This window comes from Mesorhizobium sp. LNJC391B00, from assembly GCF_000502535.1.
Lineage (GTDB): Bacteria > Pseudomonadota > Alphaproteobacteria > Rhizobiales > Rhizobiaceae > Mesorhizobium.
This window is the reverse complement of the sequence record NZ_AYWI01000004.1, coordinates 393,441-451,111: the sequence shown is the minus strand read 5'-3', so window position 1 is coordinate 451,111 and position 57,671 is coordinate 393,441. Positions and strand designations below refer to the sequence as shown.

The window sequence follows — 57,671 nt, the reverse complement described above, 5'->3', positions numbered from 1 at the left end:
CGGCGTCGCCTTCGCCGCCATTGCCGAAATGTTCGGGCCGCACGCCGACAATGACCTTGGCTCCTGTTTGCGGCACGGCCCCGGTCAACGGTTGCATGATGCGGGTCTTTTCCTCGCCCACCAGCTCGACGGTGACGCTGCTCGTGTTGCGCCCGACGACGCGGCCCTTGATGAAATTCATCTTCGGCGAGCCGACAAAGCCGGCGACGAACTGGTTGTCGGGATTGTCGTAGAGATCGAGCGGCCGGCCGATCTGCTCGACATGGCCGCCGCGCAGCACCACGATCCGGTCGGCGAGCGTCATCGCTTCGGTCTGGTCGTGGGTGACATAGATCATCGTCGTGCCGAGCTCCTTGTGCAGGCGCGAGATCTCGACCCGCATCTGGACGCGCAGCTCGGCGTCGAGATTGCTCAACGGCTCGTCGAACAGGAAGACTTGCGGTTCGCGCACGATGGCGCGGCCAATGGCGACGCGCTGGCGCTGGCCGCCGGACAATTGCCTCGGCCGCCGCGCCATCAACTCTGTGATGCGCAGGATTTCGGAGGCCCGCTTCACCCGCCGCTCGGTGTCCTCCTTGGGGTTGCCGGTCATCCTGAGGCCAAAGCTCAGATTCTGCTCCACGCTCATGTGCGGGTAGAGCGCGTAGGACTGGAACACCATGGCGATGCCGCGCTCGGCCGGCTCGACATCATTCATCACCTTGCCGCCAATGGCGATCTCGCCGCCGCTGATATCCTCCAGCCCGGCGATCATCCTGAGCAGCGTCGATTTTCCACAACCCGACGGGCCGACAAAGACGACGAACTCGCCATCGGCGATATCGATGTTGGCGCCATGGATGATCTCATAGACGCCGAAGCGTTTTACGACATTGGTGAGGGTGACTGCCGCCATATCGCTCTAGTCCTACTTGACGGCGCCGGCGGCGATGCCGGCGATGAAATGGCGCTGCAGCAGCACGAAGACGACCAGCATCGGTACGGTCAGCATGACGGCGCCGGCCATGATGCCGCCCCATGAGACCTTGGTCAGGCCGATCAGCGTGCCGAGCGCCACAGGGGCCGTCATCGCGCCGGGCTGGCTGTTGATCAAAAGCGGCCAGAGATAATTGTTCCACGAGGCGAGGAACAGGATGATGGCGAGTGCGGCCAGCATCGGCCGCGCCAGCGGCAAAGCGACGAACAGGAAGATACGCCATTCCTTGACGCCCTCGACACGTGCCGCGTCGAAAAGGTCGGCCGGCATCATCGAGAAAGCCTGGCGCATGAACAGCACGCCCAGCGAATTGAACAAGGGTGGCACGATCAGCGCAATCCAGGTGTTGGCGAGCTGGAAGTCGCGCGCCACCATGATGAATTGCGGGATCAGCACCACCGCATAGGGCAGCGTGATGGTGCCGAGGATGATCGCCACCACCGCGCCCTTGCCGAAGAACTGATAGCGGGCGAGCGCCCAGCCGGCCATCGAGGTCAGCAGCACCGAGAAGAAGGTGTAGGTCACCGCCACCGCCACCGAAATGCCGATAGCGCCGACGAAATTGGTGTCACGCTGCAGATTGTTGAAATTGTCGACGAAATTGCCGTGCGGCAGAAGCTCGATGCCGGGGCTGAAAATGCCGTTGTCGGGCATGGTCGAAAACACCACCATCATCCACAGCGGAAACAGCCAGATCACCGCCAGCGGCGTCAGGACCAGATGTAGCAGGACGCTGCGGCCGAGCCGGCGTTGCGAGAGCGAACTCATTTCGGCGCCCCTCTCATTTCGGCTCTCTTGTCAGCCACAGCTGCACCAGCGTGATGGCGATGGCCAGCCCCGCCATGGTGTAGGCGACGGCCGAGGCATAGCCGAAATTGAGCGAACGAAAACCCTGGCGGTAGAGCAGCAGGCCAAGCGTCTCGGTGCCGCCGCCGGGACCGCCGCGCTCCGTGATCAGGAACGGTTCGGTGAAAAGCTGCATGGTGCCGATGATCGACAGCACGGCGCAAAACACGATGACCGGCTTGAGCAGCGGCAGCGTTATGTAGAAGAACTGCTTGAGCTTGCTGACGCGGTCGAGCGTCGCTGCTTCATAGACGTCCTCGGGGATCGACTGCAGGCCGGCGAGCAGGATGATGGCGTTGTAGCCGGCCCAGCGCCAGGTTACCGCGATCATGATCAGCGCCATGGCCGGTGTGACGTTGGAGAACCAGTCGATCTTGGCCAGGCCGACGCCGGCGAGGAGCTTGTTGATGATGCCGAAATCCAGGTTGAACATCAGCCGGAACACGGCGGAATAGGCGACCTCGCCGACCACCACCGGAGCGAAGAAGGCAAAGCGGTAGAGGCCACGTGCTTTCAGCAGCGGCGAGTTCAGCAGTACCGCCATGATGATCGCCAGCGAGATCATCACCGGCACCTGGATCACGAGGATGAGCAGCGTGTTCTTCAGCGCGTTGAAGAAAGCGGGGTCGCCGATCAGGCGGCCCCAGTTGAACGTCGGCGCAAAGCGCCAGGGCACCGTGCGCGTCGCCTGGAAGGAAATCATGAACGAGGAGATGATCGGCCACACCCAGAAGATGGCGAAGATCAGGAGGTAGGGCGTGAGGAAGCGATAGGCCGTGGCGTTCTGGTAGCGCATGGTTCCTCCTCCTTCCTTTTGTTTCTTCCTTCTCCCCTTGTGGGAGAAGGTGTCGCCGAAGGCGACGGATGAGGGGTGTTCCAGGAAACGCCAACGTTTCACTCCGCTGGAACACCCCTCATCCGTCTCGGCGCTAACGCGCCGATCCACCTTCTCCCACAAGGGGAGAAGGGGAAGTGGCGCCTACTTGACCGGCAGTCCAGTCGCCGCCGCGATCTGGCTGGCGGCGTCGTCGAGGGCGGCCTTGGCATCGGGATAGCCGCCGCCGAGATATTTGGTCTGCACGGCGCGCATGATGATTTCGGCGTCGCTCTGGAACGGCGTGCCGCGGCTCGGCACCACCTTGGGCAGCGTGGCGAGAATGTCCTTCCACACTGCCTGGCCGCCCCAATAGGGCAGGCCCTGCGAGACGTAGGGGTCGTCGAGGGCCGAGATCAGTGACGGCACCAGGCCGAAATCCCTGAGCATGGTAATCTGGCCTTCATTGGTCTCGAGCGTGTATTTCAGATAGGCGTAGGCGGCCTCCTTGTTCTTCGAGGATGAGGTGATGGCGAGCGACGAGCCGCCGAGATTGGCCGCGCGGGGGCCGTCGGCGGTCAGGCTCGGCATTAGGTAGACACCCCATTTGCCGTTTTCGCCGGCGGATTCGGTGCGGATGGTGCCCTCATACCAGCCGCCATAGACCTGGGTGGCGACGGTGCCGGCGGTGTTGTTGGTGATCTTGGTGCCCCAGTCGGCCGACGAGATGATGCCGGCGTCCTTCATGTCCTTGATCTTGGCCAGCGTGTCGACGCATTTCGGCTGGTTGACGGTGATCGACTGCCCATCGGCGGCGAAATAGCCGCAGCCCTGTTCGTTGGAAATCATGCGGAAGAATTCGGTGTCGCCGTTGAAATCGGCATTGGTCATGGTGACGCCGGGATTGGCGGCCTGGACCTTCTTGCCGGCGGCGATGAAATCGTCCCAGGTCTTGATCGAGGCCGGATCGACGCCAGCCTTCTCGTAGAAGTCGCGGCGGTAGAAGGCGGCGACTGGGCCGGAATCCCACGGCATGGCATAGGCCTTGTCGCCGACCTCCAGTTCGGTGCGCTTGAAATCCGGGAATTTCTTCTGGTCGTCGGCGGTGTAGCCCAGCGTGTGCAAATCGACGAAGCAATCGGGGAACTGGCTCCAGTAGTTCTCGGCCTCGCCGTTTTCGATCGAGACGATATCGGGCAGGCCGACGCCGCCGGCCGCACAGCCGGCGATCGACTTGTCATAGGTCGGCTGGTTGCCGAGATCCTGAACGGTGACCTTGACGTCGGGATACTGCTTGTTGAAGCCGGCCACCGTCGCCTTCAGCGACGAAGCGGCGATATTCCAGCTCCAGATCGTGATTTCGCCGGACTGCGCCAAAGCTGGGGCTGAGCCCAGGCCAAGCGCCAGCGCGGCACAGATCAGTGTCGTGCGCATTGAAATCCTCCCATTTCATTTGCTCTCTCTTCGAGAGCATGGCTAGACTAGGCGGCGCGGAAGGCTTGTCCCTGACAACGGGAATAAAAGATGGGCGGAAAGTAAGATGCCGGAACGGCCGTTTTACCAGCCTGGCGCCAGCAGCGTCGAAGGCCTGCCGATGGCTTTGCAGATGTTTCACAACCATCCGCTGGTGATGCTGAAGCCGCACTGGCATGCCCAGGTCGAGGTCAATTTCATCGTCCGCGGCAGCGTGCATTACCGCATGAACGAGCACGAGATCTCGCTGTCGGCCGGCGACATGTGCCTGTTCTGGGGCGGGCTGCCGCACCAGATGGACGATCTCTCCGACGACGCCATCTATGCCGGCGCGCATCTGCCGCTGGTGCATTTCTTCCGCCTGCATCTGCCGACGGATGTCCGCCACCGGCTGATGACCGGCGCCACGCTGGTGACATCGGCGACCGACCAGGCCGACCATCACAATTTCGAACGCTGGAACCGCTATTTCCGCTCGGGCGATCCGGCGATAACCGAGCACGCCGTGAACGAGCTGCTGCTGCGGTTGGAGCGGGTGCGCTTCGAGCCCTACCGGCTGGTGCCGGAAACCGCCATCGGCCAGGAACCCGGCGGCCCGTTCGACCAGCAATCGCTGCGCAATGTCGGGCGCATGTGCGACTTCATCGCCGAGAATTTCCTCTACGACATAGACTGCGTCGACATTGCCGCTGCCGCCGACATCCACCCCAAATACGCCATGAGCATTTTCAAGAAATCGACCGGCATGACGCTCAACGAATATATGAATCTGCTGCGGCTGAGCTACGCGCAGGCGCTGCTGATGCATGAAGACGCCAATGTGCTGCGCGTCGCCATGGATTCAGGCTTTGGCTCGCTCAGCGCCTTCAACAAATCCTTCCGCAAGCTGGCAGGGATGTCGCCCTCGGATTTTCGCCGGGGTGCGGTGGGCCGATAGGTTCAACGGTCATCTTGATCAACCCGCAGCCGTTCCGGGTGGAAACACGTGCAAGGCTAATCGCGACCGCCTTTGTCGGATGCGATCATCAACTTGGAGAAAGTTGTCAGCGACTTCGCGTTTGATGAGCGCCTGGGGTCGACCTGGCTCTGGCGTTGTCATTTCAAGCCGGGACCGGTGCCCTCCGCCCGAGGAAACCCGACAATTACCGCCAGCCCAGGCCGGCGATCCTCCAGCGCAATCGTTGCACCATGCAGGTCGGCGATGGCCCGCACCAGGCTGAGGCCAAGGCCGCTGCCGGGCGTGGTGCGGCTGGAGTCCAGCCGGTACAGCCGCTGGAACACTTTTTCGCGCTCCTGCGCCGGGATGCCGAGGCCGTTGTCGGCGACCTCAGCCACGATGCGGTCGTCCTGCCGCGTCACCGATATCTGGATCGCCGTGCCATCAGGGCAATGCCGCAGCGCGTTTTCCACGAGATTGGCAAACAATTGCGTCAGCAGGTCGCGGTCGCCGTGGACCAGGCATGGGGTGCCGTGGACGATCGTGGCCGACAGCGACTTGCCGTCATCCTCGGCGACACCGGCATAGATTTCGGCGATGGCATCGATGACGCCGTTGAGGTCGAGATCGACAAAGCGCGCCTTGCGGGCGCCGGCCTCGATCTGGGCAATACGCAACAGCGCATCGAAAGTCTCGTTGATCTGCAGGCTTTCCCCACGTGCCTCCGCCAGCTCATCGGCAACGGCCTCACCCCGCGCGGTCCTGTCGGCCGCAGCTTCCAAAATCATCTGCAGCCGGTTGAGCGGCGTCTTCAGATCATGCGCGATGTCGGCGCTGACCTGGCGCATGCCGTCCACCAGCGCCGCCAGCCGCTCCAGCGCGGCGTTGACCTGGCGCGAGACGCCGTCAATGTCGTCGCCATTGCCGAGCAGTGGAATGCGGGCGTCGAGCCGGCCGTTGGAGACATCGTCCATGGTGGCGGCTATGCCGTCGAGGCGGCGCTGCACGCGCGACGCCAGCAGGGCGCCGCCGGCCACCCCAAGGCCGGAAATGATCAGGGTGGCCCAACCGAAGCTCATCAGCACGATGTTTTCCAACTCCCTTATCTCAGACAGCGAGAAGGCGACGGTCAGGCTGTTCGGCCCGACCGAACCGGACCAGGCGCGGTACATGGTGCCGGGCGTCACATCGGGCAGGGACGCTGCAAAATCCGAAAAGCCATCGGGAAGGTCGGCGGCGGTGAAATTCCCGGCCAGGCGATTGCCGGCGGGATCGGTGAGCGAGAACAGCTGTTCCTTGCTCGGGCTGAGCGCGGCGTGGCTGTCGACTGCCGAAACCAGATCCTCCCGGTCGTTTCCGGCATAGGTCACCGCCACGACCGAATAGGTCTCCTTGACCGACTGGTCGAGCTGCTCGGCAAGATCCGCGCTCATCAGCTGGTAGACGATGGCGCCTGACAGGATGAAGGCGAGCACGAACAGCAAGGCGAAGGTCAGGGCCAGCCGAAACGGCGTGCTGCGCAGCAGGCGAGAGCCTGTCTCAGTCATAGTGCGTTTCAGTCATGGCAAGCTTCAGTCATGGCAAGTTTCTGTCATGCCGCGCCTCAGTCGTGAACACTGTAGCCAGTGTTGCGCACGGTGTGGATCAACGTGGTTTCGAACGGCCTGTCGATCTTGGCGCGCAGCCGGCTGATATGGGTTTCGACGACGCTGGTCTTGGGGTCGAAGTGAAAATCCCAGACCCGTTCCAGAAGCATGGTGCGGGTGATGACGCGGCCCTCGCCGCGCATCAGCACTTCGAGCAGGCTGAATTCGCGCGGCTGCAGGTCGATCGCCTGGCCCTGCCTGGTGACGCGGCGCTGGATCAGGTCCATTTCGAGGTCTGCGATGCGCAGCGTCGTCTTCAGCTCCTGCACCGCAGGGCGACGGCCGAGCGCGTTGATGCGGGCGAGCAGTTCGGAAAAGGCGAATGGCTTGACGAGATAGTCGTCGCCGCCGGCCTCGAGCCCTTCAACCCTGTCGTCGACGCCGCCGACCGAGGTCAGAAAGATCGCCGGCGTGCGCACGCCCGCCGCCCGCACCGCCTTGATCATCGACAGGCCGTCGAGGCCGGGCAGCATGCGGTCGACGACGATCACGTCATAGGCGTCGCGTGTCGCGGCAAACAGCGCGTCATGCCCGTCGCGCAGCAGATCGCAGACATGCCCGGCTTCGCTCAGGCCCTTGACGACATAGTCTGCGGTCCTGGGGTCATCCTCAACAAGGAGAAGTCGCATCTCTGTTCCGGTCTGTTGCCGAGGCTTTGCCAGAGCGGCATGCTAGCACCGGCGGCGGTCCGTTCCTAGAATATCCGCCGGCGCCTGGTCGCTCGTGGTCGTTGCACATGTCCATAAGTGTCATCCGACCGGATCGCGCGCAGGGACAAGCATCCTGCGCAGCACGGCGTCTTTCAGAATAAAATGATGGAAGAGTGCCGCACCGGCATGAATGCAGATCAGAACGATGAATACCGGCTTTGCCCAAGTATGGACATCGCCCATCCAGCTCCAAACATAAAAGGCCAGAAGCCCGGAAACAGGAGCGGCAACGAGAAGGCCATAGAACAGCGCATGCGTTGTGCGTGAGGCGAAAGCCATCCATTTCGGCATTGTGGATTGCGGCTTGGGCGCACCGATGAAGAGGCGGACGGCCAGTCGCACGAACACCAGCAACAGGATCGCCAGGCCTACCCAGTAATGGGCGGACCCCATGGTCTGCCCGTAGGACGACAGTTGGCGTCTGTCCGCTGCCGCATCGACATAGATTGTCATGTTTTCGCCGAACAGGAGCTGGAACAGGACAAGCGCCGCTATCATCCAATGCAGGCTAATTTGGAGGCCGCTATAACCGGATTTCCTGGAGTTCATTCTTCCGTCCATGAGGTGAGCGCGATAGCTGCCCAGGGCGACCCACGGCAGGGATCCATTGACGTTTTGGCGCGTTCTCGTCGCGTCAAGCGGGCGTGCAGGTGCTTGCATCTACTCCGATTCAAGCAGGATTTTGTCGGCCTCGCCGGTGCCCTTCTTCAGACTCATATAGAGAACGAGGGCGACGATGCAGCCCAGGAAGATCATGCTGGTGAAGGTGGTGCCGAAGCCGAGGCCGCCATATTCGACCGGCTGCGACAGCAGGTCGCCGAACGAGGCGCCAAGCGGCCGCGTCAGGATGTAGGCCAGCCAGAAGGCGAGGATGGCGTCGAGGCCGAAGGCGAAATAGCCGAGGGCGATGAAGACGATGACCGCGCCGAACAAGAAGCCAGTCGTGAGATAGCCAATGTCGAACGTCTCGGCGACAAGGTCGCCGGCCGCGGTGCCGAGCGAAAAGGTGAACAGGATCGCCAGCCAGTAGAAGATCTCGCGCCTGGTGGTGACGATCGTATGGATGGAGAGCGTTCTTTCGCTGGCGTACCAGACCGCGAATGTCGCGGCGAGCAAGACCGTGAAGGCAATCGTGGTGGTTTGCAGACGGACGCCGAAATTGTCGACCAGATTGTCGGTAATCAAGGTGCCGACGACGCTGATCAGCACCACCGCCAGCCAATAGGCCCATGGCACATAACGCTTCTGCGCGAATTGCAGCGCCAGCGCGACGACAAGGATGCCGGTCATGATCAGCGAGGTGACGGTCAGTCCGAAGCCAAGATTGACGGCCAGATAGTCGGCCGCCGTCTCGCCCATGGTGACCGCCAAAAGCTTGATCAGCCAGAATTCGACGGTGACATCAGGGACCCTGTTGGGTGATGCCAGTGCGGCGGGTGCAGTGCTTGCAGACAAGAGCATGATGGGATCCTTGTCGTTTCGGCGGGGACGGGCCTATTCCCCGGTACGTGCGGCGAGGCTTGGTCTTACTTCCCCATGATCTTCATGGCCTGAGCGAAGAAGTCGTCGGCGCGCTTGTCGTCGTCGGCATTGCAGCGCTCGACGCCTTTGGCCTCGAGATCGGATACTTTTGTCTTGTCCGCGGCGCTCAGCGCCGCCAAGGCTTCCGCCGCGCGCAGGTCCTTCAGAGCGTCTTCGCAAGGCGTCGCAGCGGAAGCGGCTGAAAAGACCGGGTTGGCGATGGCAATGGCGCAGAGCAAGAAAGCGAGGGTTAGCTTTTTCATGCTGGTGTTCCTGTCTTGCGCCGATATCCAGGCGGTGTTGAAACGATGTCCGGCAGGTCGGCCGGCATAAGGACTATGGGCAGGCGACCTCGCCGCAATCTGTCCGCCCGCTTACAAATTCGTAAGAATGGCTGAAATTCCTGCCGGTTGCCTCGCCATCGCCGCACGGAAGCGCTAGTGGGTGGCGAGACACCGGCGCTATGAGCCCTGCCGGAGAGCAGGAACTATGATGAGCTACGCTCCCCCCAAGCCGGCAGCGAAGGCGTTCGACCAGCACAAGCGCCTGCTCGTCATACAAGTGGCGGCAGCCCTCGCCGTCATGCTGTTGCTGTTCACCAAGCCCTTTCTCGTCGAAGGCTCGGACGGGCACGAATACATTGAGGCGCTGGGCATCGGCTTCGTGCTGGTCTGCTTCCTTGGCCGTCTGTGGAGCATTCTCTATGTCGGCGGCAGGAAGAACGACGAGCTGGTCACCATCGGCCCGTTCTCGATGAGCCGGAACCCGCTCTACTTCTTTTCCACGGTCGGCGCGGCGGGCGTCGGGTTGATGTACGGCTCGGTGCTGGTGGCGGCGGCGCTGGCTCTGGTGAGCTACCTGGTGTTCCGGGTGACGGCGCGCAAGGAAGCCGAGTTCCTGTTTGGAAAGTTCGGCCCCGCCTACAGCGTCTATGCCGAACGCACGCCGCCTTTCTGGCCGAACCCGCTGCTGTTTCACGATCAAGCCGAACGCCGGTTCTCGACAAAGGCGTTGCGGCGGACATTCACGGACGGGCTCTATTTCCTGGCGCTGTTCCCGGCCATCGAGACGATTGAGCAGTTGCGGATCAGCGGCATGCTGCCGGTGTTTTTCACCCTCTACTGACCGGAGCGCCGTGCCGCGCGGCGCACGCTGTAGAGCAGGATGACGAGGCAGCCGGGCAGAAGCAGGACGCCGCCGGCAAGCGGCGGCAACGCCAGCAGCTTCACTGCCGCGGCAATCGCCACGATCAACAGCAGCGCCAACGTCGCAAGGCTGCCGTCGTCGATGAACATGCCGACGAGCTCCTTTAGAATGAGGCGGACGACGTTCATCGAGCAACTCCTTGTGCAGCCTTGGGGTAGCTGGCGCGCAACCAGCGCACCATGGCGAAGCACGCGACGGCGATGATTGCGAAGATGGCCAGCAGCGCCAGATCGGCGCCCGGCCAGTCGGTGCCCAGGCCTTCGCCGGTCCAGAAAATGCCGAAGCTTGTCAACATCAGGCCGACGGCGAATTTGAGCGCGTTTTCCGGCACCCGCGTCAGCGGCCTGTGCACCGCAAGGCCGATGATCGTTACCAGGATGAAGGCCGCCAACGCGCCAAGGCTGGCATAGAAGGTCTGTGCATGCGCGGCGCCGACGGCAATGACGATGAACACCACCTCGACACCTTCGAGCAGCACCGCCTTGAAGGCCGCGAGCCCGGCCAGATAATCGGCGCGGCGGTCATTGGCCTGCTGCTGCAAAGCGGCGGTTTCCTTTGAAAAGGCGGCGTCCTCGTCATGCAGGGCGATGACGCCGACACTGCGCAAAATGGCCTTTCTCAACCAGCGCATGCCAAACAGGACCAGGAGCACGCCGACGACGAACTGCAGCACCGCAATGGGAATCAGCGCCAGCAGCGGTCCGAAGGCCAGCACCAGAGCCGCCAGCACCGCCAGCGCCAGCGCCGCGCCTGTCAGCGCTGGCCGCCAGCTGCGGGTGACGCCGACCGCCAGCACGATGGTGAAGGCCTCGACCACTTCGACGAAGGAGGCAAGGAACGAGGCGGTCACGGTGGAAAGTATGGGCGTCAGGCCGTTCATGAAGGTTTCCTGTCTGCGGGAATCACTAGCCTGAGAAGGATACAGCGCTCCGGCGGAAGGGAGAACGCGCCGGCATCGTCGCCATGGTCTATCTGTTGCGTCAACATCGGTGGCCCGGTCGCCGGCGTTCGCTACGAGCTGCTCGGCGTCGGCGACAATTTCAAGCCGATCGTGCTAGGCCTTGTCATTGTGCTCGCCGTCATTCTGGATGCCTATCGGGAAAAGCTGTTGAGGGTGATCCGATAAAGCGCGTCGCGCTTTTTGGTTTTTGTTTTATGGATGTCATTTTCCCAGATCCGCCGGACACTCCGGGCGACATGCACTAGGGGACAAGAAATGACGACGATTGCCGATGTCGCGCGCCATGCCGGAGTGTCGGTCGCAACCGTCTCGCATGTGATGAACCGCACGCGCCATGTCGAGCCTGAGACGGCCGAGCGCGTGCATTCGGCCATCGCCGCCTTGCGCTACAGCCCGAACACGCTGGCGCGCAGCCTGAGGCGCGGCGAGACCAAGACCATCGGCCTGCTGCTGCCGGACAATTCCAATCCGTTCTTCGCCGGCGTGGCACGCCAGATCGAGGATGCCGGCTTCCTTGCCGGCTATACGGTGATCCTGTGCAACTCCGACGGCAGCGCCGAGAAGGAGGAGCGCTACCTCCAGGTGCTGATGGCCAAGCAGATCGACGGGCTGATCTTTGCCGGCTCGTCCGATCATGCGCGGGTGTTCTCCAGCCTTCTGCCCGGCGTCCCGGCGGTGCTGATCGACCGCGAGATCCATTCGGTCAATGTCGATTCCGTGCTGGTCGATCACGATTATGGCGGCTATCTCGCCGGCCGCTATCTGGCCGGGCTCGGTCACGAGAAGATCGGCGTCATCGGCGGCCCGCGCGATTCCAGCTCCAGCCCCGCCCGCCTGCGCGGCTTCGCCAGGGCGCTGCAGGAAGCCGGCCTCGACCTGCCGCCGGCCTCGGTGGTGGATTCCGACTACCACTTCGCCGGCGGCCGCATGGCGATGGAGCGGCTGATGGCGCAGGCGCCGGGGATCACGGCGCTGTTTGCCTGTAACGATCTGATGGCCATGGGCGCGCTGACAGTGCTGCGCGGGCGCGGATTGCGGGTCCCCGGCGACATGTCGATGATCGGCTTCGACGACATACCCTATGCCGTCACCACCTGGCCGCCGCTGACGACGATCGCACAGCCGGTCGAGAAGATCGGCACGCGGGCGGTCAGCCTGCTGCTCGAGCGGGTTGCCGAGCCGGCGGCGCATTCGCGCCGCGAAGTGCTGACCCCGGTGCTCGTCGAACGGGAGAGCTGCGCGCCGTTGCGCGGCTGAAGCCCCTCAGGCGGCTGCCGGCTGCAGCGCTGCCCTGAGCAGCATGCCGAAGAGGTCGCGCGGCTCGTCGGGATCGGCGAGCAGGTCGAGCTCCTCGTAGAGGCCGGTGGCCTGAAGCTGGTCTCTGATATAGCGCAGTGCGGAAAAATCCTCGGTGGCGAAGCCGACGGAATCGAACAAGGTGATCTGTTCCGCCGTCTTGCGGCCTTCCGCCTTGCCGGTCATCACCTGCCACAACTCGGTCACCGGATGGTCGGCGTGGAGCTGCTGGATTTCGCCCTCGATGCGCGTCTGCGGCGAGAACTCGACGAAGATGTCGGAGCGCAAAAGGATGTCGCGGTGCAGTTCCGTCTTGCCGGGGCAGTCGCCGCCGACCGCGTTGATGTGCACGCCGGAACCGACCATGTTGTCGGTCAGAATGGTGGCGGACAGCTTGTCGGCGGTCACCGTGGTGATGATGTCGACTCCTTCCACAGCATCCTGGCCGGTGGCGCAGATGGTGATGTCAAAGCCTTTGCCGGCGAGGTTGCGGGCGCATTTTTCCGAAGCCGAGCGGTCGATGTCGTAGAGCCGCAGCCGGTCGATGCCGAGCAGCGCTTTGAAGGCGACAGCCTGGAATTCGGACTGGGCGCCATTTCCGATGATGGCCATCGAGCGCGCGCCTTTCGGCGCCAGATATTTGGCCGCGACAGCGGAGGTCGCCGCGGTGCGCAGCGCCGTCAGGATCGTCATTTCGGTGAGCAGCATCGGATAGCCGGAGCCGACATCGGCGAGCACGCCGAAGGCGGTGACGGTCTGGCGCCCCTCGCGCATGTTCTTGGGATGGCCGTTGACATATTTGAAGCCGTATAGCCGGCCGTCGCTGGTCGGCATCAGTTCGATGACGCCGTCATGGCTGTGCGAGGCGATGCGCGGCGTCTTGTCGAACAGCTCCCAGCGGCGAAAATCCTCCTCGATATAGGCGGCGAGTTCGGTGAGGAACCGCTCGACGCCGATGGTCAGGACCAGCTTCATCATGCGGTCGACGCTGACGAAGGGGACGATGGCAAGGCGGGAAGGCTGGGTCATGCAATGCTTCCGGAATGGCTGCGGGTCGGGCGGTCCATGATGCGCCGGCCCATCAGGCTGGCGGCGAGGTCGACAATCAGCGTGGCGGTGCGGCCGCGCTCGTCGAGGAACGGGTTGAGCTCGACCAGATCAAGGCTGGAGACCAGGCCGCTGTCGGACAGCATCTCCATCACCAGATGCGCCTCGCGAAAAGTGGCGCCGCCGGGCACGGTGGTGCCGACGGCCGGCGCGATGGAGGGGTCGAGGAAGTCGACGTCGAGGCTGACATGCAGCAGGCCGTTTTCCTTTTCGACGATGGCCAGGAAGGCGCGCAGCAAAGGTGCAACGCCGTGCTCGTCAATGGTGCGCATGTCGTGCACGGTAACCCCCGCTTCGCTCAGTGCCCGGCGCTCCGCCGGATCGACGCTGCGCAGGCCCATGACGCAGATGTGGGCAGGGTCGACGGCGACAGGCAGGTTCGGGAAATAACCGTTGAAGCCCGGCCGGCCGCTGGCATAGGCGAGCGGCACGCCGTGCAGATTGCCGCTGACGGTGGTATCGAGCGTGTGGAAATCGGGATGTGCGTCGAGCCACAGCACGAAGAGCGGCCGGCCGCGTTCGGCGGCGCGGCGGGCTATGCCCGACACCGTGCCGGCCGATATCGCGTGGTCGCCGCCAAGGAAGATCGGCATGGCGTCTCGCGAAGCCGCATAGGCGGTCTCGGCAATTGCCGCCGTCCAGGCGGAAATCTCCGGCAGGGCCTTCAGCGCGAGATTGCCGTGGACGATTGCGCGCACGGCGGCCGGTTGCACCGCGCCCCAGTCCTCGACCTCGTGGCCGAGTTCCGACAGCACCGAGGCAAGCCCGGCCGTGCGCAGCGCGCTCGGCCCCATCTCGCATCCCATCCTGCCGGCGCCGTCCTGCACCGGCGCGCCAACGATCCTGCAGCGCATGGTTTTTGGTGTCCTTGCAAATTGATTGGGCAATTGATGCGTGGAATGAACCATCCTGGACCGGCAGTTTGAACAGGCGAAATTGGCATTTCGAGAAGAATGATTTATCAATTCGATAAGTCAGTTTGGTCAAAGTGGATAGAATCATGGACTTGCTCGACGAAAGGCTGGTCACGCTGCTCAGGCATGATGCCCGGCGCAGCATCTCCGATCTCGCGGTCGATCTGGGGGTGTCGCGCGCCACGGTCAGGGCGCGCATGGAGCGGCTGGAAAAAACGGGCGAGATCATCGGCTACACGGTGGTGCTGCGCGCCGACGCGGTCGACCAGCGGATACGCGGCGTGATGATGATCGAGATCGAGGGCCATGCCGCCGACCGCGTGGTCCGGGCGCTCGGCGGCCTCGCCGAGGTTTCGACCATTCACACCACCAATGGCCGGTGGGACCTGGTGGTCGAACTCGGAACGGCGTCGCTCACCGATTTCGACGCGGTGCTTAGGCGGATACGGCTCATCCCGGGGATAACCGGCAGCGAGACAAGTCTGCTGCTGGCAACGCCGAGGACGACAAGGGCAAGGTTGGCGTAGCCGTCCTTCCGGCCGGCGTGTTCACGCAAAGCTTTGTGACGGATCTGGCGAATGGGTCGCCTGGCTGACGAATCTCATTGGGGCCGCAGCTATCCTCCACATGACGGAGGAAGCCGGCATGACGCGAGATTGCACCAGCTTCAACGGTGCAAGGACCGGACGCTTGCCACAGGCCAAGGCTGATGGCAGGATAAAAGGCCGCAACGTGCGGCCTCTGGCGGCCGTTGTGTTTCGATGGATTATGAAGCATTTTCCCAAGGTGCGGGTTCTCCTCACAATGTGCGGCAGCCTCGTTTCGCCTTGGTCGCCCTTGATTTTTCGCAATGTGCGCTTTGCCTGCCTCAGGCCGCAGGGCATTTAATTCCACGGGGTCAAGCCTCATGACAGAGATTTGTGCTCGGGCCGTCTATCGTCGGCGAAGACAAGGCATGGCGCCACAATCAGCGCCCCTGGCATTCGTGACCTGGTGAAGAATGCCGTTGCGTACCTCTCGCCCCCATGTTTCAAAACAGGTCGATAGACCCGCGAGAATGGTTTCGAAGCCTGCGGGGTTGCCCACGGTCCGGCGAGAATTCTAAAAGACGTTCACAATGACACAGCACGCAAAAGACGCACGAATTCTCATGTACAGCCACGACACGTTCGGGCTCGGCCATTTGCAGCGTTGCCGAACGATCGCGCATTCGCTGGTCGGGGATTTCCGCGGACTTCAGGTGCTAATCATTTCGGGCGCCACCATCGCCGGCGCCTTCGACTACCGCGCCCGCGTCGACTTCGTGAAGATCCCCAGCGTCATCAAGCTGCGAAACGGCGAATACACCTCGCTGGAAAAGGACATCGATCTGCACGAGACGCTAAGGATGCGGCAGTCGATTATCCGCCACACGGCCGAGAGCTTCCGGCCGGATATCTTCATCGTCGACAAGGAACCGCTGGGGCTGCGCGGAGAGATTGAGGATACGCTGTCCTACCTCAAGACGCGGGGCACCACGCTCGTGCTTGGCCTGCGCGAGGTGATGGACGCGCCGCATTTGCTCGAAGCGGAGTGGGCACGCAGGGATGTGATGCGCAAGATCGGCCTGTTCTACGACAAGGTCTGGGTCTATGGCCCGCCGGATTTCTACGATCCGCTGACCGGCCTGGAGGTGCCGCCGGCGGTCAGGGCAAAGATGAAGTTCGTCGGTTTCCTGCAACGGAGCCTGCAGCAGAACCAGTTGCCCGGCCACCGGCCCGAGGGCGACTATATCCTGGTTACCACCGGTGGCGGCGGTGACGGCGCCGACCTGATCCACAACGTCATCGAGGCCTATCAGCAGGATCCGCGATTGCAGCACCGGGCGCTGATCGTGCTTGGGCCCTACATGCCGGCGCGCAAGCGCAACAAGCTGGTCCGGAAGGGGGCCAAGATCCCCTACGTCAAGATCATCGAATTCGACAACCGGATGGAAGAGCTGATTGCCGGCGCCAAGGCGGTGGTGGCGATGGGCGGTTACAACACCTATTGCGAGATACTGTCTTTCGACAAGCCGGCGCTGATCGTGCCGCGCGTCACGCCGCGCGAGGAACAGCTGATCCGGGCACGGCGCGCAGCCGAACTCGGCCTCATCGAGATGCTTTTGCCCGAGGAGGCCGAGGATGCCCAGCGGTTTGCCGATGCGCTGCAGGTTTTGCCGGGCCGGCCGCGCCCATCGCAGAGCAATGCGCATCTGACGCTGGAAGGGCTGCCTCATATTTCCGAAATCGTCGCGGAACTGCTCGACCGGCGGGCCGGCCATCACCTTTCGGTCATTGAAGGCATGAACTGAGTTGCAACACCGCAAGATCGTCGTGGTTCTGAAGGGCTACCCGCGGCTGTCGGAAACCTTCATCGCGCAGGAGCTGCTCGGTCTGGAGCGTGCGGGGTTCGACCTGATACTTTTCGCGCTCAGGCGGCCGACCGACGCAAAACGTCATCCCGTGCATGACGAGATCAAGGCCCCCGTCCATTATCTGCCGGAATATCTGCACAGAGAGCCGCTGCGCGTGGTTCGATCGCTGTTTGCCTGTCTGCCGCGGCCTGGCTTCTGGCGCGCGCTCAGATCGCTCGCTGCCGATATCCGCCGCGACTTTACCCGCAATCGCGCGCGGCGCTTCGGGCAAGCGCTGGTGCTGGCGGCCGAATGGCCGCAAGACGCGGGATGGCTGCATGCCCATTTCGCGCACACGCCGGCATCGGTGACGCGCTATGCCAGCCAGCTTCGTGGCTTGCCCTGGAGCTGCTCAGCCCATGCCAAGGACATCTGGACGTCGGCGGACTGGGATCTGGCCGGCAAGCTTTCCTCGGCGCGCTGGACGGTCACGTGCACGAAAACCGGCTTCGACCATCTGAAAAAACTCGCCAACGGCAGTTCGTCCGTGCATCTGAGCTATCATGGGCTCGACCTTGACCGCTTCGGCAGTTTCGGCGAGGCGCGAAAACAGCGTGACGGCTCGGCGCCGGCCGAACCGGTCATGATCTTGAGTGTCGGACGCGCCGTTGAAAAGAAGGGCTATGATACGTTGCTGGAGGCTCTTGCCCTCTTGCCTGGCGATCTGGCGTGGTGTTTCGAGCATATCGGTGGCGGCGAGGAACTGAAACGGCTGAAGGCGCTGGCGCAAAGGCTCGGACTGGAGGGGCGCGTCTCCTGGAAAGGCGCGCTGGCGCAGGAGGAGGTGCTTGAGCACTACCGCAGCGCCGACATCTTCGCTTTGGCCTGCAGGATCACCGCGGATGGCGACCGGGACGGCCTGCCGAATGTTCTGGTGGAGGCGGCCAGCCAGCGGCTTGCCTGCGTGTCGACCGATATTTCCGGCGTGCCGGAGCTTTTATCGTCGGATGAAACCGGGCTGCTGATTCCCTCGGAAAACCCGACTGCCCTGGCACAGGCGCTGGAGCGCCTGATCCGCGATCCCGTCCTGCGCGTCCGCCTCGGCGACGCCGCGGAGCGGCGCGTGCGAAGCAATTTCGATCATGTGGCAGGCATTGGACAGCTCAAGGAACTGTTCGAGCGGGAGTGGCGGGCCGCCGAATGAAGCGGCTGCGCGCTTTCTTCTATGTTCAGCACCTGCTCGGCATCGGCCATCTCGCGCGCGCCAGCCGCATTGCGGCGGCTCTGGTCGATGACGGGTTCGACGTCACCGTCGTGACCGGCGGAGCGCCGATCGCGGGATTTCCGGGATCGGGTGTAAAATCCGTGACCCTGCCGCCTGTCACCTCCGGTGACGAAGGATTTTCCGGACTTGTCGACCTGCAGGGCAAAGCCATCGACGATGATTTTAAGAGGCGGCGCTCAGAGATGCTGCTGCAGGCTTTCCGGGATTACAGGCCCGACATCGTCATTATCGAGGCGTTTCCCTTTGGACGCCGGCAGATGCGTTTCGAACTCTTGCCACTGATCGAGGCCATCGAAGCGACATCGCCCAGACCGCTGCTGGCGGCGTCCGTCCGCGACATCCTTCAGGAGCGCGTGAAGCCGAGCCGAAACGAAGAAACGGTCGATCTCGTCAACAGGCATTTCGATCTTGTCATGGTCCATGGCGATCCGGCTTTCGCAACCATCGACAAGACATTTCCGCTGGCTGGGGCGATCAGGGCCGAGGTCGCCTACACCGGGCTCGTTGCCGCGCCGCCGGCGCAAGCGGCCTCAGAGCGCTTCGACGTTCTGGTGTCGGTTGGCGGCGGGGCGGCCGGAAAGAGCCTTGTCAGATCCACCGTCGCGGCGGCGCGAAATGCCGATAACGCCTGGACATGGTGTTTGATCACCGGCCCAAACCTGCCGAAGGACGAGTTTGACGCGATTTCACGCGATGCCTCCCCACGCCTGTCCATCTTCCGGTTCCGCGAGGATTTCGCCAGCCTGCTGACCGGCGCCCGCCTGTCGGTCTCGCAGGCGGGTTACAACACGGTCTGCGATGTCATGCGCGCGGGGTGTCGCTCGCTGCTCGTTCCATTTGCAGCCGGCGGGGAAACCGAGCAGACGCGTCGCGCCCTGATGCTCGAAGAGCTCGGTCTTGCAACGGTGCTGACGGAACAGGACCTGACGCCTGAAGGTCTGGCGCAAGCGATCGAGCAGGCGCTTGCGGGACCGCCGCCAGCCGCGCATCGCCTCGATCTGGAAGGGGCGCGGCGCTCGGCGCAAATCCTGTGCGAGCGCTTCAAACAGCTCCGATCAGCATGAAGCGTGTATAATTTTTTGTCGGCAATTCGCCGGAGAACCTGATCTGCCGCAGCGCCGCCATGGCTTCGAAGGCTGCAAGTGACGCCACGCAGTTGATGTGCGTCGGCTCGCTGAAATAATCGTTCGACTGCAGCAGCACGTTCGTACCCCGCGGAAGCAGGGCAAGCCAGGCGCTGAGATCGGCTATGTGTTCGCAGCTCGTATTGACCACCAGGTCAGGCCCGCCGGCGGCATAGTCGAGTGCGTACATATCTGCCGTCAGCGCTTGAAACCGCTCGCCGGCTTGCCGGTTGAGTGTCCGGGCGACCGCGCCGACTTCGGGATCGATGTCGATGCTGTCGATCGCCCCGATGTCGAAGCGGGCGTCATTGAAAAGCATCGCCGGCAATACGCCGTACCATCCACCCAGAACCCATATGCGCTCGAACCGGCCGCCGCAGCTTTCGAACAGCCTGTCGAGCGCCCACATCTTGCAGGCGACCTGCTTGTGGTTGAAGGCATTGGCGATATCGGCCTGCGGATGCTTGGCGATGACGCGCGCCAGCCCGGCCACGAGAGGGTGGTCGACATAGGCGGCAATTCCCCGCGTGAGGTCCAGGGCTTGCTCATGCCCACCCATGCCGGCATTGCGTGGTTGCGTGACATCCATCATATTCGTCTTCTATGTTGGGATTTCGGGCGACACAACGCAATCTTGCCTCTTGCAAGCCTGTTCGACTTGCGGACGCGACTGTGGCGCAAGCCGTTTCGCCATTGACCGGAGGAGGCCGATTGCATTTGTCCGGACCATCGGCGCCCATCCGTCTGGCGCGCAGCTGCCGCTTCGAACTGGTCGATGGCAGCGAAGACATGGCCGATACACCATTCGCCAGCAGGTGCCTTTACATTCTGCATCCTTCAAACTGACAATCGCATATGGAAACCAGCCTAGCCCGCTATATCTGGACGCACACCAGGAAGCAGCAGCTCTGGATATTGATGATCGTCGTGCTTTCGATGGTCCCGTATTTCATGTCGTTCGACCTGCCGAAGCTGATCGTCAACGGCCCGATCCAGGGCAAGGGGTTCGAGCAACCGGGCGCGACCCTGCCATTCATGAGGTTGCACTATAACCTGCCGTTCATCGGCGAGGTGCAGTTCTTCTCCGGTTTTCAGCTCGACCGCACGTCGACGCTGCTTGCGCTCAGCCTTGTTTTCCTCTTGCTGGTCGTCATCAACGGCTTGTTCAAGCTCTACATCAACACTTACAAGGGCCGGCTCGGCGAACGCATGCTGCGGCGTATTCGTTTCGATCTGGTCGATCGTGTGCTGCGGTTTCCGCCGGTTTACTTCAAGCGGGTGAAATCCGCCGAAGTGGCGACCATGGTGAAGGACGAGGTGGAGCCGCTGGGCGGCTTCATTGGCGATGCCTTCCTGCAGCCGGTGCTGCTCGGCGGCCAGGCGCTGACGGCCATGCTGTTCATCATGGTCCAGAACGTCTGGCTCGGAATGATAGCGGTCGTGATCGTGGCGATCCAGATCGTGCTTATCCCGCGAATGCGGCGGCGGCTGCTCGTGCTCGGGCGCCAGCGGCAGTTGACGGCGCGCGCGCTTTCAGGCCGGGTTGGCGAAATCGTCGACGGCATCGGCGCGGTTCACGTCCACGATACGTCGAACTACGAGCGCGCCGACATAGCAGCCCGGCTCGGGCTCATCTTCAAAATCCGCTTCGATCTTTACCAATGGAAATTCATGGTAAAGTTCCTCAACAATTTTCTCGCGCAGCTCACGCCCTTTCTGTTTTACATGATCGGTGGCTATCTGGTCATCCAGGGGAGGTTGGATGTCGGCCAGCTCGTGGCCGTGATCGGCGCTTACAAGGACTTGCCCGGACCGATGAAGGAACTGATCGACTGGGATCAGGACCGGCAGGATGTCCAGGTCAAATATCAGCAGGTCGTCGAACAGTTCACCGTCGAGAATATCATCGCGCCGGAAATCGGAGCACTGACGGTCGACGATCCCGATCCGATGACCAAGCCGCTGTCGGCGGTCAGCCTGTCGATAGCAGACGATGGCGGCGCAATGCTCCTCAATCGCATCTCGCTCGAGGTCAAGCCGGGTGAGACGGTGGCTCTGGTCAGCACCGCAACAGGGGGAGCGGAGGCGCTTGCGGAAGCCTTTGCGCGGCTGACCTGGCCGGACAGCGGAAGGATCGTTTCGGGCTCCGATGACTTGCTTGATCTCCCCGAAGCCGTGACCGGCCGGCGCATGTCCTACGCTTCGTCGGATGTTTTCCTGTTCCAGGCAAGCCTGCGCGACAATTTGCTCTACGGTTTGAAGCATGCGCCGCTGACATCGGTGACATATGACGGCGCAGCGGCGGACCAGCACCGTTGGAATATCGACGAGGCGCGCCGGTCGGGCAATCCGGATCTCGATATCCGCAGCGACTGGATCAACTATGCCTCCGCCGGCGCCACCGGCCCGCACGACCTCTTCGAAGCCGTGCGCCGGGTGCTCGACGCGGTTCTTCTGTCGCGCGACATTCTGGATCTTGGCTTGCGCTCTTCGGCCGACCTCAAGCGCCACACGAAGCTTGCCGAGCGGATCGTCGAATTGCGTGCGGCGCTGCGAACCCGGTTGGAGGAAGAAGGCCTGAGCGCGCTGGTGGTTCCTTTTGAACCGGGCGCCTACAACAAGGAAGCGACGATCGGCCAGAACCTGCTCTTCGGCGCCGCGGCCGGCCCCGAACTGGCTCACAAGGCACTGGCGTCCAATCCCTATTTTGCTTCCGTGCTGAAGCAAGCCGGCCTCGACCGCACGCTCTACGAAATGGGCATGGAGATCGCCGAACAGGCGATCGAGCTGTTTGCCGACCTGCCGCCCGAACACCAGTTCTTCCAGCAGCTCGCCTTCATGAGCGCCGAGGAGATACCCGCCTACGAAACCTTGCTGCAACGGCTCAAGAATCGCCCCTACGATGCGGTTTCGGAGAACGACCGCGCCATGATGGTCACCTTAAGCTTTGCCTATATCGAGCCCCGGCATCGCTTCGGCCTGTTGACCGACGAGCTGATGAGCAAGATCATCGCTGCACGCAACCAGTTCTATGAAAACCTGCCGGCCGAGCTGGAGAAAGCTGTCGAACGGTTTGATCCTGCCAAATACATCGCCGCGGCCACCGTCATGGACAACGTCCTGTTCGGGCGTGTCGGCAACAACCATCCCGACGCGCCGGACCGTATTCGCTCCATCGTCTATGATATTCTTGACGAACTGGGACTTTATGCCGAGCTTCTGGATGTCGGCCTGGACTTCAACGTCGGCGCCGCCGGCAGGCGGCTGACCGGCGGACAGCGACAGAAGCTCGATGTTGCCCGCGCCTTGCTCAAGCGTCCCGATTTCCTCATTCTCAATCGGCCGCTGTCGGCGCTCGACCAGCGCGTGCAGGACAAAGTGTTGCGGAATGTGCTCGACGAAGCCAGACGCGACGGCCATTCGCCGGCAATTGTGTGGGTGGTGACGAATCCGGCAATGGCGGCGATGTTCGATCGGGTTGTGGTCTTTGACTCAGGCCAATTGGTGGAAGACGGAACACACGAGACACTCTTGGCGGGAAACGGTATCTTCAAGGAACTTGTGTCATAGTCTGGCAAACGCGAATTCAGGAAGGTTTGCGACAATGCTGCTCAAGGATGAAGTTGGAATGCTGCAACGCGTTCCCTTGTTCTCTGGCATCGAGCCGACAAAGCTCAAGCTGCTCGCGTTCACGTCCGATCGCGTGAACTACAGTGCCGGCCAGATTCTTTTCCGGCAGGGCGACGAGGCAGACGCCGCCTATGTCATCCTTTCGGGCAGCGCGGATATTCTGGTCGATTCCGACAATGGGCCGATCAAAGTTGCCGAATTGCTGCCAAATTCGATCGTTGGCGAGATTGCCATATTGTGCAACAGCTCCCGTACTGCCACCGTCAAAGCGGCAAGTGAGCTGGAGGCCTTGAGAATCCGCAAGGACCATTTCCTGAGGCTTATGAAGGAGTTTCCCGAAATGACCATCGAGATATTGCGGGTTCTTGCCGATAGGCTAAGCAGTACGACCGCGGACCTGATCGACGCACGAACGGCCGAGAGCGATTCACAGTTGCACTGAAGCGGCGAGCCGCTCTGTTTCTTTGTTTTGATGCAGTTTCCGGAACCGTGTCACACCTTTCCTGGAACGACTCTGGCAGCAGTTGGTTGGCTACGATGGGCGAAAGGGTGCATGGACGACGATTTCTTCCTTGTCAGGTTTTGGGGCGTGCGCGGCAGCATTGCGGTGTCGGGGCCAGAATTTGCTCGCTATGGCGGCAACACGATCTGCATCGAGATGCAATGCGGCAAGCATACGCTTCTGTTCGACGCGGGCTCCGGCTTGCGGCCTGCCGGCAGGACGCTTCGGGCGGCGGGCGTCACCGATTTCGACCTGTTTTTCACCCATTGCCATTACGATCACATCATCGGGCTGCCGGCTTTCAAGCCTATTTATGAACGAGGCATCAAAGTTACGCTTTGGTCCGGGCATCTGGCTGGACGCATGACGACGCGGCAGATGGTCGATGAATTCATTCGGCCGCCATGGTTTCCGGTGACACTCGGTGTCTGCAAGGCGAGCCTCGACTGCCGCGATTTCGCATCCGGAGACCTGCTTCGGCCACGCGAAGGAGTTGTTGTACGAACCGGTAGTCTTACCCATCCGGGCGGCTGCATCGGCTACCGGGTCGAATGGGGGGGCCGCGTCGTGGCGGTCATCACAGACACCGAGCACGAGCCGGGCAAACTCGACCAGGCGGTGCTCGGCCTGATCAGAGATGCCGACCTCGTCATTTACGACTGCACCTACACCGAGGAGGAAATGGAGCGCTACCGCGGCAACGGGCACTCGACATGGCAACAGGGCGTCAAGCTCTGCGAGGCGGCCGGCGCGCGCGGGCTTGCGCTGTTTCACCACGATCCGGCACGCACCGACGATGAGCTGGACGAGATGGAGAAACTGGCCAAGGACAGGTTTGCCGGCGCTTTTGCGGCGCGGGATGGCCAGACGCTCACATTTCCAGTCTTGCACAAAAAGCGCTGAGCTATTTTCCGGCGCTGCGTTCGGTCAATGTGCTGATCGGAAGCCATGCGCAGGCTTCGGTCCGCGCGGTGATCGTGAACAGCCGTTCGAGGAAAAGCCATGCCGATTCATCATGGACGAGATGGTGGGTGAGCAGGCCGACCGGTTCGCCGCCGTCGAATGCACGCTGCAATTGCGCGACGATGGCCTGAACCAACAGACCATGATCGCGGCAGCCGCGCGTGCCATGCCAATCCATGATGTCGACATTGCTGTTGATGACCGCCAAGGAAGCCGGCCTTGGCGGCCCGAACACCGACAATGCCGCAAATCCTATCGATCCGAGGTCGGGTACCAGGCCGGCGTCGATCCGGTTCCAGGGCGGCACCAGCATCGGAACCGCACGTGCGCCGTGCAGGCCGGTTACACGCGACAGCCCGCCGGCCAGCTCATCCAGCACCACCTCGCGTGGCCGATGCGCGCCGAGCTCCTGCTTTTTTTGACCCTCGGGCGCATGATTTCGGTGCGCCCAGCCATGAATGGCGACCGTGGCATGCGGCGCGGCGTCAAGCCGGACGACAAGCTTCCCGTCGGTCCGGGCCGGAATGACGGCCAGAGTGACCGGAACCGCGAAGTCACCGGTGAGGTCGAGCAACCGATCGAGCGCCGGCGTCGGATCCACGGCGTCGTCGTCGCGCAGCCAGAACTCTGCCTTGCGGCCCCACCGTTGCCGATGCGCCAGCTCGTCCACCAGAGGCTGCCAAATCGGGTCGGACGTCATGACAACGGGATCATCTTGAGAAGTTCCGCCAGACGGGCCTTTGCAGCACCGAGAGAGCGTTCTTCGAGAACGAAACGTCTGGCCTCTGCAGCCATGATGGTTCTTTCGTCATTATTGGCCAGAAGCCTTGCGATGGCCGAAGCGAACGCCCCCACATCGCCCGGCGGGGTGAGAAACCCGGTCTGGCCATGCCGCACGACCTCCGGCACGCCGGCAATGTCCTGAGCCACCACCGGAAGGCCGGCGGCCTGTGCTTCAAGATAGGCAATGCCATAGGCCTCGCCGTAACCCGGCCAGACGTAGATTCCCCCGCGATAAAGGACATCCGGCACGGCGGCCGGCTCGATGGCGCCAAGCCATTCGATACGGTCGGCGGGCAAGCCGGCGAATTGCGCCTTTACCTCGTCACGGGCAGGTCCGTCCCCGACGACCGATAGCGTCCAGGGGAGATGGCCGATCAACCCGAGCGCCTGCGCCAGCATGCGATAGCTCAAGACCTTGTCGCCCGGGCGCATCATGGCGACGGTCACGAGGCGCGTCGGATAATCCAGTACCGGCATTTCGTGGAATGCCGATGTGTCGATGAAGGGTGAAAGCATACCGAGAGCGGCGTGGGGGACAGCATCCGCCAGCCCCTGGCGATCCCTTTGCGTGAAGCAGATGTTCAGCGCCGCCTGTTCGATGGCTCGCGCGACCAATGCCTGGCTATCGGCCCACGAACCGGCGTTGCGCCGTTCGGAATAGGAGGCTTCGGCCGTCACATAGGGGACGGCAAAGGCCAACGCCAGCTCGGGCCCGATCAGGTCGGGCGCCTTGTAGTAGGGATGATAGGAGAACCAGAGATCGGGCTTGCCGTCACGGTCCCAAAGCCTTGTCAGTCGCGCGGCTTCGTCCCGGGCCTCGATCATGAGCGCATCGAAACTTTTCCGTTCCGGCTGGCGTAGATAGAAGCGCAACTCCGATGCCAGTTCGACGCTATGCCCGCCATGCTGCAGCGCCTGGACCAGCATCCGTGCCATCTGGCGGTCGCCGGAGACAACGGGATGATTGGGCGACTTCAGCGGGGCGTAGAAGGCAATTCGCATCGCGCGATCCTATCATCGCAAAGCCTGCCCAAGTCAATTTCGAGGCATGATCGACTTCACCTTCAAGCGCTGGAATGTGCTATCTGATGCTTATGGAAACAGCAGTCGCGTCCGACCCGTTCGTCGCTTCTTTGCCGGTCTTCGCAAAGTTCGAAAGCGTTGCCGATGTCGATAACTATCGGCCTCTCCCCGATGGCTGGGCGCTGGCCACCGCCGACATCGTCGGCTCGACCAAGGCGATCGAAGCCGGGCGCTACAAAACCGTCAATATGGCCGGCGCCAGCGTCATTTCGGCGCTGCTCAACGCGCTGGGACGGCAAGATCTTCCCTTCGTCTTCGGCGGCGACGGCGCGCTCGTGGCGTTTCCCGGCTCGGCGCTGGAGATCGCCCGTAACGCGCTGGCTTCTGTCCAGAGATGGGTGGCGGACGAACTGGATCTGACCTTGCGTGCCGCAATCGTGCCGATAAAGGACATAAGAGCGCAAGGCCTCGACGTTCGCGTGGCGAGGTTCCAGGCCTCCGAAGCAGCCTTCTATGCCATGTTCGCCGGCGGCGGCGGCAGTTGGGCGGAAGCCGAAATGAAAGCCGGGCGCTACCGCATCGACCCCGCGCCGGCCGGCGCGCGGCCGGATCTGACCGGCCTCTCCTGCCGCTGGAACCCGATCGAAGCCCGGCATGGCGAAATTGTCTCGATCATAGCCGTGCCGGGGGCATCGCGCGACTTGCGTGGTTTCCAGTTTCTGGCTTCCGACATCATCGCCCTTGCCGGCAGGCAGGAGCGCGATGGCCACCCGGTGCCGGTGGACGGTCCGGCCTATAGTCTCTTGCCCGCCGGTCTCGATGTCGAGGCACGGGCCACGGCGCCGCCGGGGCGGCGGTGGCTGGCCAAGCTGTGGGTGATCTTCCTGATGACGCTTACGGCCGTCACCGACAAATTGGGCTGGACGATCGGCGGTTTCGACCCGAAGGTCTACAAACGCGAGGTGGCCAGCAATTCGGATTTCCGCAAGTTCGACGACGGCTTGAAGATGACCATCGACGTCGACGCGGATGTGTTGCAGCGGATCGAGAACCGGCTGAAACAAGCGGAAGAGGCCGGCATCTGCAACTATGGCCTGCACCGCCAGAAGTCGGCCTTGATGACATGCCTCGTCATCTCGCCGCTGCAGCGCGATCATGTTCACTTCATCGATGGCGCCGCCGGCGGCTATGCAATGGCTGCCGCAAGCCTGAAGGCGAAGGCGCCGGTCTGATGACGGCTTGGGGAATCGATTTTCCGCAATGCGCCGCGGCCATGGTTCTTGGGACCCGGCGAGCCCAACGGTGCCTGAGCCGACCAATTATTTGCGCGATGTCAGGATCGGGATTGCACTTCGCCGGCAGCCTCGCCACATAGTGTTGCAGGTGATTTGTGCGGTCGACGTCTGCTTGCTTCCTGCAAGGACAGTCATTCGGGATATTCTTCGCCGGCTTCTGCCCCCGAAGCCGGCTTCATTGACTTCGAGAATTTTGCGGATCAAAGGAGATGGCTCGTCTTCGACGGGTTTCGAGATAGCATGAGCACAGCGCAAGCAGAAATTTCCAACATTCTCATGGATAAGGTTGCCGATTGGCTGACCCAATCGGCGCTGGCGGGCGACGACCTGGAAACATTGGTCAAGGGTTTTTGTGAACGGCTGGCTGCTGCCGGCCTGCCGCTGAAGCGGGTGCATTTGAGCTTTTCGATGCTGCATCCGCTTTATGACGCGCTCGGTTTCACCTGGATTCGCGGCCAAGGCCTGGAAGTGGAAGGCTTCCGGAGTGAGAACGGCGTCCATTCCGACAGATTCCTAACCAGCCCATACTACCATCTGCTCAGCAACAAGCTCGACCATCTGCGGCGCCGGCTCGACCCGTCGGTGCGGTCGGAGTTTCCTGTTTTCGATGAGCTCAGGCTTATGGGCGTCACCGATTACATGGCTTTCGTCCATCCCTTCAATGGCGATACAAGTCAGGGCATGTTGGGGTCCTGGTCCACCGACAGTGCTTCAGGCTTCAGCGACAGCATGATTTCGGCGCTGCTGCGGATCCAGAACCATCTCGCCATAGCAAGCAAGATGGCGGTGCTCACCAAGCTCGCCGACAACATGATGACCACGTATCTCGGCGGTGACGCCGGCAGGCGCGTGCTGGACGGCCAGATCAAGCGCGGCGAGGGCGACACAATCCGGGCCGCGCTGGTGATGGGCGATATGCGCGGGTCGACAAGGCTCGCCGAAACCTCCGGCCGCGAAGTCTATATCGATACGCTGAACCAGTTTTTCGATGCCATCGCAGCACCATTCAATCGCAAAGGCGGGCAGATCATGAGTTTCCTGGGGGATGGATTCATTGCCGTCTACCCCTGCGAAAGGCACCGCGCGCAGTCAGAGATCGCCTGCCAGGCTGCTCTTGCGGCTGCGCACAAGGCCAGCATGCGCATGATGGAGCTCAATCTGCGCAGAAAAGAGCAAGGACTGGGCGACATAAAATTTGGTATCGGCCTGCATGTCGGCAATGTGATGTTCGGCAATGTCGGGCTTACCGACCGACTCACATTCTCGGTCTTCGGCTCGGCTGTAAACGAGGTCCAGCGTCTCCAGACCCTGACCAAGAAATATCCGCACAGCGTTCTCGCCAGCAAGGACTTCGCCGGCTATTGCGGGGCCAACAGTTGGCTGACGCTCGGCGAGGAGGAACTGGCGGGCAGCAAGCAGAAGCTGACGGTGCTTTCACCCGATCTGTCGGGTGCTCTCGCACTCGATGAAGACGCTGCGCTGCAGCCGTTTCACGATCGGATATCGGACGCCGAGCAGGTCATGCTGCTTCATCGCGATGCCGCGCGGCTGTCGGCGGGCGACCGGAGGAAGCTCCAGTAGTCACCACCATCCGATCTGGACGCCCTGGTATGCTGTCCGGCCGCCGGTCGCCGGGGAATTCGTTTCGAATCCAAGTTGCTCTGCGCTGACAATGCGCTAGTCTTGCTTTTTGGGGCCGGTCGGGAGGCGCCAGATTGGGGCTGGTGTGGGAATGGATGCAGGCGTTGATCTGCTGCGGATCGAGGATGTTGGCATCTCTTTTGCCATTGTCGGGGGACCGTTGCATGCCGTCAGGCGGGCAAATCTTCGCGTCCTGCCCGGCAAGGTCACCGCACTTGTCGGTGAGTCCGGTTCCGGAAAATCGGTTCTCAGCCAGGCCGTGATGGGCATCTTGCCGAACACGGCCCATGTTCGCGGCCGTATCCTGTTTTCCGATCCCAAAAAGCCCGGCACGACGCAGGATATCCTGCAGATGCCGCGCGACGGACCCGAAATCCGGGCGTTGAGAGGCAGCCGCATCGGCAAGATCTTTCAGGAGCCGATGACATCGCTGTCGCCGCTGCACACGATCGGCAACCAGGTCAGCGAATCCCTGCAGATTCATACGCACATGGATCGGACGGAGCGCAAGGCACGGACCGAGGAAATGCTCGGCCTCGTCGGGTTCCCCAATCCCAAGCGCGCCTACGACATGTATCCGTTCGAACTTTCGGGAGGATTGCGGCAACGCGCCATGATCGCCATGGCGCTTATCTGCCGGCCCGCTCTGTTGATCGCCGATGAGCCGACGACGGCGTTGGACGTCACCATCCAGGCGCAAATCCTGCAATTGCTGCGCGGGCTTCAGACCAAGCTCAACATGGCAATGCTGCTGATCACGCACGACCTCGGGGTGGTTGCCAATGTCGCCGACGAGGTGGTGGTCATGTACCATGGCGAGATCATGGAAGCGGGCCCTGTGGAGGCAATATTCCGCCGGCCAGGCCACCCTTACCTGAAGGGCCTCATGGCAGCCGTCCCGCATTTCGACCTGAAGCCTGGCGAAAGGCTGAAGGCGCTCCGCGAGGTGCCGGTGAATGTCGGGACCCTGCTGGGCAAGCAGACGGCGCCGGAAGCGAAGGGGCCGGACGACATTCTGCTGTCGGTCAGGGATCTGAAAAAGGTCTACACCATCCGCAACTCCGGATGGTTCAGCGGGAGCCATCAGATCTCTGTTCGCGCCGTGGACGGCGTCAGCTTCGACATCAGGCGAGGTGAGTGCCTGGGCCTGGTTGGCGAAAGCGGCTGCGGCAAAACCACCGTCAGCAAGATCCTGATGCGGGCCGTCACCCCTACCGGCGGCTCCGTGATCTTCAACGGCCGCGACGGACCGATCGACGTCCTGGAAGCCGAGGGAGACGCCCTGCGCTTGCTGCGGGCGAAACTCCAGATGGTTTTCCAGGATCCGGTCTCGTCGCTCTCGCCTCGCATGACCGTGGAAAACATCTTGAGCGAGCCGCTGGAAATCCATCAACGTGGCAATGCCGCGTCCCGGCTAGCCACAGTCAAGAGCCTGATGCAGGCAATCGGGCTCGATCCGCGCTTCATCCAGCGTTATCCCCACAGCTTCTCCGGCGGGCAGCGTCAGCGTATCGGCATTGCGCGCGCCTTGGCGCTGGGGCCTGAACTGCTTATCTGCGACGAGCCGGTTTCGGCGCTCGATGTCTCCGTGCAGGCGCAGATCCTGAACCTTCTGAAGGACCTGCAGAAGGAACTGGGCCTGACCTACCTGTTCATATCCCACAATCTGGCGGTGGTGGACTACATGGCGGACCGCATCGCGGTGATGTGCGGCGGGCGTATCGTCGAGCTTGCACCGCGCGAAATTCTGCTCAGGAAACCGATCCACCCCTACACGCGCTCGCTGCTCGCCGCAGTCCCCTTCCCCGATCTCGACCGGCCGATGGATTTCAAGACGCTGAAGCTCGGCGGCGCTTCCGACACCAGCGCATGGGGCCCGCAATTCCGCGACGAGGGCGAAGAGGATATGCTGTCGCCGCTCGATCTCGGCGGCGGCCATCTCGTGCTGGCCCGACGTTCGGCCGATGTCAGCGAGTTACGCCATTGATCAGCCGCCGCACTGTCCTTGGTCTCATGGCTTCGGCATTTCTGCCGGGCACGGCGCGCGCCGGCGATCTGGAGCCGGATTTTCTTCAGCCGCAGCTGAAAGCCAGGGCTCTGCCGCCACTCGCGGAGCGCCTGCCCAAAAGCCCGCGCGCGTTGAACCTCGCGGCGATGGGCCGGCAGCCCGGCCAGTATGGCGGCACGCTGCGTACGATCATCGGCAGCCAGAAAGATATCCGGATGATGACGATCTACGGGTATTCCCGGCTGGTCGGCTATGACGAAAAGCTTAACTTTCAGGCCGACATTCTCGAAAGTTTCGACGTAAAGGATGATCGCGTCTTCACGTTCAAGATTCGTGAAGGCCATAAATGGTCAGACGGCAGCCTGCTGACGCCGGAGGATTTTCGTTATTGCTGGGAAGATGTCTGGCTGAACGATGAGCTTTCGCAAGGGGGGCTCGCCCCTGCCCTGCTGGCGGACGGCAAGCCGCCACGTTTCGAGATCGTCGATCCGTTGACGGTGCGCTACAGTTGGGACGCGCCCAATCCCGACTTCCTGCCCAAACTTGCCGCTGCTTCGCCGACACCGCTTGTTTTGCCAGCCGCCTATCTCAAGCAGTTCCACAAGAAATATCAGGATCCATTCCGGCTCGCCGGCCTGATGAAGGAGAACCGGACCGCAAAATGGACGCTGCTGCACATCCGCATGTCGCGGCAGTATCGCCCGGAGAACCCGGATCTGCCGACACTCGACCCCTGGCAGAACCGGACCAAGCCGCCGGCCGAGCAGTTCATCTTCGAGCGCAACCCGTTCTTTCATCGAACAGACGAGAACGGCCGGCAACTGCCCTATGTCGACCGGATCATCATGAATGTCAGCTCGTCGGCGATCATCTCCGCCAAGACCGGTGCGGGCGAGAGCGACCTGCAATGCATGGGAATCGACTTCAGCGATTACTCCTTCCTGAAGGACGCGGAGAAGCGCTACCCGGTGAAGATGCATCTGTGGAAACGCACACAGGGTTCGCGGCTGGCGCTCATGCCCAATCTGAATTGTGCCGACCCGGTGTGGCGTGGCCTTTTGCGTGACGTGCGCGTGCGCCGCGCACTTTCGCTCGCTGTGGACCGGCGCGAGATCAACATGGCCGTCTTCTACGGATTGGCGCAGGAAAGCGCCGATACGGTCTTGCCGGAGAGCCCGCTCTACCGGCCGGAATTCGCGAAAGCCTGGGTCGCCCACGATCCCGACCAGGCCAATGCACTGCTTGACGAGGTCGGGCTTCAGGCCCGTGACGATGACGGCCTGCGGCTACTTCCCGATGGACGCCCGGCGCAGATCATCGTGGAAACGGCCGGCGAAAGCACGCTGGAAACCGATGCGCTCGAACTCATCACCGATCACTGGCGCAAGATAGGCATCGCTTTGTTCATCCGGACTTCGCAGCGCGACATCTTCCGCAGCCGCGCGCTTGGTGGCCAGATCCTGATGTCGATGTCGTCGGGCATCGACAATGGCGTGCCGACCGCCGACATGAATCCATACCAGCTGGCCCCCACCATCGACGACCAGCTGCAATGGCCGCTCTGGGGCGCTTACTATCTGTCGCATGGCAAGATGGGTGAGGCGCCCGATGTTCCTGAAGTGGTCGAGTTGATGGCTTTGCTCAAGCGCTGGAACGGATCGACCCAATCCAGCGAGCGCGCCGAAATCTGGAACTCGATGCTGTCGATCTACACCGATCAGGTGTTCTCAATCGGTACGGTGAACGAAACACTTCAGCCGATTCTGGTATCCTCGCGGCTGCGCAACCTGCCTGACAAAGCACTCTACGGCTACGACCCGACCTCCTATTTCGGTGTCTACATGCCGGACACATTCTGGCTTGGAGGCTCCTGAGCGTGCTTCGATATCTTGTCTGGCGCATCGCCGTGATGGTTCCAACGCTGCTGGTCATATCGGCGCTTGTGTTCACCATCATCGAACTTCCGCCGGGCGACTATTTCGACAGCTATGTCGCCGAGCTTCGGGCCCAGGGCGAAGCGGTGGATTCCGACCGCATCCAGATGATGCGCAAGGAATATGGTTTCGACCAGCCGCCGGTCATTCGCTACTTCTACTGGGTGGGCGGGATGCTGCACGGCGATTTCGGCTATTCCTTCGAATATGAGCTGCCGGTTCGCGACGTCGTCGGCGACCGAATGTGGCTGACCGTGCTGGTTTCCTTCGTCACGATCATCTTCACCTGGCTCATCGCCTTTCCGATAGGCATGTACTCCGCCACGCATCAATACAGCTGGGGCGACTACGGCCTGACTTTCTTCGGCCTTCTCGGCCTTGCCATTCCGAATTTCATGCTGGCGCTGATCCTGATGTATTTCGCCAACATCTGGTTCGGCACGTCCATCGGCCACCTCATGGACCAGCAATATCTCGGCGAGCCGATGAGCTGGGCCAAGGCGAAGTCGATCCTCGCCCATCTCTGGATCCCGGTCTTGATCATCGGCACCGGCGGCACGGCGAGCATGATCCGGCGGCTGCGCGCCAATCTGCTCGACGAACTGCACAAGCAATATGTCGTTACGGCGCGCGCCAAGGGCCTGCATCCGTTCAAGGCGCTGGTCAAATATCCGCTGCGCATGGCGCTCAATTTCTTCATTTCCGACATCGGCTCGATCCTGCCGGCCATCATCTCCGGCGCTGAGATCACGGCTATCGTTTTGTCTTTGGAAACGACCGGGCCGATGCTGATCAAGGCGCTGCAAAGCCAGGATATGTATCTGGCAGGGTCATTCCTGATGTTCCTTGCCTTCCTGACGGTTATCGGCGTGCTGATTTCCGACCTGGCGCTGGCGCTGCTTGATCCACGAATTCGTTTGCAGGGTGGCAGCACCAAATGAAGCAGGACTCGCCGCTGCCCGCTCCGGGTGCTCCACTGCAACACTACATTTCCGGCGCGCCCTTCGACCTGCAGTCGGTCGAGGCGATGACGCCGGAGCAATCGAAGGTCTTTCAGGCATCGCAGTTGCGGCTGATGTGGTGGAAATTCCGCAAACACCGGCTTGCGCTTATATCCGGCATATTCCTGGCAGTGCTGTATTCCGGGATACTTATCTGCGAGTTCCTGGCGCCCTACAATCTGCACTCGCGCAACATGGACTACATCTATGCGCCGCCGCAGCACGTGCACCTGTTCCACAATGGCGAGTTCGTCGGGCCGTTCGTCTATGGCCGCCAGATGACGCTGGATATGGACACGCTCAAGCGGAACTACATCGAGAACCATGACGACGTTCAGCGGCTCCGTTTCTTCTGCCAGGGCGACACTTATCGGTTCTGGGGCCTGATCGAAGGTGACAGGCATTTTGTCTGTCCTGCCGAAAACGGGCAACTGTTTCTGGCCGGCACCGACAGGCTGGGGCGCGACGTGCTCTCGCGCATGATCTATGGCGCACGCATTTCACTGACTATCGGCCTCGTCGGCATCAGTTTCAGCTTCCTGCTCGGCATCGTCATCGGCGGACTGGCCGGCTATCACGGCGGTATCTTCGACCTGATCGTCCAACGGATAATCGAAGTCCTGCAATCGATTCCCAGCATTCCGCTATGGCTGGCCCTGGCGGCGATCATGCCGATAACCTGGAGTCCGATCCTGATCTATTTCGGCATCACCGTCATCCTCGGGCTGCTCGACTGGACCGGACTGGCGCGCGCCGTGCGTTCAAAGCTTCTGGCCTTGCGCGAGGAGGATTACGTTCTGGCGGCGCAATTGATGGGCGCCGGAAGCAGCCGCATCATCAGGCGGCATCTCATTCCCGGCTTCATGTCGCATCTGATCGCGACGGCGACGCTCTCCATCCCTGGCATGATCCTGGGCGAAACGGCGCTGAGCTTCCTCGGGCTCGGCCTGAGAGCGCCGATCACCAGCTGGGGCATCCTGCTCACCGAGGCGCGCAGCGTCAGCGTGATCGCGTTCTATCCATGGCTGCTTTTGCCGATGCTGCCCGTCATCCTCGTCATCATGGCGTTCAACTTCCTCGGCGACGGCTTGCGGGACGCCGCGGACCCCTACAAGTGAGATCGCCATTCCGCCACGCATAGTGCCGCCGACGCCACCCGGAATGTCGCTTGCCGGCCTCCTGTACGGTTGTTGCACTGTTTATTGTCCGCCCCTATATGTGCCGACTCGCAATCGAGCTTAGCGCGTCAGCTTCGGGATTCACCCGTGAACAATTCTTGTCGCGGGCGTTACCGATCTCTTGATCTGGTTCAGGACACACAATCGCATATGAGTCGCCTCGATAATTTCATCAGCAGGATGACCGCGCAGCGCGACATTCTCAATCGAATCTGCCCCGAGGTGGCGAAGATGGAGGGGCTTGTGCTTGAGCTCGGCCTCGGCAATGGCCGGACATTCCACCATCTGCGCGAGCTTCTGCCCGGGCGCCGGATCGTGGTGTTCGACCGCGAAGTTGGCGCGCACACTAGCTCAATTCCCGAAGCTGAAAACCTCGTGCTCGGCGAAATACGCGAGACGGGCCGCAAGTTCATTGGCATCGAAGCCGCCCTTGTTCATGCCGACATTGGCACCGGCTATGACGATCGCGATGCAGTGACCGCTACCTGGCTTCCCGATCTGATTGCGAGCCTGCTTCGCGTCGGCGGCTTCGCGGTCAGTGGCACGCCGCTCGATCACCCGCTGCTGCAACAGCTCCCGGCGCCCACTTCGGAGCCCGCCGACCGTTATTTCCTCTGCAAGCGCGTGTGAGCGGTAGAGAACTCTTCAGGGGATCGTATAAACCGCAATCTCCCGCTCGATGCCGCGCAGCGAGACCTCGTGCGGCACGGGCGTCAGCGCGTTCCTGTGCAACAAATCGGCAGTGAGATTGTCGTCGACCACCGCACGCGTGGCGAAGATCGCCTGTGCGTTGGCGAGGTTCTGGACCCGCGAAGCAATGTTGACCGTCTGGCCGAAATAATCCTGCCGCTCGTTCATGGACACGGCTATGCAGGGGCCGGCATGAACACCGATCTTGAGCAGAAGGTCCTCGCGCCCGCTTTTGTCATTGAGCGCCCGCATGGCGTCGCGCATCCGCAGCGCCGCGGCAACCGCACGGTCAGGCGTCGCGAAGGTCGCCATCACCGCGTCGCCGATCGTCTTCACAACCGCGCCTGCCTCCGCCGCGACGATCTCGTGCAGAACCTGGAAATGCTCGCGCACGAGATCGAAGGCTGAAAGATCGCCCACCCGCTCGTAAAGCTCGGTCGATCCGCGCAGATCGGTGAACAGGAAGGTCAGGCTGGTGATCTTCAGGCGCTGGTTGATGTCGAGCGTATCCGTGCGATAGAGATCCCGGAACGTCTGGTTGGTGAGCAGGCGCTTGGCGGTCACGAAGGGCCGGCGCTTGCCCAGGAAATCATGCAATACCGGGCAGGCGATGAAGACCGTCGGCAGCACGCGCGTGTCGGTCCTGTTTTCCAGCGAAATGCGCAATGGGCCGGGTTGCATCTCCAGCGTCTGGCTCTGGACATGGTCGCGGTCGAAGGCCAGAGAGAGGTTTCGCCGCTCTTTTGCCGGTTCGCCCTTCGCGTCGATGAACTGGGCCGAATGCGTGACCGGCTCGAAGACGATGATGAATTGGGGCGGAAGCTGGATGTGCAGAACCGCCTTTTCACCGGGCGCAAGCTCGATATCTTCCAGCGAGAACGCTTCCATCTTTTCCGCCAGATCCTCGTCCGGCAGATCGGCCCCGGACGCCCAGTAGATCTGGCGGTAATATTCCACCAACGGCAGTTCGTGTGGATTGTGGGCGGCAATCCTGCGCACGCGGGGACTGACGGTGAATGTCACCTCGACCATCTCGTCGAGGGTCGGCGAATAGCCCTGGGAGCACAGCGCGCAGGTGTATTCGTCCTTCTGCATGGTTTTCAGCGTGGCGTTGGTGTCGAGCACGCCGCCACAGCCGGGGCACAGAACATTCCAGGAAATGTCGAAGATGCCCACCCGCGCCGCATGGAGAAAGGCGCTTATGGTGCGTTCCTCGTCGAGGCCATGCTTGCTGGCGAAGGCCAGCGCATTGATCCGGCAAAGTTCGCGGTCCTTGCCCTCGGCGATGGTTTGCCGGATTGCGTCGATTGCCTGCGGATCGACATCGGTCGATTGCCGCAGAAGCGAGAACAGATCCTGAGCTTCGGTCATCGTGCAGGCTCCGGAAATTGCGCCGTTAGGGCATGATGCCGAAAAGTGTGAAGCGGTTTTCGGACGACATCATGCTCTATTTCCTGATTTAGAGGCGGATTCAGATTTCAGGTCGGACAGACCTGAAATCATCCGGCTCTAGGCGTGTTGGCCGGACCGATCTTCGACCCGAACGCTCCATCATACTGCGAAACGGACCGTACGGCCATTCGAATGGACAAGCCTGGTGACAGGTCAATTTCCATTTGTTGAATTCCAAACTATGATAGCCCATGGGGCATTCATCTCTGGGGTTTTCTCCATGCCGACACGCGACAACCCGCCATTTCCGGCGGCCCTTCGCCTTTTCTCGGCGGGGGTCATCATCGTCCTGATCGTTGGGGCCGGCCTGTTTTTCGCGCCTGCGCTGGTCAAGCCGCGCTGGCCCTGGGCCGTCACGCCGTTCAATGCCCGCTTCCTCGGCGGCTTCTACACCGCCGAAATGGCAGTGATGGCGGCGCTGCTGGTCTGGAATCGCTGGTCGCCCGGCAGGCTCGTGCTGGTCATGGCCTTCATTTTCACCGTCATCGTGTCGGCGGCTTCGTTCATCAATCTCGGCTATTTCAACTTCGAGCGCAAAGCCCCCTGGCTCTGGTTTCTGGTCTATCTTGCGTCAGCCGCGGTATCCGGGCTGTTCCTGTGGCGGGCAAGGGCCCGCCCTTCTGCAAAAGGCGTGATCTTAAACCCCGCATGGCGCGCCTACCTAGCGGTGGAAATGACGATCCTCGGGGTCTACGGCGTCGGCCTGTTGCTGTTTCCCCTGACATTCGGTGGCTTCTGGCCATGGCCGATCGATGCTTTTCACGCCCAGGTCTACAGCGCCATCTTCCTCGCGGGTGCAGGCGGCACCTATCTCGTCTGGAGAAGTGCGCCGCGTGAGGAATTGCTGGTGCTCGGCCTGGCGCAGTTTCTGGTTGGCCTGCTTGCCGTCCTTGGCCTCGTCATCACCGACGCCGCCGTGCACCGGATCGACTGGACGGCGGCCGGGACATTGTGCTGGCTCGCCCTTTTCGGCTGGATCGGCATCAGCGGTATCCTCAAACTCTGCGCCGCCCCCCGGCATTTTGCGCAATCGGCATAGGTCGCAGAGACGGCTGGATTTTCAGGTGACGTCCGGTGCATCGTGCCGGGCATATTGCCTCTGTCCTTTGTTCTGACGCAATTCCGGATGGAAAACCGCTCACACTTTTCCTGGAATTGCTGTAGCCGGAAAAGCCATGACCAGCACGCCACCCCTAGAGAAAATCCAGCCGCAGCTCCGGGCCGTCCGGCCAAGCGATGCCGAGGCGCTGTGCGCTATCTTCAATATGCCGGGGTTCCGCTGGGGCACGCTCAGGATGCCGTTCGAGATGGTGGAGCAGGTGGAGCGGCGCATCGCCAAGTCCGGCCCGGAAACCACCTGGATCGTTGCGGAGCTGGACGGCAAGGTTGTCGGCCATGGCAGCCTGGTCGCGCAGGGTTCGCCGCGCCGCTCGCATATCGGCGAGATCAATATCGGCCTTGACGATGGCTTTGTCGGCAGAGGCATCGGCTCTGCCATCCTTGGCGCGCTGCTTGACGTGGCCGACAACTGGCGCGCCCTGAAGCGGGTCGAATTGAGCGTCTATGCCGACAACGAACCGGCCATCCGTCTCTACACAAGCCACGGCTTCGAGGTCGAGGGACGGCATGTGAAGGCCGGTTTTACCGACGGGCAATACCACGACCTCCTGAGCATGGCCCGGCTGCGGTTCTGATGACCACCGTCCCTGCCCTTGCCCCTCCGGTGGAAATTTTGGCCGTGCTGTCGCTGCTCTGTCCGGAGGTCGTGCGTGACATCGAGCAGAACTGGAATGCGCCGGTTTCCGATTATGCCCGCCATCTGTGGCGGCCGGTGGCAAGGCCTGGATCGGCCCTGTCGATCGCTGCCCGCTCGATCCTGCGCGACGTCCTGCAGCAGCGCCTCGGTGCGATCATGCAGCCCGAAGCGATCGACAAGGCCCTCGACGAATTCGACCACAGACCGGTTATCCAGTCCGGCCTGCACTGCCTGCTTCTGATGGATCGCATCACCTTCGATGCCCTGCTGCTTGCCTGGCTCGGCGCGGTCGAAAACGGGCTGTCGGCTTTTTTCGGCTTCATGGGAACGACCATGACCATGGAGACAACCGGCCGGGAGGGGCCGGGATGGCTCGATGTCGGCGACGATAAGGTCAATTTGTTTGGCATGGGGCGCCACAAACTGTGCCGCAAAAGCGCCTGCGCGGCCGGTCCCGTTACCCTCAACGGGCGCGCGCTCGAAACGGTGGGCAATGAGACGGATGCCAGAAGCTGGCTGGGCACGCTGCTTGCCAGCCAGGAAAAGGTGTTTGCAACCGCCGCCGATGCGCTGACAGAACTCAACGAGGATCTGGTCGCCGATTGGGATCGTTCCGGCATGGCTCGGCCGGTTTTCATCGATGATAGGCTGGCCGCGACTGTCGTGTCGCGGCATCTGGAAGATGAAGGCAGCCTTCTTTCCAGGCTGCTCCTCGAGCCCGCAAGGCGCCGGCGTCTCGACCATGCCTTGCAAGAAGCCGCATCGGGCCCATTTGGCAGGTTCCTGCCCAATGCCACGGCCTATTTCTGGGGCATCCGCGAGCAGCGCGTGCGCAAGCTCGTCCTCGAGAACGGGCGGCTGATCGAGCCTGACAGGCCGCATGGTCTTTCCATCCCGTTCGAGCGGCCGCATCTCCAGCAGGCACTGCTCGACGGCATGCTTTTGCCGGACTTGTTCCTGATGTTCCTCGCCCTTGCCATATTGCCGCGCGTGCGGGTTGTGGGCGGCCTGAGACAGATTGGCTATGTCGCGCTTTTCCACTCGATCCTGCTGGCTGCGCTTGATGAAAACGCGCCAGAAGAGCGCGATCTGGCCGCCGAGCTGCAGGTTCGGGAAAATGCCTGGGGCATGCGGGTCATCGATGAAAAGATCTCGGTCCGCGAGCAGCTTGCCAGCCTGCCGGAAGGAGCGCTCTTCCCGGACCTGCTGCGGCAATACCGGTTGCGGACATTTGCCGAGACGACCGATGACCTGAAACCGGTCCGCGAAAACGCCCGATGGCGCAAGATCGGCCGGGCCTCAGGCCTCTGACCCGGCCGGGCTTTAGCCCGTCATTGCACCACACCGGCCTTGCGGAGCCCCTCGACCATGAGTTCGAAATCGGCAGGGTTCTTGTAAGGCAAGACCTTGCGACGGTGTTCCAGCGAATAGGCGGGATTGACGCGAAGCAGGTCCTGCCATGCCGCATGGGCCTGCTCCAAACGGCCCAGATGGCCGTAGCATGCCGCCAGAAGCGCACGCGAGACGTCGGTGACAGCGTTGCGAGCCAGCCGTTGCAGCAAGAGGTCGACGGCCTCTTCGTACCTTCCCAGCTGAAACGATGCCAAAGCCTGGAAGTGCAGAAGCACATCCGGAAAGTATGGATTCAAGGTCTTTCCCCGGGCGAAACTCTCTAGCGCCTCCGCGGGTCTACCCGAATAATACAGCGCCTCGCCGCGGGCGACGTGCGCTTCGGCGAAGTTCGGATTGAGGGCTATCGCGCGCTCGACCTCGCCGATGGCTTCATCGTGCCGTCGTGTGTAAAGCTTGGCCGATGCCAGCGCCCAGTGCGCCCAGGGATCGCTGTCATCCAGCGTTACCGCTCGCGTTGCTGCCTCTTCCGCTTGCGCCATCGAGTCCAACGCACCCCACCTGTTGAGGTAATCGAGCCCGTGCGTGAGGGCTAGGAAAGCGTGGGCAGAGGCAAATTTCGGGTCCAGTTCGATGGCCCGCTGCAAGAGCTCGCGGGCCGCGACGTTCGTGTCCTTCGTCAGCCGGTGCCACAGCTCCCGGCCCCGCAGGAAACAGTCATACGCCTCCGGGTTGCGCTGGTGTTCGGGCGCCAGCCGCAGACGGTCGTCCTCGGTTAGATTGAGCGCCAGCGCACCGACGATGTGCTGCGTCACGTCATCCTGCACGGCGAATATGTCGGTCAGATCGCGATCGAACCGCTCCGCCCAAAGATGGCCGCCTGAGATTGCATCGATGAGCTGCGCGGTGATGCGTACCTTGTTCCCCGACTTGCGTACGCTTCCTTCAAGGACATAGCGCACGCCGAGTTTCGTACCGACATCCTGCACATGGACGTTCTGGCCCTTGAAGATGAAGGACGAATTGCGAGCGATGACGAAGAGCTGTGACAGTTTGGACAGCGCCGTGATGATGTCTTCGGAGATGCCGTCGGCGAAGTAGTCCTGTTCGGCATCACCGCTCATATTGGCGAACGGCAGCACGGCGATCGACAGTTTCGGCGGCGCTGCCGCAGCCGGAGGGCTCGTAGGGGTTTGCGAGGTCGCGGCCACCTTGGCCCCGGCGCCGACCTGCAGCGAATACACCCGGATCGGCTCGGCGATGTTCTTGAGCTGTGTGCTGCCGAGATCGCTGACCGAGAGGTCAAGCCTGGCCTTGACCTGGCGATAGGCATCCTCGGACAGGCAGATGGCGCCGGGCGCCGCAACGCCCTCCAGACGCGAGGCGATGTTGACGCCGTCACCCATCAGGTCGCCATCGCTCTCTTCGACCACGTCGCCCAGATGGATGCCTATCCTGAACTCGATGCGGCGCTCCTGCGGTACGCCGGCATTGCGCTCAACCATACCGTTTTGAATCTCAACGGCGCAGCGCACGGCATCGACCACACTGCGAAACTCAACCAGTGCCCCATCTCCGGTACGCTTGATAACCCGCCCGTGGTGCACTGCGATGATCGGATCGATCAGGTCGCTGCGCAGTGCTCGCAACCGCGCCAAGGTACGATCTTCGTCCGCGCTCGCGAGCCGGCTGTATCCGACCACATCTGCAGCCAGGATTGCGGCCAGCTTACGGTTCTCGCTCATGGGTCGCCTCCTCATCTCCATCATAGCAGGAAGACGGCGGGACGAGGGAATTTTCGCAAATCACGGCCACGCGGCCGCCCGTATCGGCAGTGCTCCACCGCCAACCCAGACCGATGCCCATTTGTGCTGCCGCTTGCCGGTTGACGACTATCGGTTCATCCTTGTGAATACCCCGGCCGTGACGAGCGTGGCGAGATCACGCGTCATGGCCCAAGGTCAAAGAGATAGAGCATGATGTCGTCCGAAAACCGCTTCACACTCTTCGGCATCATGCTCTGGTGAGGTGTCCATGAACTGCTCTGGCTGCGGTTTCGAGATCGAGGGCGGTTACGCCTTCTGTCCGAAGTGTGGCCGCCGCCAGCCCGTGCCATGCGCCAGTTGCGGCTACGCCTGCGCACCTGATTTCGAGTTCTGTCCTAAATGTGGGGCAAGCGTGGGTGCGTCCGCAAAAGCTGCCGAACGGCCTGCTCCGACACCAAGCCGCACCATTGCGCAGCCCTCTCGAGCTCCGTCGCCGAACATCGAAAGCGAAGAGGGGCCGCATTCCGTCTCCGACGCCGATCGACGAACGGTAACGGTGCTGTTCGCCGATCTCTGCGGCTTCACGACACTCAGCGAGCAGCTCGACCCCGAGGTCATGCAGGCGCTGCAGAACGAACTGTTCAAGGAATTGACGGCGGCCGTGCAAGGCTTTGGTGGTTTCGTCGACAAATTCATCGGCGACGCTCTGCTCGCCTTGTTCGGTGCGCCGGTCGCGCATGAGGACGATCCGGAACGTGCGCTTCGAGCCGCTCTCGACATGATCGCCCGGACGGCGCGGCTCGGTGAAAGCACCCGCCACTCCGGCTCGCCGCTGCTGCTCCACATAGGCATAAACACGGGTCCGGTCGTTACTGGCGGATTGGGCATCGGCACCGCCAAATCCTATTCGGTGACCGGCGACACGGTGAATACGGCGCAACGCCTGCAATCGCTGGCTGCACCGGGTGAGGTGCTGGTGGGCGAACTCACGCACAGGCTGACCCGGCATGCCTTCTCGTACGAGTCGCTGGGCGATGTCGTCTTTCGCGGCAAGGCTGGCAGTGTGCTCGTCCACCGACTGGATGCACCGCTTGCGGCGCCGCGTGCAGCGCGCGGGCTCGAGGCGCTCGGCCTCAGTGCGCCCATAATAGGTCGTGATGCGGAGCTCAACAGAATGCTGGCGAGCCTTGACTTGGCGTGCGGCGGCTCGGCCCAGCTTGTCCGCCTCGTCGGCGAAGCCGGTATCGGGAAGTCGCGGTTGGTGAAGGAGTTCGTCGCCCGCGTCGGCGACGAGGATCGTTTTCGCAACGTCGCCGTGCGGCAGGCCACGTGCTCACCGCTGGGTGAACAATCATTTGGCGCCCTGGGTGCAGTGGTGCGCAGCGCTGCCGGGATGATGCAAAACGACAATGGGGACGAAATGCGGGGCAAGCTCGCAGCCTTGCTTGCCGATCTCGGCCTGCAGGGCGAGGAGGCGAAGCGGCTGATGCCTTTGCTCTACCATGTGCTTGGCCTCGGCGACCCCGATGCCACCTTGCAGCATGTCGAGCCCGAGCAGCTGCGGCGGCAAATTCTCTACGCGGTCCGCACAATCATGGAACGGCGGCTTGCGTTGTCGCCGCTGTTGATTGTCGTCGAAGACCTGCACTGGGCCGACTCCGTCTCGCTCGAGGCACTGCGTTTCGTGATGGACAGACTGGAACGCACGCGGCTGATGTTGCTGGTCACGCATCGTCCGGCGTCGGACAACGACCAACTCGACTCAAGTCGGGTCAGCCACACAGCGCTCAGGCTTTCGCCGCTCGACAGCGATGACGGACGCCGCCTGGTGGCGGCGCTTTTCGGCGAGAGCTGGGTAAACGCCGCAGGAGGGCTTCTCGACCAGATCCTCGAGCGCGCGGGCGGCAACCCGCTTTTCTTGGAGGAGATCGTTCGCGGCCTTATCGATCGCGGTGTATTGGTGCGCGAGGGCCAGCAATGGCGGACCGTGGCAGGCGAAGTCGCAACCGGCATCCCCGCCACGATCCAGGCAATGTTGCTTGCTCGCGTCGACCGGCTGCCGCAAGGGGTGCGCCGGTTGGCCCAGGAAGCCGCGGTAATCGGCCCGCGCTTCGATGCCACGCTTCTGAAAGCCGTGGCAGCCGACCCCGGCCGACTGGAAGCGGGCTGCGAACTGCTTTGCGATGCGGAAATCATCGAGGAAGTTGCCGGATCAGGCTCGGTCTCGTCGCAAAGCTACCGCTTTACACAAACATTGCTGCAGGACGTGATCTACCAGAATCTGCTCCTGCAACGCCGGACCGACATCCACGGCCGGGTAGGTGCCGCCCTGGAGCAACTGTGCGGCGACAAGCCGGAACGGTTCGAGGATCTGGCCGTGCTCGGTCACCATTTCGCTCAGAGCGCCGAGCGGGAGAGGGGCGCGCATTACCTGCAGGCGGCGGGAGATCGCGCTCGCATGATATACGCCAATGACGACGCCCTTCGTTTCTACGAGCGAGCACTGACTGCGTTGGGCGCGATCGGGCAAACACCGCTCAAACTGGCAATTGCAGAGCGCATTGCCGATTTGAGCGGCCCGGCAGGCCGCCGCGAGATTGCACACCGCCACTACGAGGCGGTGCTGCAGGCCTATCGCGAGTCAGCCGATCGTGTCGCGGCGGCGCGCGTTTTGCGCAAGATCGGTCGGCTGTTTTGGGACGTGGGCAAGCGGGACGACGCGGAATCGCGCTACGCTGAAGCGGCAGCGCTCCTCGATGGAGCGGATGCCCCGATCGAGCAGGCGCATCTCTGGCAAGAACGTGGCCGACAGGCGTTCCGCAGCGGAGATCACACTCTCGCGGCAAAATGGGCAGACGCGGCGCTGGATTGCGTACGCTCTCTGACAACGGAACATGTCTCCGATGATGCCACCCTCGTGACCGCCGAGGCACTTAATACCAAGGCTGTTGCGCTGGCTCGCCTTGGGCGAAACCATGAAGCCGTGCGTGAGGTTGAGCGCAGCATTGAATTGGCCGAAGCCGCCGGTCTGCTGGGCGCGGCCTGCCGCGGCTACACCAATCTCGGGGTGCTCTACACGACCATCGATCCGGCGAAGGCGATGGAGGTCTGTCGGCGCGGTCTTGAAGTGGCGCGCCGTATTGGCGATTTGGGTTTCCAGGCGCGCCTCCTCGCCAATCTGGCGGTAGCTTGTTGTACTTTCACGGATCGCTGTCCAACGGAGGGCGTGCCTGCTGCCGAGAAGGCCATCGAGATTGACCGGGCGCTCGACCAGCGCGAGCACCTGCCAGTGCCGTTGATCGTGCTTGGGCAGATCCACCAGTGCAACGGCCATCCGGAACTGGCGATCGGCTTGTTCCACGAAGCACTGGAGGTAGCCCGCGAAACGGGCGAGCCCCAACTGCTGTTTCCGTGCTATGATGGACTCGCAACGCTTAATCTCGACCTCGACAATCTGGCCGAGGCCGAACGCTACTTTTCCCTGGCGCAGGGTATATGCGCCCAGCACGGGCTCGACCCGGAAGCGCTTGTGGTGCTGCCTTTTCTCGACTAGCCGGGATAGGGGGTTGGACATGTCCGCGCCTAGTGGATTGATACCGCTTCAACCGGGCGACCGGGCGCCGAACCTGATACTCGACGCCATTACCCAGGAAGGCAAGATTGCGCTTGACGACTTTCGCGGGCAAAAACCGGTGCTGGTCGGCCTGTTTCGAGGTCTGCATTGTGCGTTTTGCCGGCGCCACATCGCCGCTCAGGCGCGTCTCGATCCGGAGCTGCGCGAAAAGGGCGTGGAGAGCCTGACGGTGGTCAACACGCCGATCGAACGGGCGCGGCTCTATTTCCGCTACCATCCAATGCCGAACCTGCTTGCGGCGTCGGACCCGGAACGCGCTTCACATCGTGCTTTTGGACTGCCCAATCTCGAATTCACCGAGAACGAGACGAACTGGCCGTACAAGGTCGCGATGGCAGCGGCACAGGACATGCGGGTCGACATACCTGGCGAATTGCCCGGTCCCATGGATCCGATGACAGCCGCCGCAATCCTCGACAAGAAGGACCACTACGAACTGACCGAAGCCGACGAGCAGATGATGGCCACGGGACACGGACAACTGGTTGGTCAGTTCCTGCTGGACCGGCAGGGGATCGTCCGCTGGAGCTTCACGGAGGTCCCGGAGGGTGGGCGATACATGTTTGGCGCCCCAAACCCGAAGGAGCTGATGTCAGCCGTGTCGCAAGTCGCCCAATAATGAACTGACAAGTTCACCGTTTATCCGAGCACGGCCTCGACAGTGGCGACAAAGTCATCGAGCGAGCGGTCGCCGCGAATCTCGATGCGCGGAAGGTCGATGAGATCGCTATGGAGGTCCGCCGGCCCGTGCCTGCGGCCGAAGCCTACTCGATAGCCGCACTCCCTAGCCAGCCGGCCAAGCCGTCGGTCGGTGACGGAGAAGGGGGCCGCGAACGCCCTGGTTGGCCGGCCGGTCCAGCGTTCGATGAACAGACGAGAGCGCAGGAGCTCGGCGGCCAGGTCAGCGCTCGACAGACCATCTATGGCGCGATGCGTCGCCATGTGGCTGCCGAAGAAGGCGCCTTCGGCAGCGAGGCGTCGCACCGTCCCGGCGCCCATAAGCGGCGTCGGCGGACCGATGTCGGTGTCCCACTTTGCACTTTCGCCCACCAGGTCCGTCACCAGGAACACTTCCGCGTTCAGGTCGTTGGCGCGCAAGATCGGCCAGGCATGGTCGGCGAAGTTCTGGAAGCCGTCATCGAAGGTGATGAGCACCGGGCGGCCGACGAAAGGCTGACGGTTGGCGATGGATGCTTCCAGCTGCTCGGAGCCAATGGCGTGAAAGCCATTGGCGCGCAGCCATCCCATCTGGCTGGCGAATGCGGCGGGCGTGAGCCGAAAGCGAGCGAGCGCGGCCGGACCTTCATCGGCAACGCCGTGATACATGAGGACAGGGATATGCTGGCGCTGCTCGTTACGTGCGACGTCGCGGCGCAAGGCTCGCGCCCCACCCCAGACGATATTTCGCGCGACGCCGATTTCGATGGGCGCGCGGATCGGCACATGATCGATCACCGGGTCCGTCGCCACATCGCCCGGCGATAGGCGGCGGAAGCGGTCTATGCGGTAGAGCTCGGTCTGGATCGATTGCTCGAGCACCAGGCCTTCGGTCGCTGCCAGCGTCTCGGAGATCGCCTGGGCACCGAATGTGTTCCAGTCGAAGCCCGTCTTTTCGACATTGTCACGCAGCACGAATGCGTGTGCGCTGATGAAACTACCGCCAGGCGCCAACGCCTCGGCGAATTTCTTGGCGATGCGCCGCAACTCGGCGAGATCGTCCAGATAGTAGAGCACCTCCGAACAGAAGATCAGATCCATCTCACCCGGCAGCGTGTCGGCAGCGAAATCGAGTACGCCGAACTCGACATTCGCCTGATTGTTGCATCGGGCGCGGGCTCGCTCGATGGCTATGGCGGAGATGTCGGTTGCGGTCAGATGGCCCACGCGCGGCGCCAGCTGCCGCGTGAAATGGCCCTCCGCACAGGCCAGCTCAAGCGCCCGGCCGATGGGACCGGCAGGCAGGATCTCGATCTGCCGCTCATATTTTTCCTGCTCATAGAGCGAGCTGTAGTTCCAGGGATCCTCGGTCGCGAAATAGCTGTTCCAGAACGCCGTGCGATCCTCGTCGTGCTTGTCCGCGACCCGTGCGCGGCGCGGCGTAACAGGCTCTGACGGTTCAGCGCTCGACCGAACCAGGTCATGCGCCTGTGCGGCCAATTGCGCGAGTTTGCCGAAGTGGCTGTCCTGATCGGGCTCGCTTCCCGCCATGGCAAACGATACCTCGGCTGCAGGCGTGTTTGACGTGGTCGCGCCGGCGCCCTTTTGCGGTCCAGGCGATCCTCCCGCAAGCCGCTCAGCAGGCACTACATCCAGGATCAATTCAATCCAATGATCGCTCGTCACCGTCCCGAGTGCACCGAACTGCACGACAGCCTCGATCCGGCCATCCAGCATCAGATGGGCATAGATCTGATCGATGCCTTCCGGCAGTTCGGTCGCGGTCGGATTGCGAGCGTCGACGCGAATTCCGAGCGTTCGCGCCAGCCTGCGCGGCGTGGCAAGATCGTCGGGTTCGAGAAGCATTTGCTCAAGCTGGTACTGGACGCGGCGAGCCGCTGCGGGATTGTCCCAGATCTTGCCGAGTTCGATGATCAACGCGGTGGTTGCGCTGCCGAACCTCGCCCATCCGGCAGCCAATTGCGCCGGCACCGACAGGCTTCCTGCCATGAGGCCATCGAAGATTACCTTGGCAATCTCATGCGCCCACTTGCGTCCCGCCGGGAGTGCGCGCAGGGGCTGCGGGTTGATCAAGCGCGAGCCTGAGCCGCATTCGGACGCGGCGTTCCGCAACGCCAGCCAAGCAAGCGCTTCAGATGCGGTGCCGCCTTTCGCCGAAATTGAACCCGAGGGATTGTGCGCCACGCCGTCTTACCTGCGCCTGGTTCTGAGGGAGAACAAGTGTTCCGCAACGCGCTTACATCGCCGGTCTGGAAAAAGCAAAAGGCGCCCCGAAAGGCGCCTCTTCATCGCTTGATTCCCCTAGAGGAAACTGGAGCGGGTGAAGCGATTCGAACGCTCGACCCCAACCTTGGCAAGGTTGTGCTCTACCCCTGAGCTACACCCGCTCACACGGCCCTTTGGCCGCAAGCCGGGCCTATATGGCTGAAGAGCGCGGCGATTGCAACAGGGAAATGACGGGCTTTTTGGTCGCGCCAAATCGCTTGGCGGAACCTTGTCGGCCACGCGGGTGGTTCATCGACTTCCCGCATGACGGTCTTGTCTCGGCGGCATCATTGGCCGTAAACGGCTTTGCCGCGCGCCGATACAGGGAAAGACCACCAATGCCGAAGACCGAAGCCGAGCTTTTCGCCTTTCTTGCCGATCTCGGCATATCAGTGTCGACCGTGCGCCATCCGCCGCTCTATACGGTGGCCGATTCGCAGTCGCTGCGCGGCGAGATACCGGGCGGGCACACGAAAAATCTGTTTCTCAAGGACAAGAAGGACAATTTCTTCCTGGTCAGCGTCGGCGAGGAGGCGGTCGTCGACCTGAAGCAGATCCACACGATGATCGGCGCCGCCGGCCGGGTGTCGTTCGGCAAGCCGGAGATGCTGATGGAGCTGCTCGGTGTCATTCCGGGCGCGGTCACCGTGTTCGGGCTGATCAACGACACCGAAAGACGGGTCAAAGTGGTGCTCGACCAGGATTTGATAGCACATGCGACAGTCAACGCGCATCCGCTGACCAATGAGGCGACGACGTCGATCGCGTCCGCCGACCTCATCAGATTCGTCGAGGCAACCGGACATGATGCTGCTATCTTGAAAGTCTCGGCTTGATCGCCACATGGATGGCGAAAACTGACCTCTAGTTAAGGACGTCGCGCTGCTCCGCTGGGCGCGATCGGAAGGGCGACGACATGAGCGACAACAACAATCCGTTTGGCGGCCAATTCGGCGGCAATTCTGGCCAGTACACCACGTCCGTGCAATATGGCGGCGCCGAGCCGGCCAAGTCGGCACTTGGCCCGACACCCGGCGCAGCACCTGCCGCTGGCGAGCTGATCAAGGACACCACGACCGCCACTTTCGCCGCCGACGTCATCCAGGAATCGCGCAAACAGCCGGTACTGGTCGATTTCTGGGCGCCGTGGTGCGGGCCCTGCAAGCAGCTCACGCCGCTTCTGGAAAAGGCGGTCAAGGCCGCCGGCGGCAAGGTCAAGCTGGTCAAAATGAACATTGACGATCATCCCTCGATCGCCGGCCAGCTCGGCATCCAGTCGATCCCGGCGGTCATCGCCTTCAAGGACGGCCAGCCTGTCGACGGCTTCATGGGCGCCATCCCCGAGAGCCAGATCGCCGAGTTCATCACCAAGGTCGGCGGCAAGGGCAATGGCTCGCCGCCGGTGGCCGAAGCACTGGCCGCGGCGGCGGAAGCGCATGCGGCGGGCGATGCGCAGACCGCAGCCGACATTTACGACGCCATCCTGGCGCAAGCGCCGGAGACGATCGAGGCGATTGCCGGGCTGGGCGAGCTTCTGTTCGAGGCCGGCGACAGCGACGGCGCCGAGGCGCTGCTGGCAACGGCGCCGGAGGCCAAGAAAAATGCGCCGGCACTTGCCGCGCTGCGTGCCAAGATGACGCTGGCTGCGGAAGCGGCAGCACTTGGCAATCCAGCTGAATTCGAGCAGCGACTGGCCGCCAATCCCGGCGACCACCAGGCGCGTTTCGACCTCGCCATGATCCAGAACGCCAGGGGCGAGCGCCATGCGGCGGCCGACAATCTTCTGGCGATTATAAAAGCCGACCGGACGTGGAACGAGGACGGCGCCAGGGCGCAGCTGCTGAAACTGTTCGAGGCCTGGGGCATGACCGACGAGGCGACGCTGGCGGCACGGCGCAAATTGTCGTCGCTGCTGTTTTCCTGAGCCGTTTGCCGGCCAAATTGCCGGGGCGTGGCTGTCGGGCCTTGCGGTCGGCGGCCGCCGCGCCAGATTAGGCCGATAACATCGCGCCCGAAGCGGGTCGGAGGAGTGAAGGTGCAGGTCGGAAACGCATTTTACCGGGTCGGCAAGGATCTGCCGGCAACCATTCCGGTGTTTCCGCTTGCCGGCGCGCTGCTGCTGCCGGGCGGGCGCATGCCGCTCAACATCTTCGAGCCGCGCTACCTGCAGATGGTGGATGAGGCGATCGCCGGCGCGCGGCTGATCGGCATCGTCCAGCCCAGCCTCAATGGCGCGTTGCGCGCCGACGGGGAGCCGGAACTGTGCAATGTCGGCTGCGCCGGGCGCATCATCTCGATGGCCGAGAGCGGCGACGGCCGCTATCTGGTTTCGCTGCAGGGCGTCTGCCGTTTCCGCATCACCAGCGAATTGCCGGTGAAGACGCCTTTCCGGCAATGCAAGCTGGCGCCGTTCCTCACCGATCTTGCCGAAGACCAGGCGGCAAGCGAGGTCGACCGGCCGGCGCTGTTGAAAGCGTTTCGCGCTTATCTGCAGGCCAACGATCTCGAAGCCGATTGGGAAAGCGTCAGCCGCGCCGAGAACACCATGCTGGTCAATGCGCTGTCGATGATGGCGCCCTACGGACCGGCCGAGAAACAGGCGCTGCTGGAGGCGCCCGACCTGAAAGCCCGCGCGGAGACGCTGATCGCCATCACCGAAATGGCGCTGGCGCGCGAGAATGAGGACTTTGGCTCCAGCCTGCAATAAGGGCTGAGCCGATGGCTGAAGGGGGATCCAATGGCTGCGGATGGGCGTGACGGCAAGTCGGTCAATGTCGATCCAAAATTGCTGGAGCTGCTGGCCTGCCCGCTGACCAAGGGGCCGCTGGCCTGGGACCCGGTGCGCGGCGAGTTGATCTCGCGGATCGCCAAGCTCGCTTATCCCGTGCGCGACGGCATCCCGATCATGCTGCCCTCGGAGGCGCGGACGATTTCGGCGGAAGACGTGCTGTCGCCGCCGCGATTGGGTGGGCCGGGCTGAGGGACCAGGGGTGGTTCAAACGGACCTCAGCCTAAGAAGCCATTCTGTTGGCGATCCTTCGCGCCCCCCTCTGCCCTTGCCGGCATTAATGTCATGGGCTCCCGACCGCCCTGCACTTGCCCTACTGAAAATTCCGCCCCTTGGGCATGACCCTTTCAGCTTTGTCCGAGAGGGTGGCAATGTCGGGCCGGGCAGCCGGCGTCATCTCTTCCAGCAGCACCGTCAGCCACGGTGTCAAATCCTCGATCTTTTCGGCGACGATGTGGATGACGTCGGATTCCGACTGCAGCTTGCCGGTGACCTTGACGAAGCGCGCGCCCATGACGATGGGCCGGAAACGGGTAAAGGTCCGCTCCCAGAAAATGACGTTGGCGACGGCCTTGTCGTCTTCTAGCGTCAGGAAGATCGCATTGCCCTTGCCGGGCCGCTGCCGCACCAGCACCAGGCCGGCGACCGAGACCCGCCTGCCGTCGCGCACCGAGCCGAGATTGGCATTGGGAATGACGCCGGCGCGGTCGAGCCGCTCGCGCAGGAAGGCGACCGGATGCGCCTTTAGCGACAGGCCGAGCGCGCGGTAGTCGTGGATGACGTGCTCGCCGAGCGGCATTGTCGGCAGTTTTGTCTCGGGCTCGAGTTCGCGCAGCCGGATCGCCGGCTGGTCGAACAGCGGCAGCCGTTCGGCGGCGCTCTTGCCATCCAGCGCGCGCACCGCCCACAAGGCTTCACGACGATCGAGGCCGAGCGAGCGGAAGGCGTCAGCCTGCGCCAGTCTTTCGATTTCGCCGACATCGAGGCCCGAGCGCAGCCACACATCCCTGACGCTTGTATAGCCGGCGCCGCGCCGCGCGGTGAAAGCTTCCATACGCTTCTCGGCCAAGCCCTTGATCTGACGGAAGCCAAGCCGGACGGCGTGCCTTGTCTTGATGACACCGCGCATTTCGGCATGGCGCGCCAGGATGCAGCCCGGATCGAATTGGGCTTTCTCCAAGGTGCAGTCCCAGTCGGAAAAATTGACGTCGACGTCGCGGATGTCGACGCCATGGTCGCGCGCGTCGCGCACCAGCTGGGCCGGCTGGTAAAACCCCATCGGTTGCGAATTCAGGATCGCGGCGCAGAACACGTCGGGATAAAAGGTCTTGAACCAGCAGGAGGCATAGACGAGCAAAGCGAAGGAGGCGGCGTGGCTTTCGGGAAAGCCGTATTCGCCGAAGCCTTCGATCTGCTTGAAGCAGCGCTCGGCGAAGTCTTTGGTGTATCCCTTGCCGACCATGCCGTCGATCATGCGCTGGCGGTAATTGCCGATGGTGCCGGTGCGCTTGAAGGTGGCCATGGCGCGGCGTAGTTCGTCGGCTTCGCCGGGTTTGAAACCACCGGCGACGATTGCAATATTCATCGCCTGTTCCTGAAACAGCGGCACGCCGAGTGTCTTCTTGAGAATAGCCTCCAGCTCTGGCTTTTGATATTCAGCCGCTTCCTTGCCCTGCCGACGGCGCAGATAGGGGTGCACCATGTCGCCCTGGATCGGGCCGGGCCGCACGATCGCCACCTCGATGACCAGGTCGTAGAATTCGCGCGGGCGTAGACGCGGCAGCATCGACATCTGCGCGCGCGATTCGATCTGGAAGACGCCGAGCGTGTCGGCGCGGCAGATCATGTCGTACACGTCGTTCTCTTCCGGCGGCAGGGTGGCCAGCACATAGGGTCGGCCGTAATCATCCCGGGCCTTCGGATAATGGTCGGTGAGCAAGGTGAAGGCGCGCTTCAGGCAGGTCAGCATGCCAAGCGCCAGAATATCCACCTTCAGGATCTTCACCGCGTCGAGATCGTCCTTATCCCACTCGACCATCTTGCGCGCCTCCATCGCCGTCTTGACGATGGGGACGATCTCGTCGAGCCGGTCGCGGGTAATGACGAAGCCGCCGACATGCTGCGACAGATGCCGGGGAAAGCCCATGATCTCGTTGGCGTGGGCGATCACGTGACGGGTCGAGGTCTCGTTGCGGTCGAGGCCGCCGGCATGCGCCTCCTTCTCGCCGAGCTCCGAGGTCGACCAGCCCCAGATCGAACTGGAGAGCGCAATGCGGACATCGTCCGATAGGCCCATGGCCTTGGCCACCTCGCGCAGCGCCGAGCGGCCGCGATAGCTGATGACGGCGGCAGCCAGCGCGGTGCGCTTGGCGCTGTATTTGGAGTAGATGTACTGGATCACCTCCTCACGCCGCTCATGCTCGAAATCGACGTCGATGTCGGGCGGCTCGTTGCGCTCCTCGGAAATGAAGCGCTCGAACAACGTGTCGATGCGCTCGGGGCCGACCTCGGTGATGCCGATGCAGTAGCAGACGATCGAGTTGGCGGCCGAGCCTCTGCCCTGGCACAGAATGCCCTCATTGCGGGCGAACTGGACGATGTCGTAAACGGTCAGGAAATAGCGCGCATAATTCAGACGCTCGATCAGAGCGAGCTCCTCACTGATGCGCTGCAAGACGGAAGCGGGGACGCCCGCCGGATAGCGCGTGGCGGCCCCCTCCCTGGCCAGACGCTCTAGCTCGGCCTGCGGCCCAAGCCCTGATTGCGTCGGCTCGTCGGGATAATTGTACTGGAGGTCGCTGAGCGAGAAGGTCAGTTCGCCGGCAAAGCGCAGCGTCTCGGCCAGCGCCGGTGGATGGCGGCGGAAGAGACGGGCCATTTCCAGCGGCGGCTTCAGATGGCGCTCGGCGTTGGCCGTCAGCTCCAGCCCGACCTCGGCGACCGGCAAATTGAGGCGGATGGCGGTGAGCACATCTTGCAGCGAGCGGCGCTCGGCGCTGTGATAAAGCACGTCGTTGGTCGCCATCAGCGGCACGCCGGCGATGTCCGCCATGCCCGCCGCCTGCTCGATGCGGAAACGGTCATTGCCGCGATAATCCGGCGCCATGCCTAGCCGCAAATTAGCGCCGAAACGGTCTTTCAGTTGACGGACCAATGCCAGGGGATCGTCGGCATTCGCCGAGAGATCCGGCAGCACCGCCAGCGACAGCAGGTCGCCCCATTCGAGCAGGTCGCTGCGCTGGAGAAGGGTCGCGCCCTTCTCGTTTTCATCGCGCAAATTGGCTTGCGTCAGCATGCGGCAGAGATGGCCCCAGCCCTTGCGGTTCTGCGGATAGGCGAGAATGTCCGGCGTGCCGTCGCCGAACACCAGGCGGCAACCGGGGTGATAGGCGAGCTTCTCGACCTTGGCCTGCTGCCAGGCGCGCACGACGCCGGCCACCGTGTTGCGGTCTGCCAGTCCGATCGAGGAAAAGCCGAGGAATTTGGCCGCCACCACCAGCTCCTCCGGCTTGGAGGCGCCGCGCAGGAAGGAGAAGTTCGACTGGATGCCGAATTCCGCATAGGGGATGACGGTCAGCGCGTTCATGCGAAGACCCCATGCATGAACCAGCGCGGCGGCACCTGCGGGTTGCCATAGAGGCCTTGCCGGTAGAGCCAGTAGCGGCGGCCGTCGGCATCCTCGATCCGGAAATAGTCACGCGTCGATGTGAGCGGATCGCTTGACGTTTCACGCCACCATTCCGGCGCGATGCGTTCCGGCCCCTCGGCGCGCGCGACCCGGTAGAGCGCGCGGCGCCAGCGGAAATTCATCGGCGGACCCTCAGGCATTTCGGTGGCCGGCACCTCGATCGGCTCGGGCGAACGGAACAGCCGGATCGGCCGTTCCGGCGGGAAGATGGTTGCGCGCGGCGCGTCTTTCGAGCCCGGCTTCCTGAGCGGTGTTTTGCGTTGTGGCGCTTCCGAGAACGGGATGGTGGCGATGGCGCGCTCCGGCAGATGGCTCTCGAGGGCGACCGGTTTCAGCACCGCACTGTCGCCGAGCCTGGCGCGGATGCGGTCGGCAAAGAGTGCCATGTCGGCGCCGTCATCCTCGGTCTCGCCGGTCAAATCGGCCTGCTGCATGTCGAAGCCGGCGGCCGCCAGCACCGAAAGCCGCACCAGGTCGAAGCCGTAGCCGGCATCGATGTCCTGTTCGAGCGCGGCCAGCCGCTCATGGAACAGGCGCTGGATAAGCTTGGGTTCGCGCAACGGTCGCGAGGTACCGACAGCGATGCGGCTGACGGCGCCGTCGACGCGAAACAAAAGCAGCGCCAGCATCCTTGCGCCCTCGCCGCGGCGTTCGAGATCGGCCTTCAGCGTCACCGCCAGCAAGAGCACCAGCCGTTCGATCTCGGCGGTCAGCACGACCGGCTCGGCCAGGTGGCGTTCGACCGAAAGCGGGGCCACGGGCAGGCGCGGCGATACCGCCTCGTCGAGACGGCCGAGCGCCTGGTCGAGCCGCAACAGCAAGGTCGCGCCGAAGCGACGGGCGAGCGGCGCGCGCGGCGCTGCCATGATCGCGCCGGCGGTCCGCAGGCCGACGCTTTCCAAGCTGGCGCGGATATCGGCTTCGATGCGCAGTGCCGCCAGCGGCAAGGGGGCGAGCAGCGCTTCCTCCTCGCCGGAGACAACGATGCGGTTGCCGCAGAAGCGCGCCGCCGCCCAGGCTGCACCCGGCGTCGCGGCCAACCCGGCGCGGACATCGAAACCCTGCTGGAAAAACCGCGCAAGGATGTCGTCCAGCATGGCGCGCTCGCCGCCGAACAGATGCGTGCAGCCGGTGACGTCGAGATAAAGGCCATCAGTACCGTCGAGCGCCACCAGCGGCGTATAGCGATCGCACCAGTCGGCGAGGCCTTCGAGCAGCCGGCGATCGGCGTCCGGATCGGCCTCGACGATGTCGATCGAGGGATGCATGGCGCGCGCATCGGCAATGCCCATGCCAGGCTTCAGATGCAGCGCCTCAGCCCGCTCGTCGAGGGCCGATATGCGCTGGGCGTTGCGGTCGCGATGGCTGATCACGAGCGGTGGGTGAGATGGCGGCAGATGATCCGAAGGCCGGGAACGCCACGACCGTCCCAGGCGCTGGCGCAGGATCCGTTCTGCCGCCAGATGCGGGAACCACAGCGACAGAATTCTCTGCCCGTTTTTCGCGGGGCTTTCTTTCTTCGAATGCGTGTTCATCGGGATTCCACTCCAGTGTGAATTGTCCAGGCAGAGCGGTGCGGCTCTTGCCGATGCTGACGGTGAAGGCAGGCCGGCCGATCGAGCCGGCGAGCGACCCGGCGATCGTCCGGCGGCTCGCCGCTGGTGCAGCCGACACGATGAGGCGCACCGGGGCGGCGGTCGGCTCGGCTTCGCCGGCCTGGCGCAGCAGGAACACCGGCCGGCCGGCGTTTTGGGCGCGCGCGTGCAGCCGGCGCGTCGCGGTGAGGTCGAGCCGCTGCGGGCTGCCACGGATTTCGAGGATGATTGCGGCGAGCGCCGTCATCTTCGCGGCCTCCTCGGCTACCCACAGCGCATCGGTGAGTTTCGGCGCCTCGGAAAACAGCAATTGCTCCGGTGCGATACCGAAAATGCCCTGCAATCCCCTGGCATAGGGAAAGCCGGCCTCGCGAAAAATCTCCGATGTGCCGATCCACAGCACGGGCAAGGGCTGGCCCTTGAGGATCAGGCTGACAAGCGACAGCACAAAGCCGGCGACGGCCCCGGCATTGCGGGTCTCAAGGCCATGGATTTCGCTCAAGGCGGCTTTCGGAAGGCCGCCGCTGAGGGCCGCATCGAGGCGCTCGACGCCGGTGGCCAGGAAAGCATCCGGCGAAGCCACGGCAAGCCCGCGCCGGATGATGGTGACATCGGCATCGGGTTCAGGCGCGGCGTCGAGACCGCCGCCAGGACCCGCGCGCAGCCCCTCGCCAGCCGGCGCGGCCAGGCGCTCGGGCAGCGTTCCCTCGATCTTCGCGATCTGGCGGCGCAGGGCAAAAACAGTCTCCCGCGCCACGGCTGATGTCGCCATGACGGTCAATTTCTCTCACAACTGTTCCTGTTATGTTCCTATAGATTCCAGAGGGTGCCGGAAGAGTCAAGCGGAGTCAGAAGGAATTT

Annotated in this window: 48 protein-coding genes, 1 tRNA gene and 1 pseudogene (1 of these 50 only partly in view); 27 read left to right on the top strand and 23 right to left on the bottom strand. The window is 62.8% G+C overall.

Going from position 1 to position 57,671, the window contains the following annotated elements; translation table 11 throughout:
- The 4 genes from ugpC to X750_RS151715 all read right to left on the bottom strand — a co-directional run.
- On the bottom strand, positions 1-895 hold the 5' portion of the coding sequence (gene ugpC, locus X750_RS151700) for a sn-glycerol-3-phosphate ABC transporter ATP-binding protein UgpC (RefSeq protein ID WP_023726711.1). 185 nt of this gene lie to the left of the window's left edge; 895 of the gene's 1,080 nt are visible here — the first part of the coding sequence; its start codon is at positions 893-895; its stop codon lies off the left edge, out of view.
- A gap of 12 nt (positions 896-907) precedes the next feature.
- Positions 908-1,744: a carbohydrate ABC transporter permease gene (locus X750_RS151705; RefSeq protein ID WP_023672164.1), complete on the bottom strand. Its 837-nt coding sequence runs from the start codon at positions 1,742-1,744 to the stop codon at positions 908-910.
- A gap of 13 nt (positions 1,745-1,757) precedes the next feature.
- Positions 1,758-2,618: a sugar ABC transporter permease gene (locus tag X750_RS151710; RefSeq protein WP_023672163.1), complete on the bottom strand. Its 861-nt coding sequence runs from the start codon at positions 2,616-2,618 to the stop codon at positions 1,758-1,760.
- A 183-nt stretch (positions 2,619-2,801) separates the two neighbouring features.
- On the bottom strand, positions 2,802-4,070 hold the full coding sequence (locus X750_RS151715; protein ID WP_023747422.1) for an ABC transporter substrate-binding protein: 1,269 nt from the start codon (positions 4,068-4,070) through the stop codon (positions 2,802-2,804).
- Positions 4,071-4,176: 106 nt separating this feature from the next.
- On the opposite strand from X750_RS151715, the gene X750_RS151720 reads away from it, so the two are divergent.
- Positions 4,177-5,046, top strand: a complete 870-nt coding sequence (locus X750_RS151720; RefSeq protein WP_023730312.1) for a helix-turn-helix domain-containing protein — start codon at positions 4,177-4,179, stop codon at positions 5,044-5,046.
- Positions 5,047-5,204: 158 nt separating this feature from the next.
- Here X750_RS151720 and X750_RS151725 read toward each other — a convergent pair whose 3' ends face one another.
- The 5 genes from X750_RS151725 to X750_RS151745 form a co-directional block, all read right to left on the bottom strand.
- Positions 5,205-6,593 (bottom strand): ATP-binding protein, encoded by a 1,389-nt coding sequence (locus X750_RS151725; RefSeq protein ID WP_023747421.1) that lies wholly within the window; start codon positions 6,591-6,593, stop codon positions 5,205-5,207.
- A gap of 56 nt (positions 6,594-6,649) precedes the next feature.
- Positions 6,650-7,321 (bottom strand): winged helix-turn-helix domain-containing protein, encoded by a 672-nt coding sequence (locus tag X750_RS151730; protein ID WP_023740151.1) that lies wholly within the window; start codon positions 7,319-7,321, stop codon positions 6,650-6,652.
- A gap of 120 nt (positions 7,322-7,441) precedes the next feature.
- Entirely contained in the window at positions 7,442-8,062 is a 621-nt protein-coding gene (locus X750_RS151735) for a cytochrome b (protein WP_245261217.1), read from the bottom strand.
- Positions 8,063-8,863: a membrane protein gene (locus X750_RS151740; RefSeq protein WP_031196754.1), complete on the bottom strand. Its 801-nt coding sequence runs from the start codon at positions 8,861-8,863 to the stop codon at positions 8,063-8,065.
- A gap of 65 nt (positions 8,864-8,928) precedes the next feature.
- Entirely contained in the window at positions 8,929-9,186 is a 258-nt protein-coding gene (locus X750_RS151745; protein WP_023706785.1) for a hypothetical protein, read from the bottom strand.
- Between the two features lie 229 nt (positions 9,187-9,415).
- On the opposite strand from X750_RS151745, the gene X750_RS151750 reads away from it, so the two are divergent.
- The gene (locus X750_RS151750; RefSeq protein ID WP_023685059.1) at positions 9,416-10,048 is read left to right on the top strand and encodes an isoprenylcysteine carboxylmethyltransferase family protein; all 633 of its coding nucleotides are present in this window, start codon (positions 9,416-9,418) and stop codon (positions 10,046-10,048) included.
- Here X750_RS151750 and X750_RS151755 read toward each other — a convergent pair.
- Positions 10,042-10,257, bottom strand: coding sequence for a hypothetical protein (locus X750_RS151755; RefSeq protein WP_023672157.1), 216 nt, complete (start codon positions 10,255-10,257; stop codon positions 10,042-10,044). The two genes, X750_RS151750 and X750_RS151755, sit on opposite strands and share 7 nt — an antisense overlap.
- The gene (locus X750_RS151760) at positions 10,254-11,009 is read right to left on the bottom strand and encodes a COG4280 domain-containing protein (protein ID WP_023706786.1); all 756 of its coding nucleotides are present in this window, start codon (positions 11,007-11,009) and stop codon (positions 10,254-10,256) included. The genes X750_RS151755 and X750_RS151760 overlap by 4 nt, the downstream gene beginning before the upstream one ends.
- Positions 11,010-11,077: 68 nt before the next feature.
- On the opposite strand from X750_RS151760, the pseudogene X750_RS1000000166850 reads away from it, so the two are divergent.
- Positions 11,078-11,255 (top strand): annotated as a pseudogene (locus X750_RS1000000166850) (ABC transporter permease); the annotation flags it as partial.
- A gap of 90 nt (positions 11,256-11,345) precedes the next feature.
- The gene (locus X750_RS151765; RefSeq protein WP_023692902.1) at positions 11,346-12,347 is read left to right on the top strand and encodes a LacI family DNA-binding transcriptional regulator; all 1,002 of its coding nucleotides are present in this window, start codon (positions 11,346-11,348) and stop codon (positions 12,345-12,347) included.
- A gap of 6 nt (positions 12,348-12,353) precedes the next feature.
- On the opposite strand, the gene X750_RS151770 is transcribed toward X750_RS151765, so the two are convergent.
- Complete coding sequence (locus X750_RS151770) at positions 12,354-13,415, bottom strand: ornithine cyclodeaminase (RefSeq protein ID WP_023692901.1); 1,062 nt, start codon at positions 13,413-13,415, stop codon at positions 12,354-12,356.
- Positions 13,412-14,347, bottom strand: coding sequence for an arginase (gene rocF, locus X750_RS151775; protein WP_023747420.1), 936 nt, complete (start codon positions 14,345-14,347; stop codon positions 13,412-13,414). Before rocF ends, X750_RS151770 begins: the two co-directional genes overlap by 4 nt.
- A 146-nt stretch (positions 14,348-14,493) precedes the next feature.
- Here rocF and X750_RS151780 point away from each other — a divergent pair, with 146 nt between their 5' ends.
- The 4 genes from X750_RS151780 (at position 14,494) to X750_RS151800 (ending at position 19,130) form a co-directional block, all read left to right on the top strand.
- Complete coding sequence (locus X750_RS151780; RefSeq protein WP_023685065.1) at positions 14,494-14,934, top strand: Lrp/AsnC family transcriptional regulator; 441 nt, start codon at positions 14,494-14,496, stop codon at positions 14,932-14,934.
- Positions 14,935-15,524: 590 nt separating this feature from the next.
- Complete coding sequence (locus tag X750_RS151790; RefSeq protein WP_023672150.1) at positions 15,525-16,739, top strand: glycosyltransferase family protein; 1,215 nt, start codon at positions 15,525-15,527, stop codon at positions 16,737-16,739.
- Position 16,740: 1 nt separating this feature from the next.
- Positions 16,741-17,985: a glycosyltransferase gene (locus X750_RS151795; RefSeq protein WP_023692899.1), complete on the top strand. Its 1,245-nt coding sequence runs from the start codon at positions 16,741-16,743 to the stop codon at positions 17,983-17,985.
- Complete coding sequence (locus X750_RS151800; RefSeq protein WP_023747419.1) at positions 17,982-19,130, top strand: glycosyltransferase family protein; 1,149 nt, start codon at positions 17,982-17,984, stop codon at positions 19,128-19,130. The genes X750_RS151795 and X750_RS151800 overlap by 4 nt, the downstream gene beginning before the upstream one ends.
- On the opposite strand, the gene X750_RS151805 is transcribed toward X750_RS151800, so the two are convergent.
- Positions 19,108-19,779 (bottom strand): class I SAM-dependent methyltransferase, encoded by a 672-nt coding sequence (locus X750_RS151805; RefSeq protein ID WP_081731340.1) that lies wholly within the window; start codon positions 19,777-19,779, stop codon positions 19,108-19,110. The genes X750_RS151800 and X750_RS151805 overlap by 23 nt on opposite strands.
- A 266-nt stretch (positions 19,780-20,045) precedes the next feature.
- Here X750_RS151805 and X750_RS151810 point away from each other — a divergent pair, with 266 nt between their 5' ends.
- From X750_RS151810 to X750_RS151820, 3 genes are all read left to right on the top strand, one after another.
- Complete coding sequence (locus tag X750_RS151810; RefSeq protein ID WP_023706793.1) at positions 20,046-22,760, top strand: ABC transporter ATP-binding protein; 2,715 nt, start codon at positions 20,046-20,048, stop codon at positions 22,758-22,760.
- Between the two features lie 34 nt (positions 22,761-22,794).
- Positions 22,795-23,262, top strand: coding sequence for a cyclic nucleotide-binding domain-containing protein (locus X750_RS151815; protein WP_023672144.1), 468 nt, complete (start codon positions 22,795-22,797; stop codon positions 23,260-23,262).
- A gap of 111 nt (positions 23,263-23,373) precedes the next feature.
- Positions 23,374-24,225 (top strand): MBL fold metallo-hydrolase, encoded by an 852-nt coding sequence (locus X750_RS151820; protein ID WP_023747417.1) that lies wholly within the window; start codon positions 23,374-23,376, stop codon positions 24,223-24,225.
- Position 24,226: 1 nt separating this feature from the next.
- Here the strand turns inward: X750_RS151820 and X750_RS151825 are convergent, their stop codons facing one another.
- Together X750_RS151825 and X750_RS151830 are read right to left on the bottom strand one after the other, a co-directional pair.
- Positions 24,227-24,985, bottom strand: coding sequence for a polysaccharide deacetylase family protein (locus X750_RS151825; protein ID WP_023747416.1), 759 nt, complete (start codon positions 24,983-24,985; stop codon positions 24,227-24,229).
- On the bottom strand, positions 24,982-26,070 hold the full coding sequence (locus X750_RS151830) for a glycosyltransferase family 4 protein (protein ID WP_023747415.1): 1,089 nt from the start codon (positions 26,068-26,070) through the stop codon (positions 24,982-24,984). The genes X750_RS151825 and X750_RS151830 overlap by 4 nt, the downstream gene beginning before the upstream one ends.
- A gap of 74 nt (positions 26,071-26,144) precedes the next feature.
- Here X750_RS151830 and X750_RS151835 point away from each other — a divergent pair, with 74 nt between their 5' ends.
- The 7 genes from X750_RS151835 (at position 26,145) to X750_RS151865 (ending at position 35,778) form a co-directional block, all read left to right on the top strand.
- Positions 26,145-27,323 (top strand): DUF3095 domain-containing protein, encoded by a 1,179-nt coding sequence (locus tag X750_RS151835; RefSeq protein WP_031197356.1) that lies wholly within the window; start codon positions 26,145-26,147, stop codon positions 27,321-27,323.
- Positions 27,324-27,626: 303 nt separating this feature from the next.
- On the top strand, positions 27,627-28,967 hold the full coding sequence (locus X750_RS151840) for an adenylate/guanylate cyclase domain-containing protein (protein WP_023672139.1): 1,341 nt from the start codon (positions 27,627-27,629) through the stop codon (positions 28,965-28,967).
- A 151-nt stretch (positions 28,968-29,118) separates the two neighbouring features.
- On the top strand, positions 29,119-31,014 hold the full coding sequence (locus X750_RS151845; RefSeq protein WP_023736727.1) for an ABC transporter ATP-binding protein: 1,896 nt from the start codon (positions 29,119-29,121) through the stop codon (positions 31,012-31,014).
- A complete protein-coding gene (locus X750_RS151850) occupies positions 31,011-32,909 on the top strand; it encodes an ABC transporter substrate-binding protein (RefSeq protein WP_023692891.1) in 1,899 nt (632 codons plus the stop codon). The genes X750_RS151845 and X750_RS151850 overlap by 4 nt, the downstream gene beginning before the upstream one ends.
- Positions 32,910-32,911: 2 nt before the next feature.
- A complete protein-coding gene (locus tag X750_RS151855) occupies positions 32,912-33,910 on the top strand; it encodes an ABC transporter permease (protein WP_023672136.1) in 999 nt (332 codons plus the stop codon).
- Positions 33,907-35,088 carry an ABC transporter permease gene (locus tag X750_RS151860; protein ID WP_023702557.1) on the top strand — a complete coding sequence of 394 codons (1,182 nt, stop codon included), beginning with the start codon at positions 33,907-33,909 and terminating at the stop codon, positions 35,086-35,088. Before X750_RS151855 ends, X750_RS151860 begins: the two co-directional genes overlap by 4 nt.
- A gap of 210 nt (positions 35,089-35,298) precedes the next feature.
- Positions 35,299-35,778: a class I SAM-dependent methyltransferase gene (locus X750_RS151865; protein WP_023726700.1), complete on the top strand. Its 480-nt coding sequence runs from the start codon at positions 35,299-35,301 to the stop codon at positions 35,776-35,778.
- 15 nt (positions 35,779-35,793) lie between these two features.
- Here the strand turns inward: X750_RS151865 and X750_RS151870 are convergent, their stop codons facing one another.
- Positions 35,794-37,209, bottom strand: a complete 1,416-nt coding sequence (locus tag X750_RS151870; RefSeq protein WP_023747413.1) for an adenylate/guanylate cyclase domain-containing protein — start codon at positions 37,207-37,209, stop codon at positions 35,794-35,796.
- 301 nt (positions 37,210-37,510) lie between these two features.
- Here X750_RS151870 and X750_RS151875 point away from each other — a divergent pair, with 301 nt between their 5' ends.
- The 3 genes from X750_RS151875 to X750_RS151885 all read left to right on the top strand — a co-directional run bounded on the left by X750_RS151875 (position 37,511) and on the right by X750_RS151885 (position 40,357).
- The gene (locus X750_RS151875; RefSeq protein WP_023747412.1) at positions 37,511-38,329 is read left to right on the top strand and encodes a hypothetical protein; all 819 of its coding nucleotides are present in this window, start codon (positions 37,511-37,513) and stop codon (positions 38,327-38,329) included.
- Positions 38,330-38,465: 136 nt separating this feature from the next.
- Positions 38,466-38,984 carry a GNAT family N-acetyltransferase gene (locus tag X750_RS151880; protein WP_023698122.1) on the top strand — a complete coding sequence of 173 codons (519 nt, stop codon included), beginning with the start codon at positions 38,466-38,468 and terminating at the stop codon, positions 38,982-38,984.
- Positions 38,984-40,357 (top strand): hypothetical protein, encoded by a 1,374-nt coding sequence (locus X750_RS151885; RefSeq protein WP_031242816.1) that lies wholly within the window; start codon positions 38,984-38,986, stop codon positions 40,355-40,357. The genes X750_RS151880 and X750_RS151885 overlap by 1 nt, the downstream gene beginning before the upstream one ends.
- Before the next feature lie 20 nt (positions 40,358-40,377).
- Here X750_RS151885 and X750_RS151890 read toward each other — a convergent pair whose 3' ends face one another.
- Positions 40,378-42,141: an adenylate/guanylate cyclase domain-containing protein gene (locus X750_RS151890; RefSeq protein WP_023672129.1), complete on the bottom strand. Its 1,764-nt coding sequence runs from the start codon at positions 42,139-42,141 to the stop codon at positions 40,378-40,380.
- Between the two features lie 289 nt (positions 42,142-42,430).
- On the opposite strand from X750_RS151890, the gene X750_RS151895 reads away from it, so the two are divergent.
- Positions 42,431-45,715: an adenylate/guanylate cyclase domain-containing protein gene (locus tag X750_RS151895; protein WP_023706801.1), complete on the top strand. Its 3,285-nt coding sequence runs from the start codon at positions 42,431-42,433 to the stop codon at positions 45,713-45,715.
- A 19-nt stretch (positions 45,716-45,734) separates the two neighbouring features.
- Positions 45,735-46,415 carry a redoxin domain-containing protein gene (locus X750_RS151900; protein ID WP_023672127.1) on the top strand — a complete coding sequence of 227 codons (681 nt, stop codon included), beginning with the start codon at positions 45,735-45,737 and terminating at the stop codon, positions 46,413-46,415.
- 20 nt (positions 46,416-46,435) lie between these two features.
- Here the strand turns inward: X750_RS151900 and X750_RS01000000162880 are convergent, their stop codons facing one another.
- Positions 46,436-48,463 (bottom strand): SAM-dependent methyltransferase, encoded by a 2,028-nt coding sequence (locus X750_RS01000000162880; RefSeq protein ID WP_245260494.1) that lies wholly within the window; start codon positions 48,461-48,463, stop codon positions 46,436-46,438.
- A gap of 323 nt (positions 48,464-48,786) precedes the next feature.
- Positions 48,787-48,861: transfer RNA gene (locus tag X750_RS151905), tRNA-Gly, on the bottom strand.
- A 216-nt stretch (positions 48,862-49,077) separates the two neighbouring features.
- Here X750_RS151905 and X750_RS151910 point away from each other — a divergent pair.
- The 4 genes from X750_RS151910 to X750_RS151925 all read left to right on the top strand — a co-directional run bounded on the left by X750_RS151910 (position 49,078) and on the right by X750_RS151925 (position 51,719).
- Positions 49,078-49,575: a prolyl-tRNA synthetase associated domain-containing protein gene (locus tag X750_RS151910; RefSeq protein WP_023672125.1), complete on the top strand. Its 498-nt coding sequence runs from the start codon at positions 49,078-49,080 to the stop codon at positions 49,573-49,575.
- Between the two features lie 80 nt (positions 49,576-49,655).
- A complete protein-coding gene (gene trxA, locus X750_RS151915) occupies positions 49,656-50,663 on the top strand; it encodes a thioredoxin (protein WP_023747411.1) in 1,008 nt (335 codons plus the stop codon).
- A gap of 111 nt (positions 50,664-50,774) precedes the next feature.
- Positions 50,775-51,446, top strand: coding sequence for an LON peptidase substrate-binding domain-containing protein (locus X750_RS151920; protein WP_023685086.1), 672 nt, complete (start codon positions 50,775-50,777; stop codon positions 51,444-51,446).
- Between the two features lie 30 nt (positions 51,447-51,476).
- On the top strand, positions 51,477-51,719 hold the full coding sequence (locus X750_RS151925; RefSeq protein ID WP_023687636.1) for a Trm112 family protein: 243 nt from the start codon (positions 51,477-51,479) through the stop codon (positions 51,717-51,719).
- Positions 51,720-51,840: 121 nt separating this feature from the next.
- Here X750_RS151925 and X750_RS151930 read toward each other — a convergent pair whose 3' ends face one another.
- Genes X750_RS151930 through X750_RS1000000166845 form a run of 3 tightly spaced genes read right to left on the bottom strand, consistent with a single transcriptional unit; the run spans position 51,841 to position 57,582 of the window.
- A complete protein-coding gene (locus X750_RS151930; RefSeq protein WP_023747410.1) occupies positions 51,841-55,113 on the bottom strand; it encodes an error-prone DNA polymerase in 3,273 nt (1,090 codons plus the stop codon).
- On the bottom strand, positions 55,110-56,588 hold the full coding sequence (locus X750_RS151935) for a DUF6504 family protein (RefSeq protein WP_023736736.1): 1,479 nt from the start codon (positions 56,586-56,588) through the stop codon (positions 55,110-55,112). Before X750_RS151935 ends, X750_RS151930 begins: the two co-directional genes overlap by 4 nt.
- The gene (locus X750_RS1000000166845; RefSeq protein WP_023747409.1) at positions 56,530-57,582 is read right to left on the bottom strand and encodes a hypothetical protein; all 1,053 of its coding nucleotides are present in this window, start codon (positions 57,580-57,582) and stop codon (positions 56,530-56,532) included. The genes X750_RS151935 and X750_RS1000000166845 overlap by 59 nt, the downstream gene beginning before the upstream one ends.
- Positions 57,583-57,671 lie beyond the last annotated feature (89 nt).

Bases quoted from the DNA above. Each gene is read 5' to 3' on its own strand.
- X750_RS151755 (WP_023672157.1), bottom strand. From the start codon at position 10,257: ATGAACGTCGTCCGCCTCATTCTAAAGGAGCTCGTCGGCATGTTCATC.
- X750_RS151725 (WP_023747421.1), bottom strand. From the start codon at position 6,593: ATGACTGAGACAGGCTCTCGCCTGCTGCGCAGCACGCCGTTTCGGCTG.
- trxA (WP_023747411.1), top strand. From the start codon at position 49,656: ATGAGCGACAACAACAATCCGTTTGGCGGCCAATTCGGCGGCAATTCT.
- X750_RS151750 (WP_023685059.1), top strand. From the start codon at position 9,416: ATGAGCTACGCTCCCCCCAAGCCGGCAGCGAAGGCGTTCGACCAGCAC.
- X750_RS151710 (WP_023672163.1), bottom strand. From the start codon at position 2,618: ATGCGCTACCAGAACGCCACGGCCTATCGCTTCCTCACGCCCTACCTC.
- X750_RS151875 (WP_023747412.1), top strand. From the start codon at position 37,511: ATGCCGACACGCGACAACCCGCCATTTCCGGCGGCCCTTCGCCTTTTC.
- X750_RS151840 (WP_023672139.1), top strand. From the start codon at position 27,627: ATGAGCACAGCGCAAGCAGAAATTTCCAACATTCTCATGGATAAGGTT.
- X750_RS151815 (WP_023672144.1), top strand. From the start codon at position 22,795: ATGCTGCTCAAGGATGAAGTTGGAATGCTGCAACGCGTTCCCTTGTTC.
- X750_RS151930 (WP_023747410.1), bottom strand. From the start codon at position 55,113: ATGAACGCGCTGACCGTCATCCCCTATGCGGAATTCGGCATCCAGTCG.
- X750_RS151705 (WP_023672164.1), bottom strand. From the start codon at position 1,744: ATGAGTTCGCTCTCGCAACGCCGGCTCGGCCGCAGCGTCCTGCTACAT.
- X750_RS151890 (WP_023672129.1), bottom strand. From the start codon at position 42,141: ATGAGCGAGAACCGTAAGCTGGCCGCAATCCTGGCTGCAGATGTGGTC.
- X750_RS151900 (WP_023672127.1), top strand. From the start codon at position 45,735: ATGTCCGCGCCTAGTGGATTGATACCGCTTCAACCGGGCGACCGGGCG.
- X750_RS151715 (WP_023747422.1), bottom strand. From the start codon at position 4,070: ATGCGCACGACACTGATCTGTGCCGCGCTGGCGCTTGGCCTGGGCTCA.
- X750_RS151895 (WP_023706801.1), top strand. From the start codon at position 42,431: ATGAACTGCTCTGGCTGCGGTTTCGAGATCGAGGGCGGTTACGCCTTC.
- X750_RS151780 (WP_023685065.1), top strand. From the start codon at position 14,494: ATGGACTTGCTCGACGAAAGGCTGGTCACGCTGCTCAGGCATGATGCC.
- X750_RS151820 (WP_023747417.1), top strand. From the start codon at position 23,374: ATGGACGACGATTTCTTCCTTGTCAGGTTTTGGGGCGTGCGCGGCAGC.
- X750_RS151735 (WP_245261217.1), bottom strand. From the start codon at position 8,062: ATGCAAGCACCTGCACGCCCGCTTGACGCGACGAGAACGCGCCAAAAC.
- X750_RS151740 (WP_031196754.1), bottom strand. From the start codon at position 8,863: ATGCTCTTGTCTGCAAGCACTGCACCCGCCGCACTGGCATCACCCAAC.
- X750_RS151885 (WP_031242816.1), top strand. From the start codon at position 38,984: ATGACCACCGTCCCTGCCCTTGCCCCTCCGGTGGAAATTTTGGCCGTG.
- X750_RS151925 (WP_023687636.1), top strand. From the start codon at position 51,477: ATGGCTGCGGATGGGCGTGACGGCAAGTCGGTCAATGTCGATCCAAAA.
- X750_RS151720 (WP_023730312.1), top strand. From the start codon at position 4,177: ATGCCGGAACGGCCGTTTTACCAGCCTGGCGCCAGCAGCGTCGAAGGC.
- X750_RS151830 (WP_023747415.1), bottom strand. From the start codon at position 26,070: ATGCGAATTGCCTTCTACGCCCCGCTGAAGTCGCCCAATCATCCCGTT.
- X750_RS151835 (WP_031197356.1), top strand. From the start codon at position 26,145: ATGTGCTATCTGATGCTTATGGAAACAGCAGTCGCGTCCGACCCGTTC.
- X750_RS151730 (WP_023740151.1), bottom strand. From the start codon at position 7,321: ATGCGACTTCTCCTTGTTGAGGATGACCCCAGGACCGCAGACTATGTC.
- X750_RS151870 (WP_023747413.1), bottom strand. From the start codon at position 37,209: ATGACCGAAGCTCAGGATCTGTTCTCGCTTCTGCGGCAATCGACCGAT.
- X750_RS01000000162880 (WP_245260494.1), bottom strand. From the start codon at position 48,463: ATGGCAGGAAGCCTGTCGGTGCCGGCGCAATTGGCTGCCGGATGGGCG.
- X750_RS151805 (WP_081731340.1), bottom strand. From the start codon at position 19,779: ATGGATGTCACGCAACCACGCAATGCCGGCATGGGTGGGCATGAGCAA.
- X750_RS151790 (WP_023672150.1), top strand. From the start codon at position 15,525: ATGACACAGCACGCAAAAGACGCACGAATTCTCATGTACAGCCACGAC.
- X750_RS1000000166845 (WP_023747409.1), bottom strand. From the start codon at position 57,582: ATGGCGACATCAGCCGTGGCGCGGGAGACTGTTTTTGCCCTGCGCCGC.
- X750_RS151860 (WP_023702557.1), top strand. From the start codon at position 33,907: ATGAAGCAGGACTCGCCGCTGCCCGCTCCGGGTGCTCCACTGCAACAC.
- X750_RS151770 (WP_023692901.1), bottom strand. From the start codon at position 13,415: ATGACCCAGCCTTCCCGCCTTGCCATCGTCCCCTTCGTCAGCGTCGAC.
- X750_RS151765 (WP_023692902.1), top strand. From the start codon at position 11,346: ATGACGACGATTGCCGATGTCGCGCGCCATGCCGGAGTGTCGGTCGCA.
- X750_RS151880 (WP_023698122.1), top strand. From the start codon at position 38,466: ATGACCAGCACGCCACCCCTAGAGAAAATCCAGCCGCAGCTCCGGGCC.
- X750_RS151760 (WP_023706786.1), bottom strand. From the start codon at position 11,009: ATGAACGGCCTGACGCCCATACTTTCCACCGTGACCGCCTCGTTCCTT.
- X750_RS151845 (WP_023736727.1), top strand. From the start codon at position 29,119: ATGGATGCAGGCGTTGATCTGCTGCGGATCGAGGATGTTGGCATCTCT.
- rocF (WP_023747420.1), bottom strand. From the start codon at position 14,347: ATGCGCTGCAGGATCGTTGGCGCGCCGGTGCAGGACGGCGCCGGCAGG.
- X750_RS151810 (WP_023706793.1), top strand. From the start codon at position 20,046: ATGGAAACCAGCCTAGCCCGCTATATCTGGACGCACACCAGGAAGCAG.
- X750_RS151910 (WP_023672125.1), top strand. From the start codon at position 49,078: ATGCCGAAGACCGAAGCCGAGCTTTTCGCCTTTCTTGCCGATCTCGGC.
- X750_RS151800 (WP_023747419.1), top strand. From the start codon at position 17,982: ATGAAGCGGCTGCGCGCTTTCTTCTATGTTCAGCACCTGCTCGGCATC.
- X750_RS151745 (WP_023706785.1), bottom strand. From the start codon at position 9,186: ATGAAAAAGCTAACCCTCGCTTTCTTGCTCTGCGCCATTGCCATCGCC.
- X750_RS151825 (WP_023747416.1), bottom strand. From the start codon at position 24,985: ATGACGTCCGACCCGATTTGGCAGCCTCTGGTGGACGAGCTGGCGCAT.
- X750_RS151865 (WP_023726700.1), top strand. From the start codon at position 35,299: ATGAGTCGCCTCGATAATTTCATCAGCAGGATGACCGCGCAGCGCGAC.